Source organism: Haloferula sp. BvORR071 (assembly GCF_000739615.1).
Taxonomy (GTDB): domain Bacteria; phylum Verrucomicrobiota; class Verrucomicrobiia; order Verrucomicrobiales; family Akkermansiaceae; genus Haloferula.
On record NZ_BATP01000025.1, the window covers coordinates 1 to 57,671 of the forward strand.

The window sequence follows — 57,671 nt, forward strand, 5'->3', positions numbered from 1 at the left end:
GGCGGTGTTGATGTCCTTGATCTTGGTCAGCGAGTGGGAGTGCATCGCCATCGCGTTGACGGTCTTGCCGTCCTTCGGGTAGGTGATGCTGCCGGTGGAATCCATCAGGTAGTCCTTCAGGCCGTTGGCGGACTCGTAGTCCATCTCGATCACGCTGGATGAGACCAGGGTCGCGCTGCCGGTCGGCTTGGCGAAGATCTCGATCGTGAACTTGTTCTTGCTGAGCGCCTCGACGCTCAAGGGTGAGAACTTGAGCGAGAACTCATCGGTCGCCTTGGCACCGATGCAGCCGCCGCGGCCCATGTTAACGCTACCCTCGGTCTCCTGGTCGGTCAGGCGCAGGCCCTTGTAGGAGGGATTGAACCAGTCGAGGTCGAAACCGATGCCATCGCCGCGCCAGCCCGGCAGGCCGTCGATCGTCAGGGTGCGGGTCGCGCCCGAGCCGCTGTCCCAGTCGGAGAAGGTGCGGTTGCTGTATTCGTCCTTCCAGGTGCGGTTCGGATCGATGTACGGCGAGAACATCATCACCTCGCCCGGCATCAGCCGGAAGGTGGTCGAGCCGACCGAGGGCGAGGCGGCGGTGCCACCGTTGGTGCGCAGGGTCATGCCGAAGCGCTTGGCCAGGCTGCCGGTCTCCGACTGCTGGTAGAACATGGTGTCGAGCGGTGCCGGCTCCTTGGTCTGGGCCGTGCCGTTGCGATAGACCTGCAAGGCGAAGGGCACGTTGCCGAAGACCACCTTCAGTTCGTTGAACTCAAGCGCGACGTTGTAGGGGTTGTGGAGCGTGACCACCGGCGTGTAGAGCAGGTGCAGGAGGTAGTCGTAGGACGAGCCCGCGAAGTTCTTGCCCCAGGGGCCGTGGAGTTCGGCGTTGGATTCGTCGGTCTTGGTGCCGGGGATCTTCGGGGTGGTATCGCTGACCTTCGGGTAGTTATAGATGTCGCGGGTCAGCAGGCTGAAGACGACCTGGACCTTGGCGACGGTCGGCATCAGCACCAGGCCCGGCGGCGGATTCTTCTGGGTGGTGCCGGTGGCGCCACTATTGGGATCGGAGCCCTGCGCGGCCTTCCAGCCGCTGGGAATCTGCGATTTGAGAAGCGGCGCGCCTGCCAGGCTGGTGAGCTTGCCGGTCTGCTTGTAGACCTGCGCGAGCTGCTGCAGCGATTCCCAGCGCGGGTCGGAGGGCCCGGTGGTGCCAAGGCGGGAGTTGTAGACGTTCTTGCCCGCATACACCGATGGCAGCGCGCTGGAGTTCGCCAAGAGGTTGAAGTCTTCCTTCAAGCCGCCGGTGGCGACATCGGTGAAAATGCCGACCGAGTAGGGCGTGACGTCATGGCCCAGCGCCTTGAGCGAATCCCTGGTGCCGGAGGCGAGAGTCGTCGCGGCCAGCCCGTAGTTGAGGCGGGTGAGACCTTTCTCCACCGTGGCGAAATCCGGCGAGCCCTGGACGAAGAAGGAGCGCTTGAGATCCTCCAGCGCCTTGATCGATGATACATTCGGGCGCACGCCGGTGCCGAGCTGGGCGGTCTGCATCGCCTTCGAGTTCGCTTCCTCGACGAAGGGGGTGTTGATCCGGACCTTCACGCCCTCGTCCATCACCGCCCAAGCAAAGGCGCCGTCGCTGGCGCTGCCCTTGCTGTTCTTCGACCCCAGCTCGATGCGTGAGGCGCGCACGATGTCCGTATCCGGCACGGTGTTGCCCAGCGAGCCCTTGCCCCACAGCGTCGCGGGATTCTTCGGCTCCTTCGCAGCGAAATCGACATCGGCCCGTTCCGAACCCTTGCCGCTGGATGCCAGCCAGCCGAGGAACTTCTTGTCGCGCGCGGACTTCTCATACTCCGCGGCCGAGGGCGGGCTGGCCGGCTTGATTTCCCATGACTTCCACACCCCGGTCAGGTGCGGATTGGCGATCTTGCCATTGTCGCGGATGTCGGCCCGCGCAGTGACCCGCTGGTCCGGCCCCGCCTGCTTCTGCAACTCGCCCAGGGCCAGCATCAGGCCCATCCGGGCATTGGCCTGCGCGATCGCCAGCGCCTCGCCCTGGCCGGTGGCCCGCAGCGAGACCGTCGAGAGCGAAAGCAAACCGACCGCGAGGATGGTAAGCAGGACCATCAGCGACAGGCTGATCACCAGCGCGAAGCCAGGCTGTCGGGAGACACGTCGCCCCTTGGTTCGAACAGGGAATTTGGGTTTCATGGGTTCTAACGATTTGCCGACACCAAGGAACTTCGTGGAAGGAGCGCCCAGGGGCCGGGCTTGGCGGCTAGACCAGAGGCCACTCAAAGCCTCCGGTCCGCCGCCAGCTCCTCCCCAGGTGCGCTGGTCGATTGAATCTCTTCTGATTGATTCCGTTGAGACGCCTTACTGCGCTTTCACGCGCACGAAGAGCTTGGTCAAGGGAGCCCCGCTGAGCGTGACCGACATCGTCTGCACGTCGCCATTGGTCGCGCTGACCGTTTGGCCCGCGGTAGCGGCAGTATCCTCCGTCCAATCCACCAGGTTGACCGAGGTCAGGATCTTGTAGCTCAGACCGCTCACCGCCGGATTCAGTCGAACGTAGGTGAATGTCCCGGTGCTCCGGTTGAGCATCGTCTTGATCGGCTGAACCGAGCTGCCGCTGGATGGATTGAGGCCGAAGGCAAATTCATCGAAGTTGCTAACGCCGTCACCATCCGGATCACCACCGGCGGTCTTGTTCGACAAGCCGGGGTAGTTCGCGTTGATCCAGGTGTTGAAGTTCGAGGGCGAGCCAAGCGCCTGGACCTGATTGATGAAGAGCTTCTGCTTGTAGATCCGGACATCATACAGCAGGCCTTGGAAGTAGTTGCCGTAACCGCCATTGACGTCGTTCTGGCGGGCGCCCAAAGCCAAGTGCCTGCCACTGGCCATGTTCATCACTTGCCCCAGAGTGTTGACGTCGTGCGAGAGCAAGCCATCGACATAGAGTGAGCGAACCCCGGTGACTTCGTCCCACACGCCGGCGAAGTGGTGCCAGATCGGCGGGCTGTCATTGACGTTGATCTGGCTGCCGCGGCCATCCTCATTGCCAAGACCGCGAATCGTGAAGCCCGCAACCGGGTCAGCATCCACACGCCGCAACTGGTAGCCCACGCCATTCTCACCACCTTTCGCGACCCAAGGATTCCACGTTCCGGGGAAGCCTTTTGCCCAGAAGGAAATGGTGATCTGGCTCCGCGTCTGATCGTCGAAGGTATTCAGGTAACCCGCATCCGTCGTGGCGCTATTGGCGATCGACACCCCCACATTTCCGGCGCTCAGGTCGAGCGACTTGCCACTGAAGCCGGGAGGCACATCGGACGAGTAGGCGAGGAGGCCGGCGTTGTCACCCACGGCCACACCGTCATGCGTGCCGGCGGGAGTAAAGCCCGAACTGTCTGCCAGACTTTCTGCGCCGGAGACCCAACGACCGACCAGAGACAAGGCAGGATCAGCCATCACCACCGCCGACACGCTATATACCCGGGTGACTGCCAGATCCGATGAGGTAACGGTGTAGCTCACCGGGCTGGAGAAGTTTTGGGCACTGCCTGAGGGTTTATTGCAGGTGGCACCGGTGCTCAGAACGTAGGTCGGCGCAAGCGCAGTGACCGGAGTTCCGAAGGGAAGAGTCATCGTGATATTGTTGCCATCCATCTTGATGGTGGAGGGCAGGCTCAGATTGAAGGCGAGGACATTCGCTTCTGCTGCGGGTGGCAGCACCGGAGCCAGCGTGCCGGGAATCGACACATTGTCCAAACGCGTCCAGCCCCAGCCGCCCTTGTTGTAGTCGAGGAAGTCCAGGGTATAGCGCTTGCCGTTGTTCACATAAGGCGCAAGTTCCGCCTCGCTGAAGCTGCCATTGGCATAGTTGGGACCGTTGCCATCGCGGCGCTTGCTCAGGATGTAGGTATTGGTCGCGACATCACGAAGGGCCACGCCGGCAAAGCCACCGTCATCGATCGCGTTCGCCGGAATCGCCGACGGACCGAAATTCGGCGCGGCAAGGCTTCCTTGACCGCCGCCCAATTGGAAAGACAGCGGACCGGAGTTGTTCAGGAAGAAATCCGGGGAACGTCCGAAGCGAGTGCTCGCACCATCGGCGTTAGGACCTTCCGGAGTTCCAAGGCCTCCATTTTCCAACAAATTTCCAGAAATCGGCCAGATCTGCGTCCAGCCCTGGAGATCGGTATCGAAGTTGTAGGTGATCGGATCAGCCTGGATGATGTTCACCGTGTAGACCTTGGTGGTCGCATTCTCCGCGGTGATCGTGTAGGTCTGCGGAGTGCTGAAGTCCCGCACCGAGCCAGAGGGGAAGTTAACGTCCTCTGAGGCAAAAGCGGAAACCGTATAAGTCGCGGAAAGCTCCGTCACGTCCACATTGAGCGGCACATACTTGGTGATCGTATTGCCGACGATCTGTGCAGATGAAAGGCCGCCAACTTCAAAGCTAAGGATGTCCTTCGCGGCGCCCGGCGTCGGAATCGCGCTAATTGCGGAGGAATACGGGCCGCTGCCGCCACCATTGCTCCCCAGGACCTTGAACTGATAGGACACGCCATTGCTCAAGCCGGTCTTCACAAAGGGAATCTCCGTGACCACGTCGGTTTGCTCCGCGTTGGTAACGGTGTTCTTCGTCGACACGGTGTAGCTGGAGGCTCCCACCGAAGGCGTCCAAGTCAGGCTGACCTTGCCGCTACCGATTGTCGCCGCCAGATTTTGCGGTGCCTGTTGCGGAATCAGATCGAAGACCGCCTGTTGATCGAGGGTCTGGTTGTAGATCCGCACATCGAAAATCAGACCTTGGAAGTAAGACTCAAAGTTGGCTCCAGAACCCTGCCTTCCTCCCAGACCAAGATGCGTGGCGGCCGCAAGGTTCATCGATTGGCCTGAGGCGTTCGTCACCACATGCGATACCACGCCGTCCACATAGAGCGTCCGCGTGTTGGCTGTCTGATCCCAGACCGCAACGAAGTGATGCCACTTGGCCGGGTTGTCGTTGACCGCAATGCTGCTGCCGCCGCCATCCGCATTATCCAGGCCACGCAAAGTGAAGCAGGCACCGCTGCTGTTGGCGAAGCGGCGGACCTGCCAGCCGATGTTGTCTTCGCCACGCTTCGAAATCCACGGCGCCCAGTCACCCGGGAAGCCCTTGGCCCAGAAAGCCACACTCAGTTGGCCGGTCACCCCGCCATCGAAGGTGCTCACGTAGCCGGCATCCGCGGTTGAGCTGTTAGAAACCTGCACCGCGACATTTCCAGCCCCTCCAGCCCGAAGGTCCAAGGACTTGCCGGTAAATCCAGCGGGCACATCCTCGCTGTAAGCGAGCAGGCCGGCGTTCCCGCCGACAGCCACGCCATCGTGAGTTCCAGGCGGAGTGAATCCGGAGGTATCGGACAAGTTCTCGGCTCCGGAAAACCAGTGACCGATGAGAGCTGCTTTAGCACCAGTCCCGGTGCTAAAGAGCGCCGCTGCTCCAAGCGTCGAGGCAAACGCGAGGGATCTCAGGTGAGATCTGAGATGTTGAATTTTGTCTGTGGGTTTCATGGGTTGGGGACTGGAGATTTCAGGGCCTCCAGTCATGGGTATCGGCTTGATGGCGTGGGTCTCAGACCGATGCCCGCTCCTTGGGTTCAAAGGAGCGGATCCCTGCATTCAGGCGAATCGGATAACCCTCAGACTTGGGCGATCTGACTTCCCACAACCGTGACAGATACTGCCCAATCGGGCAGAATCCGATAGTCCCCAAAACGGGGACAAATGCCGCAACGCCGCGGCTTCAAGCCTCCCTCCACCCCGTGCAATAGCAACTTGCAGGCCGCTATCCAGCAGCGCCCAAGCTCAACCAAATGCAGCCCACAACGGGCTGATCAAGAGCGGAACTTGATGATCGCCTCCACCTTGCTGCGCACATGCAGCTTGATGCAAATCCGCTTTACGTAGGTGCGGACGGTCTCCATCGAAATGTCCAGTTGGTCCGCGACCTCCTTGTAGATGTAGCCGGACGCAAGCAACCTCAGGACGTCCTTTTCCCGCGGCGTAAGCTTCTCGTTCTCATCCTCGATGTCCTTCTCCGCGCGGAAGTAGTGCGCCACCTTTCTGGCAATGTGGCTCGAGAAAGGCGCGCCTCCCGAGTAGACGTCGCGGATCGCATTGTAGATGTCATCCGGCGTGCTCGATTTCAAAAGGTAGCCACTGGCACCCTCCTTCAGAGCCCGGAAAATGTTATCGTCCACGTCGTAGGCGGTCAGCATCACGATCTCCAGCCGGGGCTGCTTCTTTTTGAGATCGCGGATGCAATCGATGCCGGAAATCCCGGGGAGATTGACGTCCATCAATACGACGTCCGGATGGTAGGCTGGAATTTTTTCCAAGGCTTCTTCAGCCGAGGACACCGCGCACAGGCAGGTGATGTCCTCCGGCATATCAAGCATCTTGATCAAATGCTCCTGGAGACGGATGTCATCCTCCACCACCACGACCGTCTTTTTGCCGGGAATCATCGCTAAAATTGGGTTGAGGGAAGCTCAGACGAGCGGGGCTTCCAATGAAATTTCGAGGCCATCGTCTCCGAGCGGACGAATGTTGCACCTGCCCCGGATGGACGCCATCCGCTGGCTGATGCTCTCAAGGCCGAGACCGGTCTTACTCCTGTCACGGGTAATTCCAACCCCGTTATCCGCAATAATGATCTTCAATACGTTCTCATCAAGCCGGATCGTCATTTTGATCTCCGTGGCATGGGAATGCTTCAAGGCATTGTTGATCGTCTCCTTCACCGCCAGGCTCACGTTGTGCCGGAACTCATGGCTGATCGCCATGTTCTGGAATACCGACATCGCATCAATGCGGCAGCGAATCTCCGCGAGCCGGCAAAGCTCGCTGACCAGCCGACACAGGAAATCCACCAAGGCCTCGAAGTCATTGTTCTTCGGGTTCAGCATCCACACGGTCTCGGAGAGCGCCCCGATGAGTTCCCGGGACATCGCGGTGATCTGGCGGAAGGACGAGCGGGCTTCGTCGTCGCCGCTATTGCCCTCCCCATAGGCCCCTAGAAGAGAAATGTGCGAGAGCCGCGTGCCGAGGTCATCGTGCAGATCCCGGGCGATTCGCAGCCGCTCGTCCGAGATCATCTGCGCCTCTTGCAAATGCCGCCTGATCTTCCGGCGGATCAACTGCCGACCCACGAGCGTGGACAAGATCGTGATCGAGGCAGCCACGATGCCCCAAAACCAAAAGCTCTTCCAGTAAGGCCGCGGGACGAATACCGAGATCGCCGTCGTAGTCCCCAGACGATCACCGGTGATCGTAAGATCCTCAACCACAAACCGATACGGACCAGGCGGGAGGCGCTCGTAGGTTGTCGAAAAAGTCCCCCCTGCTCCCACGCTATAGGTTTCCTGCCACTGGACTTCCAGAACTTCACCCGGGGTGATTCGCGGCAGACCGTGGATATCCGAAGCCCAGTCCGCATGACCCGTGAGATCGTCATCCATGATGACGAGCACTGGCGACCCGCCCTTCCCTTGATCGTGATTCAGGTCATAGGCCATCGATGGGTGCGTGCCGGACTTGATCCAGAAATGCTCGAGCGGCGTCACCGGTTGACTGTCGGACATCAGAACCCGCGGCGGACTGGCGGCATCGCCCACCGACTTGATGTTGATCGCGGAAACCGCAAACACTCCGACCAGCGATGGAGGCCCCGCAGAGGTCATGGCGACGGAGAGATACACCGCATCCGCCGGAACGCCGAAGGTCTCCTTCCTGCTTCCGAAATCCGACTTCTCCACAGCCCCCTTCCAACCCTTGCTCCGACCTCCGACAGGGAAGGACAGCTGGGACAACTGATCGCCTCTCTCATTGAGGAAGCGGAGCATGAAGAACATTTCGTCGGTCCTCGCCGTCCAATCATGGTCGATCCCTTCAAGCTTGTAGCGGACCAAGGGAACCCGCGGCGTCACGAAAAAGGTCAGCGTGGATGCGTCGTTCGGCACCGTAATATTTGGCCCTTGGAGCGGGGTCGGCGAATGGTCGACGAAGAGTTTGATCGACGTCGCATCCGGTGCCCCCACCGCGATCTGGATACACGACAGGAGCAGAAGCGCCGCGCGGACAGCGGCTGTTAGATTGGAGTATAGCCGCATCGTCAGGGCTCCGGAAAGGGAACTTCGGAAACAGGCCGGGGTTCACGGCCTGAGGGCAACGGGTCTCAATCTAATTTTCCGTCCCTTTCTTGCCAAGGCTTCTCTCGGCAGTGCTGGCATCAGTGCAAGCTCGACGCCTCTCACTACGTCTATTCCCTGCCGTTTCCGCAGAACACCGGCGGCCCCGGCAGCACCCGTCCTTGACCATGGAAACCAGAATGAAATCCGGCCTCTTTCCCGCTCTCCTGCTTGCGGCGTTCGCGCCGTCCATGGCCACCGCAAATCACAGAGAACCAGTCGATTGCGTCAACCCACTCTCTGGGACGAATGGCGACGCGGAGTTCTCCCGGGGCAATACCTTGGCAGCCATCGTCGCTCCCTTCGGCATGACCACCTGGGCGCCTCAGACCGACGGCAATGCCGGTCCATTCTATCAGATGAAGCATACCCGCTTCGAGGGCATCCGCGCTACCCACCAGCCCAGCATTTGGATTCGGGACTACGGTGACTTCCTGATGATGCCCGTTGTCGGCAGCCATGAGGGCAGCAACAAGGACAGGGCCTCCGAATTCTCCCACAGCCGCGAGAAGGCTCTCCCCTACTACTACTCGGTCGTACTGGATCGCTATAAAACGACCCTCGAGCTCGTTCCCAGCGAGCGCTGCTCCTTCCTGCGTTGCGGTTTTCCTAGCTCCAGCGAATCGGCTCTCGTCTTCGATCTCGAAGGAGACATCGACGCCAGCTTCGACCCCGCCAAACAAAAGCTTCGCGGCGCAGCTCGCCACGTCACCTTCGGAGCCCCGGGGAATTTCGCGATGTACTTTGTCGTCGAGTTCGACCAGCCCTTCGAGTCGGTCGATGCCAAGAAGGAGAAGAAGCAGACCGCTGCTGCCATCCGCTTCAAGGCTACCGATGCCTCTCGTCCGGTAAACCTGCGCATCGGCACCTCGTTCATCAGCTACGAGCAGGCCGAGCTGAATCTGCGCAACGAGATTCCCGATTGGAACTTCGAAGCAGCTCGCGACCGTGCCAAGAGCGCATGGTCCAAGGAGCTCTCCATCGTGGACATCAAGGGTGCCACCGAGGCACAGCGCAGCACCTACTATACTGCCCTCTATCGAGCCTTGCAGTTCCCGCGCATGTTTCATGAGCCCGATGCCCAAGGGAAGATCCGCCACTATAGCCCATTTTCGAATGGCAAGGTCTTCGACGGACCGCTCTACACCGACAATGGTCTCTGGGACACCTTCCGCACCGGCTTCCCATTCTTTGTGCTCTATACCCCGGAGCACGGATCCCAGATCCTCGAGGGCTGGCTCAACGCTTATCGTGAGGGGGGCCGCCTCCCAAATTGGCCGAGCCCCGGCAACCGCCCCTGCATGATCGGTTCCCACAGTGATTCGATCTTCGCCGATGCTTGGGCCAAGGGTCTGCGCACCTTTGATTTGAAGGATGCCTATGCCGCGGTCCGCAAGAACGCCACTGAGGAAGATGGCGCAGGCTGGGCCGGGCGCGATCACCTCAACCAATACCTCGAGAAAGGCTACATCCCCACCGATTCGCGCAAGGAAGCCGCCACCTCTTGCACGCTGGAATATGCCTATGATGACTTCTGCGTGGCGCAGTTGGCCAAGGCCGCGGGCCACGCAGAAGACGCCGCCCTCTTACTCAAGCGTTCGCAGAACTACCGCAATGTCTGGGACGCCAAGACCGGCTTCATGCGGGGCAAGAAGTCAGATGGTTCGTGGCAGGAACCCTTCGATCCTCTCGCATGGGGAGGCCCCTTCGTGGAAGGCAATGCCTGGCAGTGGACTTGGTCCGTGATGCACGATCCCTACGGCCTGATCTCCCTGTTAGGCGGGACGGACGCGGCAGCCGCCAAGCTCGATACCTTGCTCTCGATGCCCACGACCTCCGTGCCCGGCAGCTACGGTCACCTGATCCACGAAATGCGCGAGGTAGAGTTCTCCAAAATGGGCCAGTATGCCCATGTGAATGAGCCCTGCCATCACGTCCTCTACTTCTACAACTACCTGCGCCAGCCATGGAAGACCCAGCACGCCGTGCGCCGCGTGATGGATGAACTCTACAATCCCGATGGCATGATCGGCGACGAGGACACCGGCCAAATGTCCGCTTGGTATGTTTTCAACGCCGCCGGCTTCTACCCCTTCTGCCCCGGCACTCCGAACTACCTGATCGGCAGCCCGCTCTTCGAGGAGACCACGATCCACCTCCCCGGCAACAAGACATTCACGGTCCACGCCGCAAACAACAGCCCGGAGAATCGCTACATCCAGTCTGCAAAGTTGAACGGCAATCCCTTCACCAAAACGTGGATCGCACACGACACGATCGTTGCCGGTGGCACCCTCGAATTCGAGATGGGCAGCCAGCCCAACAAGTCATGGGGCAGCGCCGAAGCCGACGCTCCACCTCGTGCGGATTGAGCCTGACCCACACCACTCTTGCGGATCGTTTTGACGACTCCTCGTCAATCCATGTGCCGATTCCCCGCCAATGGATCTTTCGCTTCTTCGTCCCAACGGGACGGCTCATACCAGCCCGGCACGAGGAACGAAGTGCCGGGACAATGCGCAGCGCCAATCGCGTCCTGAAGGGACGCCTCATGCGGGGTGCGGATACAACTCCGCCACCATCATCCCAGCCTCAATCCTTCAGCGACTTCAGCAAAAGCAACACCCCACGCGCCGGCACCGCCTCACGGAAAGTGATCATCGTCTGGCTCGCCTCCTTGCCCTTGGCCTCTCCGCCCCGCGTCTCGATCCGCGAGACATGGCCAATCGCATTACCGCAGGCATCGATCACCGCCGCACCGCTGGAGCCGGGAGCCCAATCGGTGGTAACGTTCAGGCGCAGCCTCGCGGCATCCTCCAGCTTCATCGCATCACCGGCATCGCCGGACTTCCAATAGAAGCGGTTGACCATGCCGGTGCTAAAATAACCCGCATGCCCGAAAGGCTCGCTATACAAGAAAGCGGCATCGCCCGGCACGATCTGGTCTTGTAGCGGCAGCGGCTCCAGCTCGCTGCCCTCGATCTGCAAGAGCGCCGCGTCCAACTCCTCGGAGGAGGCCAGCACGCGGTTCACGGCGTATACCTTCTCGTTATCGTCCACAGCCACGAGATAGCCCTCGCGCATCTCCCGGTCCGTTCGCACGCAATGATCGCAAGTCGCCACAGTGCCCTTGCGATCGACCGCATAGCCACCTGCAAGCCCAAGGTGCCAGTGATCGCAGCGCGGGCAAAGGTAGTACCATCCGATCCGCACAAAGCCCTTCCGCGCCCGCACTGCGACGTCTTGCGGAGAAAGCTTCTCGGTGTGCGGCGCGATGACCTCCACCTCGCTCTTGTCGGGAGACTTGAGCAAATCGAAAACCTTCTCGCGATTGAGCAGCTTGCCTGCGGCTTTCAACTCTCCTGCCTGCTTCAGGATTTCCTGATTCTGCTCGATCGGACCACCTCCCTCGATCGGCACCCCGGGTGCCTGACCGAAGGCCGGAATGGCGACGAGCGCGGCAGCAGCAAGCGGAAGGAGCGCGGGGAGTTTCATGACTTCACATCACTACGCCTTGGGCGGCGAGGGAGTTGCAGAAGCAGCACCCTCGCCTTGCCAAGTCTTACTCTTCTTGGGCCTCGGGAGCAGCCTGAGCCTCGCCGGTATCCGGTGCTTCACCGAAATCAGGCTCACCCCCAGCGCCAGCGGCCTCGCTCTGCGCATCCTCGCCGTCCGGAATAACGATCGCTACGTCCTGCAGCTTCTCGCCTTCCTTGAGCGTCAGGAGCTTCACGCCTTGGGCGACGCGGCCAGTCTCGCGGATCCCCTTCTCCCCGCCGACCTTGATACGGATGCTCTGGCCAGTGGAGGTCATGAGCATGAGTTCGTCCTCCTCGGTCACGGCAACGGCGCTGACGACCTTGCCCGTCTTCTCGGTGACGTTCATGGTCTTCACCCCCTTGCCGCCGCGGCGGCGGTATGGATAGCTCGTGAAGGCAGTGCGTTTGCCGAGGCCGTTTTCGGCGGCGACAAGCAAGGTGGCGCCTTCCGTAACGATAGCCATGCCCACCACCACGTCGTCCTTACCCAGACGGATGCCCGTCACGCCTGCCGTCGCGCGGCCTTGAGGACGGATCTGCGGAGTGCCGTCATCGTCGGCGGCCTCTTCCTCACCACCAACTTCTTCTTCGACGGCGTCCTCCCCTTCTCCGGGCTCACCTTGCGGCTTCTTGTAGACACCTTCGGTGAAGCGGATGCTCAGGCCGTTTCTCGTGACCAGGATGATGTCATCATCACCCGTCGTGAGATCGACCCCCATCAGGTCATTGCCTTCGTCGAGATTGATCGCGGTCAGACCAGCCTTGCGGTAGTTGCGGAAGTCATTGAGCGCCGTCTTCTTCACCTTGCCGTTGCGGGTGGCGAAGAAGATGAAACCGGCACCCTCACGGAAGGTGATGTCGTTGCCGTTCTCATCGGTCGCGCGCTCCAAGCGAAGCAACGCGGCAATCTTTTCCTCGGGCTTGAGGTCGAGCACGTTCTTGATGCTGCGACCGGTCGAGGTGCGCGAGCCTTCCGGCAATCCGTAGACGCGCTCGACATAAACGCGGCCCGTGTTGGTGAAGAACAGCAGGTAATCGTGCGCCTGAACGCTGAAGAGGTGCTCGATGAAGTCGTCCGCCTCATCCTTGGCGGTGGCCTTCGTCTCCATGCCCTTGAGGCCCTTGCCCCCGCGCCCCTGCAATCGGTACTCACTGGCCGGGGTGCGCTTGACGTAGCCGCGATGCGAAAGCGTCACGATCATCGCATCGTTCGCGATCAGCTCTTCCATCGCGATCTCGCCGGCTTCGGCAAGGATCGGGCACCTACGCGGAGTGGCGTACTTCTCGCGGATGGCGCGGAGCTCATCCTTGATAATGTTCAACACGCGCTCCTCGCGGGCCAGGATGTCGAGCAGGTCCTTGATGGTTTCGAGGATCTCGTCGTACTCGCCCTTCACCTTGTCACGCTCCAGGCCGGTGAGCTGATAGAGGCGCAGCTCCAGGATCGCATTCACCTGACGTTCGCTGAAGACGTAGCGATCGCCTTGCACGGCGGCTTGCGAACGGATCAGGATGCCGAGCTGCTCCGCCGTCGCCGTTGAGAAATTGTAGGCGGCAAGACGTTCGCGTGCCTCATCCCGGTTCTTGGAATCACGGATGATCTTGATGAAGTCATCGAGGTGACCCAGCGCGAGCAGGAAGGCCTCCAGCAGCTCGGCGCGCTCCTCGGCCTTGCCGAGCAGGTAGCGCGTACGCCGGATGATCACCTCGCGGCGGTGCTCGATGTAGGCGTCGATCGCTTCCTTGAGCGAAAGCTGCTTCGGGCGGTTCTTGTGAATCGCCAGCATGTTCACGCTGAAGGAAGTCTCCAGCGCGGTGAGCTTGAAGAGTTGCGCGACGACGACCTGCGCACGGGCATCGCGCTTCAACTCGATCTCGATACGGGTCTCCTCGTCGGAAAGGTCACGCATACCGGAGATGCCGGTGAGCGTCTTCTCATTCACCAGCTCCGCGATGCGTTCCTGAAGCACGGCGCGGTTGACGCCATAGGGAACCTCACGGATCACAATGAGCGACTTGCCGTTCTCGTTCTCCTCGATCTCCACCTTGCCGCGGAGGCGCATCGAGCCACGGCCGGTGCGGAAGTATTCCTCGATGCCACGAATGCCGCGGATCTCGCAGGAGACCGGAAAATCCGGCCCCTTGATGTGCTGCATCAGCTCCGGCAGCGTGATCTCCGGATTGTCGATCTGCGCGCAGATGCCATCGATGACCTCACCGAGATTGTGCGGGGCGAGGTTGGTCGCCATGCCCACCGCAATGCCGGTGCCACCGTTGACGAGGAAGTTCGGGAAGGCGGACGGCAGGACCGTAGGCTCTTCCTGCGAGCCATCATAGTTCGGCTGGAAGTCGACCGTGTCCTTGTCGAGATCCTCCATCATCGCCATGCCGAGCGGATGAAGCCGGGCTTCGGTATACCGCATCGACGCCGCAGCATCGCCTTCCACCGAGCCGAAGTTACCCTGGCCATCCACCAGCATCTCGCGCATCGACCACGGCTGGCCCATGTTCACGAGGGTCGAGTAGATCGATTGGTCGCCGTGCGGGTGGAAATTACCCATCGTCTCGCCGACGATCTTCGCGCACTTCACGTGGGCCTTGCCCGGCGTCACGCCGAGCTGCCGCATGGCATAGAGAACCCGGCGCTGCGAAGGCTTGAGGCCATCGCGGACATCGGGAAGCGCCCGCGAAATAATGACCGACATCGAATACTCCAGGAAGGAGTTCGAGAGTTCCTCGGCGACGTTGATCGGCTTAATCGATTCTTGAGACATGGGAAAGTCAGGAGTCAAAGGTCATTGGTCATTTGCGTCAGGCGAGACCGAACCTATGGAGCGAATGTAAGCGTTAAGGCGCCTCTTGAAGACGTCGATTTCGTGATAGAGCGAGCGTGCGGCATCTTCGGGAATCAGCTCCCGGCGTGCGGACTTCTCTATCCATGTTTGAGTTTCTTGTGCTGAGCCGCGAGAGTAGTAACAAAACTTCTGGTTCTCTTTGAAATGGAAGCGTCCATAGCCCTCGGCGATATTGGCCGCCATAGAGTCCGCCGCGCGGACCAATTGCTTCCCCACCGTGTCCTTGGCAAAAAACGGCCACGTTGCAACAAAGCCCCAAATGACTTCGCCCAATCGCATCGCTTCCCGGTAGATTTCCAGATCGTTGATCGAAGCGTTCATTGTTTTTCACCAATGACAAATGACCACTGACCAATGACCCAATTCAGACATCCAGGTTCCGCACATTCAGCGCGTTGTCCTCGATGAACCGCTTCCGCGGCTCGACGATGTCACCCATCAGGATGTCGAACATCTTGTCAGCTTCCACCGCGTTGTCCTCATCCAAACGAACACGAAGGAACTGGCGCGTCTCCGGATCCATGGTGGTTTCGAAGAGCTGCTTCGCGTTCATTTCGCCCAGACCCTTGAATCGTTTGATCTGCACGCCACGGCTGGCGATTTCGAGCACCCGCGAGAGCACCTCGGGAATGGAGAACAGCGAATGAATCTTCTGCTTCTCGCCATCGCCCTCGACCAGCGAGAACAGCGGAGTGTCGTCGTCCCAGAACTTCTGGGTATCGATCCCGCTTTCACCGAGGCGCGAGAAGATCTTCGCGATGGCGTGGGACTCGTGGAGTTCGTGCAAGTTCGCACGGCGCGAAGGGCCAGTATGCGCGGCGAGCTCCTCATCGCTGAGGTGCTCGTCGAAGAGTCGCAGGTCACGATTCTCCGCGGCATAGCCACGCAGGGCTTCCTCATTGGTGAAGTAGAGCACGTTCTCGTCGTTTCCGATCCGCACCCGCACCATGTACTCCGGCAGGCGGCCATCCTTGCGCGCGCCGAGGTAGTCCTTGAAGCGTCCCCCGTTGCCCTCGATCGAGCCCGAGTAGCGGGACAAGGAAGACAGCGACTCGAGGATCGTCCTCAATTCGTCCGCCGAGAAAGTACGAGACTCATCGTGCGTCCGCAGCTCGACTTCGCTCGCACCCAGATCGATCAGGATCCGGTTGAGCTGGTCATTGTCCTGCACATACTCCGAGCGCTTCTTGCGGGTCACCAGATACAGCGGTGGTTGCGCGATATAGAGGTAGCCGCGCTTCACCAGCTCCGGCATGTGACGGCAGAAGAAGGTCAGCAGCAGCGTGCGGATGTGCGAGCCGTCGACGTCGGCATCGGTCATGATCACCACCTTGTGGTAGCGCACCTTCTCAATCGTGAAGGAACCATCTTGGTCGCCATCGCCAATCCCCGCTCCGATCGCGGTGATCAGGTTCTGGATTTCCTTGTTCTGAAGCGCACGGTGCAAGCGGGCCTTCTCGACGTTGAGCAGCTTGCCGCGCAAGGGCAGGATCGCCTGCGTGCGGCGGTCACGGCCCTGCTTGGCCGAGCCACCTGCGGAGTCACCTTCGACAATATAGAGCTCGGACTTCGCCGGATCACGCTCGGAACAGTCCGCCAGCTTGCCCGGCAGACCACCACCGGAGAGCGCCGACTTGCGCACCGTTTCGCGGGCCTTGCGGGCCGCCTCGCGCGCACGCGCCGCATTCACCGACTTCTCGATGATCCGCTTCGCGACACCCGGATTCTCTTCGAAGAACTGCACCAGCCCCTCGTAAACGATCGATGAAACCACGCCTTCGATCTCCGAGTTCACCAGCTTGCCCTTCGTCTGCGAGGAGAAGCGCGGACTCGGCATCTTCACCGAGATCACACACACGAGGCCTTCGCGCACGTCATCACCAGTCAGAGCCGGATCCTTCTCTTTGAGAATCTTGTTCGCCTTCGCGTACTGGTTGATCCCGCGGGTCAAGGCAGTCCGGAAGCCGGTCAAGTGCGTGCCACCGTCAGCATTCGGAATCGAATTCGCGAAGCACAGGATCTGGTCGTTGTAGGAGTCGTTGTATTGGAAAACGACATCCGCGAAGACATCCTCCTGCGACTGCTTGCCGTCGTAATCGATCTCGATCTGGCGCTTGCCGTTGAGGACCACCGGTTCCTCGTGAACCAGGGTCTTGGTGGCCCCGAGTTCATTCACGAACTCCACAATACCCCTCGCATAGAGGAAGGACGTCTTGCGTGCCGACTCAGGACGCTCGTCCTCCAAGTCGATCGTCAGGCCAGGATTGAGGAAGGCCAGCTCCTTGAGCCGGGTCGACAGCCGGTCGAACTTGAACTCGATCGTATCGACGAAAATCGTCGCATCCGGGAAGAAAGTGATCGTCGTTCCCGTGCGCTTGGCATCCACCTCGCCAACCACATGCAGCGGGTCTGTGGTCTTTCCGCGCTCGAAGGAAATCGCGTGAACCTTGCCATCGCGAAACACCTCCGCCTTGAACCAATCCGAGAGCGCGTTCACGCACTTCGCGCCCACCCCGTGCAGACCGCCGGAATACTTGTAGGCACCCTGCCCGAATTTGCCGCCCGCGTGCAGGCTCGTCAGCACCAGCTCCACCGCCGGAATCCCGAATTTCGGGTGAATGTCCACCGGAATGCCCCGGCCATTGTCCGCTACCGAGATCGAGCCATCCACGTGGATCGAGACCTTGATCCGGTCGCAATATCCCGCCAGGTGCTCGTCGATCGAGTTGTCCAGCACCTCGAAAACGCAGTGATGCAGGCCGCGCTCATCGGGATCGCCGATATACATCCCTGGCCGCTTGCGGACGGCCTCCAAACCCTCGAGTTTGTCGATCTGGGCGGCACCGTATTCCTGCTCGCCGCTGACATTGGTTTCGGCCTTTTCAGGCTCCTTATGCTCTTCGGACATGGACCCGCGGAGGGTCTGAAATCCACGCCCCGGAGACAAGGCCGATTGTTAAAAAACCCGGCTTATTTTCCGCTTAACACCCCCCTCACAACTCACCTGAAATCAGGCGGTTGCAGACCCGGAAAAACCACAACTCAGATCCCCAGGCAAGCCAACTGCCATTTGAGCAAAACCTCGTCCGGCTGGCACTCGCCTTCAGCGATCGATTCGATCGTGGAGCGCGGCGCAATCAGCGAGGAATCGATGTCCAATTCCGCCGCTTTGCCGTCGCGCAGAGAGATCAAACGGCCCACCCGCGCATCGAACTCCGCATCACGGCGGCGGCGCAGCCCACGCGGCTTCTCCGGCCATTCCTCAGGCTTCCGGGAGCGCGCCGCATCCAGCACATCAGTCAGGCGCTTGCGGCGGTCTGGACGGTAGTGCGGCGGAATCTCGATCCGCTTGCCGGAGGCAAGGCCAAGGCTCCAATCGATCAACTGGCGGTTGGTCACCACCATGAAAGACGGCCGATCCCAGGACGAAGCCTCGGCATCGCGCCATTCCCACAGCGCCCTCAGGAAATTCAGGCCCCCACGGTCAAGCCGACCGGACCCTTGGATCCGCCACGGCTCGTCGCGACCCTCTTCACGCTCCAGCACCTTCAGGCGGGCGGCCTCGCAGCTCTCGACGAACCACTCGAAGCGCCCCTTCTCCTTCAGCGCCGTGCTGATCTTCTCACCCATCGGCAGGAGGTAGCGCACGTCATTGAGCGCATACTCCATCATCTTCGCGGACAGCGGCCGCTTGCCCCAGTCCGCCTTCTGGGAGGACTTGGAAAGGACCACTCCGAAATAAAGCTCCACCAAATCCGCCAAGCCGAAGCGCCGCACGCCTAGCAGCCGCGCCCCGATCTGCGTGTCAAACACCACCGGCGGCAGCGACGCAAAGCTCCGCCGCAGCATCGTCATGTCGTAGTCCGCGCCGTGCATCCACACCGTGCGCTGCGCCAGGAAGGCCCCCAAGGGAGCCAGATCCTCGATCGCCAGCGGGTCGATCAACGCATCATCCCCATCACAGGAATACTGGACCAGACAAAGCGATTCCCGGTATCGGTGCAGGCTATCAGCCTCCGTATCGATGGCACAAACGGCATCGGGAGACGGCCGGGAAAGCAGTGAAACGAGTTCCGTGGAGTCGCTGACCAAAGGAAGGGAAGACATGACCCTGGGGGAACCTTCAGACGAAAGGGAAAGCTCCGGAGCCCTGATCGCGGACTCCGGAGCTATTGTCGAATTCAAAAATCCAAATCATGCTGGACCTTGCACGGCCTCACTTGAGCGTGACAGCAGCAACGACCACCCGCAAGTCCGGAAGCGGAGCCGAGGGATCGGCAACCGGATTCACGCTGCGCAGAACGGTAAACTCCCGGGTCAGGGTGATCGTGGTCAGCGGTGCTGGCCGCGGGACCAGCGCCACCGTCGAGCCGTCCGCCGTGTCGACGACCTTGAGCTCGATGTTCACATCCTTGGTGATCGTCTCGGTGCGCGTGGTCATTTCCCAGTCCGTGCCGATCTTGAGCTTCACCCCCTTCTTCTTGCCCTCAACCGCTTGGAAGAAGGCATACTTGAGAGTGTTGCCAGTCCGGGGACGCAGCGGCACCTCGAAGACCACGTGGTTGTCGGCATCAAGGAAAGGCGCCGCAGGGCCGGTCGGCTGGGCGTCCGGATCGATGATCTCGTTCGGCACCTTCGTCGTCACCTTGTTGAACAGCGCCACCAGACCCAAAGCAGGAGCGGAGGGATCCGTCGTGCGCGACTGGAACTGCTCGCGGGCACTGGCCTGGATATCTTCGTTGGTCGGGAACTGGTAGGCAAACTCCTCGACGTTGGTCATCGAGTCGTGGTCGACGTTGCCGAATGGAGTCAGATCACGCTTAACCGTGCCGGCTGGCAGCGCGATCTGGGCATATCCAGTGAAGGAATCCACAAATTCGACCTTGGCGCGGAAGTTGCGAGACGAGAAGTCACCCGAAATACCGCTGCTGAACAGATTCCGCTGATACTCAAGATCCATCACGCCCTTCTGGCCGACATCGAAGAAGAACGGCGGCAAGGTGTACTGCTGCGCAGTCGGGGTCGGCAAGAACACTGGATTCTGCGGCACCGTCGGCGGGAACAGCAGGCGTTCTTCGGATTCATTCAGGATCGAGAAGAAGATCAGGTCGCCGGGGCGAACCACCGTCCGGTCGTTACCCACCCAGCGGATCTTGTTAATCGTCCGCGGGTCCATCTGGTAGACATCCTTCCGCCAGGTGCCGCTCGTGAAGCGGAAGCCACCCCGGGTCCGACCAGCCAAGGTCACGGCTTCCAGGTTCGGCACGATCGTCACCGGAATCGCCACCGGATTCAGATCAGGAGTCCCGAGGCGCGGGTAGGTGAAAACGTAGGTGCCGGGGATGATCTCCTCGTTCATCTGCTTCAGGGCCGCCTCATTCGGTGCCGTGGAGCCTTGAGTCGTATTGATGCTGGTCGGCACCGGCATGCCGTCCACCAGCGCCGTGCCTACATCCAGGGCCACATTCAGCGTGGTGTCATTGCCGTTGGCCACGCGCTCGGTGAGCGTCACAGCACTACCGAGACCGCCGATCGCGTAGACCGAGTTGACCGCGGCGTTGGACGCCAGGGCCGAGCGCAGGTTCTCCGCCCATTGCGACCCCACCAATCCAGCCTCGACATTGTAAGTGATCACCAACGGAGAGCCTACGATATCCACGCCAGTCACCGTCGCCGTCATGGTGCCCGGGAGGTTCACATTCCCCAAGGCCTGCACCGTTTCCACCTGGCGGACCGAACCGTAGGGACGGTTCAATTCGTAGCGGGATTGGTCATACTGGACCACCAGCGCCGTACTGATGTCGAAGAAGGTGATGACCGAGTCATCGCGGAAATTCGCCAGCGGCCGCGGCATCTTGGACGGCGGAGCCGAGTAAAGCAGGCAGAGCTCGGGACGGCCCGGCTCGACCACCAAGGCGGGAATCACTCCCGAAACCGACCAATACTGGTTGTCGTCGCGCACCCCGTCACGGTCCACGTCACCGCTCGCAACGAAACCGGTCGCACCCAGCGGGCAGGGCGGAATGTTCGAGGGCGGGAAGAAGAAAAGCTGCGGGTCCACCACGCAGGCACCGTCGAGAATCACCAAACCATCCCGCAACAAGACGTTCAGGTTACCCCGCTCAAAGCGGGCGGTAAGAGGAGAAGTCTGGTAGAAAAGCTTGTCCGCCGAGAGCAGCATCACGATGTCCGCGTGAGCTGCGGCGGCGGACGCGAAAAGGGTTGCGGCGGCAATGAGACTCCGGTGGGTTTCCATGGGCAAAACCTTCCGCCTGCCCTGTCCTTTGACAAGGCAATTCTTGGCGCAAACAACCACCTTCACGGAGTCTTCACAGACGCCGTGCGGGTCCAAGAATGCATCGTGAATGCTATGTCACACATGACGCGCTAGCGCAAGCCCCGAAGCAGCAATTCTGCGTTCGTTTTCGTCGCCCGCAGATTCTTCACCAAGGTGTCAATCGCATCCCCCACCGGCAGCTGCGCGAGCTGTCTGCGCAGGTCCAGCACCTTCATGAACTCGTCGGGATGATACAAGCGGTCGTCGTTGCGGGTCCCGCTCTGCGGAATATGAATCGCCGGGTAAACGCGGCGCTCGGCCAGCTCCCGATCCAGCCGGACCTCCATGTTGCCGGTGCCCTTGAATTCCTCGAAAATCACATCGTCCATCCGGCTCTCGGTCTCGATCAGCGCCGTCGCCAAGACGGTCAGGCTCCCGCCCTCCTCGACGTTCCGCGCATTTCCGAAAAACTTCCGCGATTTCTGCAAAGCCGCCGGACTGACGCCCCCGCTGCCGATCGGGCCGCCTTGGTTCGCCGAGTTGTGACCACGCGCCAAACGCGTCAGGCTATCCAGCAGCAATACCACATCCTTGCCTTGCTCCACCAGCCGGCGCGCCCGCTCGATCACCAGATCAGCGACCTGCGCATGGCGCCGCGGCGCTTCGTCGAAGGTGGAGGCATAGACCGTGGTTCCCACCGTCTCCTCGAAGTCGGTGACCTCCTCGGGCCGCTCGTCCAGCAACACCACAATCAATTCAATCTCAGGATGATTGCGCCGGATCGCCTTCGCGATCTGCTTGAGCAGAATCGTCTTGCCGCCGCGCGGCGGTGCCACGATCAGGCCGCGCTGGCCCTTGCCCAAGGGCGCCACCAGATCCAGAACCCGCACGCTGACGGCCTCGACCCCCTCGCCCTCCAGGACGATCCGGCGATCAGGAAACAGCGGGGTCAGTTTGTCGAACTCCTTCGGCACCTTGTATTCGGCCGCCGGAATCCCCTCAATCTCAAGGACCTCCGAGGCGGAAAGATACTTGTCCCGGTCGCGCGGTGCCCGGATCCGGACCTTCACCCGGTGGCCAGCCCGCAAGCCGTGATCCCGCAGGAGATGGCCATTCACATACAGATCGTCCGGGCAGGTCCGGAAGCTCCGCGCCGGATCACGCAGCATCGCGTAATTCTCCTTGGCTTGCTCCACAATGCCCTCGCCGATCAGGGTCGCCCCTTCATTGGCGTAAAAGCTCAGCAATTCGAAAATCAGTTGGGTCTTCGGCGCACCCGCCGTGATCCGCGCAGGCACGGCCTCCGCCATCGCATGCAGCTCACCCAAGGACTTGAGCCGGAAGGCATTGATATCGATGATCTGGGGCTGGGGGGCCGCCTCCTGCACCGCGGCGGCGGGCGTCGTGGTGGCAGTCGGATCGGCGGGGAGCTCAGGGAGCTGGGTGTCGTCGCTCATGATGGCGTGAGATAAAAGGAAGCGCCGGATTTGCGCTTCCAGCAGGGCGGCCGGTCCTTCATTCCAGAAGACATGATCGGCCCGGCGGAGCTTTTCTTCCTGGGGCATCTGGGCCGCGAAAATGGCATCGATCGTGGTATCGTCGAAACCGTTGCGTTTCCGCAGACGCTGGCGGCGGGTTTCCTTGCCGGCAGCCACCAGAAGATTGGCTTCCTGACCGAGGTCGAATCCGTTCTCGAAGAGAAGCGGGATGTCCGCGACAAAGAGGGCCGCCCCCACTCTGCGGGCGGATGCCGAAGATTCAAGACATTCCTCGCGGACCCGCGGATGCAGGATTCCCTCGAGTTCCTTCCGCGCCGCGTCATCCCCGAAGACCTTGCCGCGCAAAACTTCGCGCCGCACCGCACCGCTTTCATCCAGCACCTCGGCTCCGAAGCGCTCCGCAATTCTGCGGGGAATTTCTCCCGCAGTGGCGAGCAGCCCGTGCACACAAGCGTCGGCATCGAAAATCACCGCCCCCGGGCAAAGTTTCCCGAGGATCTGGCAAGCGGTCGATTTGCCGCTGGCGATCCCACCGCTCAGGCCGAACACATGCACGCCGCGAAATAGCCCCCCACTGTCTGGCGGGCAACCGGGAAGTGCACTCGCCCTCATCCCGCGATTTCAAATCTCAAATTTGAGATCTGCCTCCAAACAAAAAGCGGGCGGAAGGTCACCCTTCCGCCCGCTTGGAATCATTCGGCCTTAGCCTTCTCCGATTAGTTCGAAGGTGGCGGAGGCAGGACACTGCCGCTATCCACGGTCACCGACTCAGACCCCGGCTGGGGCTGGGTGGCACCGGAGGCATCGCGGATCGGCTTGCCGGTCGCGTCGATGATCTGCGCGGTCACGAAGATGATCAGGTTGCTCTTGATCCGGTTCTCAGCCTTGGACTGGAACAGGCGGCCAACGATCGGCAGATCGCCGAACACCGGCACCTTGTCCTCCACGGTCTGGATGTCCTCGCGCATCAGGCCACCGACTGCGACGGTGTAACCGTCATAGATGGTCAGAGCGGTCGTCACGCGGCGGCTCGAGAACACCGGCATTTCGATCCGGTTTTCCGTGATGGTCACCGTGGTCGGGTTGCCGAGGAAGTCGGTCGCCGGGGACTGGATCGGACTGCCGTAGTTCACGAAGCCTTCGAATTCGACGATGTCCGGCGCGAAGCGCAGGTCGATCACGAAGTCGTTGCCACCGATCGTCGGCTCGATCTCCAGCGTCACACCCGTGTTGCGGGTTTCGAAGGAGGTCGGGGTTGCCGGAGTCACGGGGAAGATACCACCACCGCTGCTCAGACCACCAAGGCCACCGCCGTTGTTGTTGCCGCCGCCGATCGAGTTCGGAAGTTCGGGGGGCTCGTATTCGGTCGGGTAGATGAATTCGCGGATGATCTCGATCGTCGCCTTCTCACCGGAACGAGCGGTCACGCTCGGCGCGGTCATCAGGTCGGTGCCCTTCTTCTGGGCAAGGCCGCGCATGATCATCTGCACCTGGCCGTCCGAGAACAGACCGGTCAGGGCTGCGATACCCGGAGCCGGGCTGGCGCTCTGCGCGTTCCGGTTCGGGTTGTTGAGCACCGCATCGATGTTGTTGCGGTTGATCGCGCCGTCACCGCTGCGGAGACCGCCGGTCACGATGTCGGTCACGTTCGTGCCGGTCGCAGCCGGGACACCCGGGATCGTGGTGTTCGCCACGGTGCCGATGAAGTCGGCGTTGGTGCGGGTCTGGCCGCTGCCGATCGTGCCACCACCCAGGAACACGGAGTTCGCGGACAGGCCGAAGGGCGAAACGATCCAGTCGAAGCCAAGCTCGTCGGTGTTCTCCTGGGAGATTTCCACGAACTTGGTGGAGATCTTCACCTGCTTCGGCAGCTGGTTCACCACGGAATCCACCAAGCTTTCGATCAGGTCGATGTTGGACGGAGTGTTGCGGACCACCAGCTTGCCACCGGTGAGGGTCGCGGAAGCACCAGCCACATCGGCAACACCCTTGTCGCGCAGGACGTCGGTGATCTTGGGCTTGGGCTTCAGGGCCACACCCGGGCTACCGGAGGCTCCGCCACCGCCGAAGGGATCTTCGGCTGCGCCACCACCACCGCCACCACCATCTTCACTACCCGTGCCAAGGCGCGAGATGAAGTCCGGCGGCACCGTGAAGGTGCGGGTGAAAAGATCGATGTCGGTTTCGGTTCCGGGAACCAGCGTCACCGCATACTCGTCCACCTTGTAGCGCAGGCGGGTCGCGTCGCAGATGTACTTCAGCGCTTCAGCCAGCGGCACGTTGCGCAGGCGCAGCTCCTTGATGCGCAGGGCACCTGGATCGCCACCGGTCGCACCGAGGCCACCACCGGCCGCGTCGGGCGTCACTGCGGCGTCACCGCCACCACCGGCACGTGGCTTGCGCACCACGAAGTTGATGCCCTTCTTGGAAGGATCGGTTTCGCGCACGTCCAGCTCGCGGGAGCGCAGGCGCAGGAAGTCGATCGCTTCTTCCACCGAGGTATCCTCGAAGTCGATGACCGGGATGATGGTGTTGCGGAGCTTTTCGAGGATGTATTGGGTTCCACCCTTGGCTTCCATGGCACCACTGTCAACCGGGCCCGGGGCGCCGGTGTTGATCGGAGCCACGGCCAGTTCCCAGGCCTTGTCCACCTGCGCGAGCAGCTCGGCGCGGGTTTGGTCATAGGCGGCGCGGTAGTAGTCGGCGCGGGCCTGGGCCACACGCTCCAAGCCACGGCGGGCGGCCTTGTTGTAAGGGTCGACACGGATCACGTCCTCGTAGTGACGGATCGCGTCGTCGAACTTGCCAAGATTGTAGGCACCTTCACCGAGGTAAAGGCTGCGGCGCACCTTGTCGACGTTCTCGGTGTGCTCACCGGTAGCGGCAGGGTTCGTGCGGATCGGATCATCCAACCATTCGTTGACGCGCTTGGCATCAACGTTGTCCGGGTCCACCGCAAGCACACCATCAGCCAAAGCGCGGGCTTCAGGATATTTGCCATGGCGGCGGTTCGCATCAGCAGCAGCGATCGAAGCGTCAGACAGGTGCTGAATGATCACCTTGCGGCGGTCTGCAGTCGCCGGCGCTTCCGGCAGGACGCCGAGAGCTTCCTTATACTTGCCGACGGCTTCTTCGTACTTCTGGTGCGCGTAGGCTTCGCGGCCTTCAGCGAGCAAGCGATCGGCATCTGCCACCGCTTGTTGGCGGCGGATCATTTCTCTGCTGGCGAGAGGACTGCTGTAGCCGCCGCCGCCGCCTTCTCCGGCGTTGGCAACCGTCAGGGTGACCGGCATTACAGCTGCCAATGCCATCAGGGTGGCAGCAGTTCTGCTGGTGCGATTGGTTGGCGTTTTTTGCATGGTTGGGATGGTGTTCTGCCGGTCTAACCGGCTAATGGGAAGCGATTTTTTTCAAAAACAATTTGATTTACTCCGTAGGTGTGCCGGCTGCGTCAGTCCGCTTCGCCGGGCCGCCCTTGGGGATCGACCAGCTCTGCTTGCCCTTCTCGTCGGTGTATTCCACCTCGACCCCCTCCGGGGTCACCTTCTTCAAGAAATACTTCTTCTCGGTAGCCGTGGAAGGCAGGGCGAAGGCAGTGCCTTCCTCGACCTTGAACTCCTTGCCTTTCTCGCCGACGGCCTGGAGATCCAGAACCGCGGTGCGATCGAAGTAAGCGTGGCTGTCGATCTCGTTTTCCGGCAGGCGCTCCTGGGACTCATACTTGGTGCCCTTTTTGTTGGCCTTCAGGTCCTCGTAGATGCCCACGTTCACGGTTTCCTCCGACTTCGTGCGCTCACTGGTAACCTTCTTCGCCACGATTTCGAGGAAGCGGAAGCGCTCCTTGAAGGTCTTGTCCTTGAAGAAGAGATCGCCCGGCTTGATCATCTCCGCCGCGCTCACGCGGTTGTCGAACTTCGCCCCGGCGGCCGACTGGCCCAGCAACTTCGGCGCCCACTGGCCGTCCGACGCAAGACCGAAGGTCACATACCACTTCACGGACTCGTCCTTGATGTAAGCCAGCTTCTTGATCACCGGCGGCACATCCTTCTGATCCATCGGATTTGTATGTGCCTCAAACTCTTCCAAGTTGCTGAAGCCATCGTTGTCGTCGTCGCGAGCCGGCGAATCGGCATGCGTCATGTCAGCACCGGTTCTCTCCCACCAATCGTTGTCGATCGGCGGGTGCACCATGGCGCCGCGGCGCGGCTCGATCGGATGCGTAGGATCGTTCTTGGTGGCAAACAGGTTAACCCCGGTAAAGAGGTTGACCCCGCGGGTGGTATCCACCGCCTGCTTGACCGTGAGGTTATTCATCAGCGAGGCACCTGCAGTCTTGGCTGCTGGAGCCTCCGGAATCGTTGGATCCTTCTTGCCGTCGCGAGCGACTTCATAATTGAAGTCGGTTCCGACCGCGTTGGATTTCATGAAGCCCAGAGCGATGAAGCCGATCGCGCAAACGCCGGCAGCACCTAGCAAGGCTTTCTCAAAGTTTTTGGGTAACTTGGACATGACCTTAATTGGTTAGCGTTACTTCTTGGGCGCCTTGGCCGCAGGGGCGGCAGGCTCGAGGAATTGAACGATGTCGAGTCGAAGGAAGACATTGATTCCTTCCGAACCGAGCACCTGCTTGAGGATGATTCCGTCACCGCCTGCTGCCGGTGCGGCAGCCGCTGGCGCGGGAGCGGGCGTTGCTGGAGCCGCTGGCTCCGGCTCACCGGGCAGGACGAACCCACCGGCGCCGCCGCCGAAGGCATCGCCACCGGCACCACCACCCGTAGCTGCGGGCTCATCGCTCTTGAATTCGGCGTCAGCCGCGGTCGGAGCCTTCGGCTTCTCGTTGGTCACCCGGATCGAGCGAATCACGTAGTAGTGCTTCGAGTCATCCAGCGCGGAGAGGAACTTGCGGAAGGTCTCTTCTTTGCAGTTGATGGCCATCTCGAAGGGCAAGGCGCGGAGCATCTTGCCGGTGGCATCGAAGGGCTTGCCATCTTCCTCCGCCAAGTGCGGACGATGCAGGTTCAGCAACTTCACGGGACCCGCCGCAGCAAGGTTCTCCATCAATTGGCTGATGCCATCCAACTCGAAGGTCAGGACGCCGGTGGCCTCCTTCTTCACCGCAGACTCCTTGTAGGCTTCGAACCCGATGAAGAACTCGGCCGGGACTTCGCCCTTGGCATCGGTGATTGCCTTCGCCGCGGCATCGCGCGCCTTGATCACCGCGGTGTTGAAATCACCCGGGTCGATGTTCGGCGGTTGCGGGGCTTGGAACTTCTTGAAGGCGTCTTGAAGCTTGGTGACGTCCTCCTTGTAGTCCCGGACGGCCTTCTCCTTTTCGGAGAGGTAGGCGTCCTTCGGATAGAGCTTGCCGTCGGTCATGGTGCTGACCTCCCCGGCAAGGGCATCATAGTCTTCCTTGGCCTTGGAGTAGCCACTGCCCTGCGAGACGGCAAAGGCGATCAAGCCAATGGCGGCGACGGCGGTGGCACCGCCGAGACCGGCAGCGAAACGGTTTTCCTGGATCCAGCTCATGGTCGAGGTATCAAAAAAGGTTTTTTAAAGGGCTTTCAGCGGCTCGGTACCTCTTGGGAAAGCGGGATGATGAGTTCGAAGCTACCCGCAAAGTCGGCTTCAGCGGGAGCGGTGTCGAGATGCTGGACAAGCAGCTCGTCTGGAATCTCTTGCGGTTTGTCGGCATCCTTCGGCGCCTTGGCACCCGGAGCGACGTATGGCAGCGCGGTGAACTTGAAGTGGCTGCCAGTGGTGTTCGAGCGCAGGCGCTTGATCAGATCGTAGACGATCTTGCTCTGCGCTGGATTGTCACTGCTGCGCCAGAGGCCACGGATCCGGACCGCATTCGCGTTCGGAATCACATCGGCAGTCGGAGCGGCACCGGCCTTCGGCGTCTTGGCACCTACAGGCTGGTCGATCTTGATGTTCTCCAAGCCGCTGGTGCCGTAGTTCTGGGCGAAGAACTCACCCTTCACGATCGACTTCGGCTTGTTCTCCTTGCCGGCCAGCGGCTGGTGATTGTAGAGCGGCTCGAAGTCGGTGACCCACACGATATCGCTGGCGAAGGCCGCCTGCAGCTCCTGCATGGTGCCAAGCCAGAAGTTGCGGGCTTCCTCGGTCGCGGTGTACTGGGACGCCGTCTCCACCAGGGCTGCCTGCTTCTTGAACTCGTCTTGGATCGGACCGTAAACCTTGGTCAGGCTGTCCTTCTGGTCACTCAGTTCGCCGAGCTTCTTCTCGGCGTTGGACTTGGCCACCATGTTCAGCACGCCCCAGCCAGCCAGACCCGCCAGCAACAGCGCCGCGGCACCGATGAAGAAGGGCTTCTGCTTGTCAGCGGTGCGGGCCGCCTGGACCTTGGTCGGAACCAGATCGATGTTGATCGAGGATTTGCCGATGCTGCGCAGGCCGAGACCGATCAGCTCACCCATCAGGTGGGCTTCGCGGCCGAGCTTCTCGGTATCGACATTCTTGCCGACGGAGATCGCGCTCACCGGATTGAAGAACTCCACCGGCAGGTGCAGCTTCTCTTCGAAGAATTCCTTGGTGTAGGGCAGGTTCGCGCCACCACCGGCCAGCACCACCATCTTCGGGGCGTTGCCGCCATGCTGGCTGCGATAGTAGTTCGTGGTACGGGCGATTTCCGCGGGCAGCTGGCCGAGCGCGTTGCGAATCGTCGAGGCGAGCGCCGCGGTGGTTTCGTCAAGCTGTTCGGTATGGCCGCCACCCAGCGCCACCAGGCCGCTGTGGGTCTTGTGGGACTCCGCTTCCGCGAAGGGCACACCGTATTCCTTGGAGATCGCCGAGGTGATCGACACACCGCCGCGGTTCACGCTGCGGGTGAAGAAGCGCTTGCCCTCGATGTAGAGCAGGTCCGTCGCCTTGGCCCCGATGTCGATCAGGAGCACTGGCTCGGTGACATTCGGATAGGCCGCGCGGAAGGCATTGTAGAGGGCCATCGGCGCCACATCCACTTCCGCGGTGGTCAGGCCACTGGAGGTGACCGACTCGTTGAGTTCGTCCAGGGATTCAGCCTTGATCGCAACGATCACGACTTCCTTCTCGCCGGAGCTTTCCAGAATCTCGTAGTCCCACGCCACCTCTTCCAGCGGGAAGGGCACGTGCTGCTGGGCTTCGAAGGTCACCAGCTGCTCGACATTGTCGTCGTCGAGCGGCGGCAGCTTCACGAAACGGGTGAAGACCGACTGGCCGGAGACCGCATAGCGGACTTTGCCTTTGCCGGCGGCCTTGAGGCGCTGCGTGAGCTGGCCGATGGCATACGAAATCTGTGCCGGGCGCGAAGGCTCGGTCGCCGGATCGGCAAGCACGGTTTCGCTGTCGTATGCCTTCAGGACCAGGCTATTCCCGGACTTGGCAGGCTCAAATATGGCCATGCTGACCCGCTGGGAGCCGATGTTTAATGCAATGGAGGTCTGGTTATCAGCCATGACGGGCTAGGGAAGAAAGACGGGGTTTTTGACGCGCTAATCCTGGGGACGGGGAAAATCAGCGTTCCTTCTGGATCTCTGCGTAACGGTCGTACCAGAGCATCGCAAAGGGCGTCTCGTTCTTGCTGAGCAGCGGGAACTTCTCGCTCTGGTCGGACAGGGCCGGGGCATTCCACCACAGCTCCTTCGCCTTTTCAGAGGCTTGGCCAACCTTCACGCCATCCACCAGCACCTCGATGCCCACGGCTTCGACGGCACCCTTGTTGGCCTTGTCCTTGCCGGTCAGGCGCTTGATCGTGGCGGGCGACATGTAGACGGAAGTGAAGACTTCCTCATCCACCGGCACGTTGATGTGATTGATGGTCTTGACCAGCTTGATGGCGCCTTTGCCATCGGGATTCTTCAGGCCGACATACCACTTCACGACCACCTGATTGATGTAGCCAATCTTCTTCTGCTCGGGGGTGGCGTCGATCTTCAGGCTGGCTTCCACTTCGAGCCAATCCTTCGGGGCGAACTTCTTGTCCTTGCCGGTCTTGATGTCCGGGGACGGCAGGTCATCGAAGACCGGCTTGCCCACTTCAGCCTTTTGTTGGGCCTGGGCGGCCATTGGAAGCAGCGCAAATGCGGCTGCGGATGCGACTACGGCGGTGAGCGCCGACCTACGGACGGATGCGAAACGATGTTTCATGATGGGCTTTCGGTTTTTGGAGAACTAGGGAATGCTTCCCCGCATTGGCCAGAAGAATCCTCGTAATTTCATAGAAAATTCCGTCAGGTATATACAACCAAACCACGGTGCATCGACTGCTACGGTTGACAGCCGCGGCAGGGGGCGTTTCTGCTCGCACCATGAGCCTGCCGCAAGTAACGCTGGATTCCGCTAGACCGCTGGTGGCGGGAAGTTTCGGAAATGCGGAAAGCCTTGCTGCGGCTAGCATCCACGGGGTTCGCCAAGCTTGCGACCTGGTCGAGATCCGCCTCGATCTGTTGGAGTCCGAAGGGGCCCTAACAAGCTCGCGGCCATGGGCCCATCTGGAGGGCCTGCCCCTGCTCTTCACCGCACGCCGGGGCGATGAGGGTGGTGCCGCAAACTTACCCGCGGAGCGGCGCATGGATTTGCTCGCCGCCGTCCTTGGCGAGGCCGCCTTGATCGACGTCGAATGGGCCTCCGCAGAAGAGATGGCCCCGCTGCTCTCCAAGCTCCGCGAAGCCGGCATCCCCTGGGTCGCCTCATGGCACGATTTCGAGGGCCGCCCCGGGTCCTTCGACCTCATTCCGGCCATGGCTGCCCAAGCCGCCGCCGCCGGTGCCGCCTGCTTCAAGGCCGCCCTGCGCCTCCACGATCTGGCTGGCCTCGCCCGCTTGGCCGAACTTCAGAAAGCCGCTACCAGCCCCACCGCGCTCATGGGCATGGGCCCGCTGGCCCCGGCCTCCCGCCTGCTCTGCGCCCAGCACGGCTCAGTCCTGAACTACGGCTACATCGGCAATGCCCCCACCGCCCCCGGCCAGTGGAGCGCCACCCTCCTGAAGGAGGCTATCCGACAATCTCTACCGGCGCATCCGGCAGGGCATCCAGAAACAGCCTCCCATAGCGCTTGGTCAAAATCCGGTTGTCCAGGATCGACACAAGCCCCTGATCCTTAGCTGTTCTGATCAAGCGCCCCACTCCCTGCCGCAGCTTGAGGATCGCTTCCGGCACCGAGTAGTCCATGAAGGGATTCCCGCCCTCCGCCTCCAGCGCTTCCAACCGCGACTGGGTGAGCGGATGATCCGGCACTGCGAACGGCAAACGCGTCACCACCACGTTCGATAGCGTCTCTCCAGGCACATCCACTCCCGTCCAGAAGCTGTCCGTGCCAAACAGCACGCTATGAATATCCCGCCGGAACTCCTCCACCATCCGGTGCCGGGGCATGCCATCGCCCTGCACCAGCAAGCGCCAGCCCCGGCCCTCGAAGTGCTTCCGCAGCTGGTCCGCGGCGTCCTTCATCGTCCGGTAGCTGGTGAAGAGCACGAAGGCCTTGCCCTCGCTGGCCTCCACCGCGTCGCGGATCGCCTCGATCAGCGCCTTGCCATAGGTCGGAGCGGTCGGTTCCGGCATCTTCTTCCAGATCCGGATCTTCATCTGCCGCTTGAAATCGAAAGGACTACCAATGCACAGGGGCTGCACGTCTTCCGCCCCCACCCGGCCCCTGAACCAACCCAGGAGCGGATCCCCCACCCCGAGCGTGGCGCTGGTCATGATGCAGGTCTTACCCGGCGCGAAAAGCAGGGTCCGCAGCTTGTCAGCCACCTTGATCGGCGCGGCATGCAGGGAAAACAGGCTCTCGTCACGGCCCGCGCGCTCGATCCAATGAACATTGTCCTCACCGCTCTGGTCGAGGAAGCAGGCGATCGCACCATGCGCCTCGCGCAGCTTGCGGGAGGCGTCTTGCAACTCGGCGCGGGTGGTCTCGCTCTCCACGTCCGCCGCCAGCGAATCAATCTCGGTCCAGAGCTTGCGCAGCGGCTCGGCGGCGGTGTTCGGCACCAATTCCGCCTGCCGCACCCGCCATTCCTTCGAGTACTGGCCGAAGTTCGCGGCGTGGCCGACGTCGCCGAAGAATTCGTCCGCCGCCTTGATTGCGTCTTCCACCGCCTGCAAGGCCGGGGCCTTGCGGAAAGCGCGTAGCAAGCCCTTCTTGGTCCGCGGGTTGTAGAGCCGCTGGAGATCGAAGCGCATCCCCGCTTGGCTGACCCGCAGGCCGAGTTGGACCGCAGCGACCTGCTCGAGGGTGTGGGCCTCGTCGAGGATCGCGAAATCGTTCGGGAACAGGAAGCCCGAGGGCTTTTCCGACTCCAGCTCATCGCCTGTCTGTAGCAGGGCGAAGAACAGGGTATGATTCACCACCACCAGCTTGGCCTCGGCCGCTGCCTTGCGGGCCTCTTGGAAGAAACAATTTCCCCGCGGTCCGCAGTAGCGGGCCGTGCAGAGATGCGCCTCCGAGCAGACCTGCAGCCAGACCTTCATGGAGGGCTGGAAGTCCAGATCGCTCAGGGTGCCGTCCTGGGTGGCCTCCGCCCACTTGCGGATCTGCTCGAGTTCATCGCTCTCGCTGGAAGTGAAAAGATCGCCGGACTGCTCCCTTGCCCGCTGCAGCCGCATCGGGCACAGGTAATTCCCCCGCCCTTTCAGCAGCACCGCGGGCAACTCCTCGCCCAGCAGCTTGCGGACGATCGGGATGTCCTTCCGGATCAGCTGTTCCTGCAGATTGATCGTGTGGGTGGAGATGACTCCCTTGCGCCCGGTTTTCAGGGCGAAGCGCGCCGCGGGCAAGAGGTAGGCCAGCGATTTCCCGACCCCGGTTCCCGCCTCCGCCACCAGGCAGCGCTTGGTGTTGAGCGCCTCCGCCACTGCCACGGCGAGATTCTGCTGCTCAGCCCGGAATTCGAAGTCCTTCGACTTCGCCAGCATCCCGCCGTGCGAGAACGCCAACCCGATCTCCTCGACGAAGGAGTCGGGGAGCGGCTGTCCTTCGAGGGCGGCGATCATGTGAACGCATTTGCGCCGCGGAAGCCACCCCCTGCCAAGCACCAAACCGGCGATCTTTACAAAGCTGCCACCTGCCGCATGCTCCCCGCCGTCGCCCTGCCATGCCTCGCATTCTCGTTCCCCTGCTCCTCACCCTCGGCGGTGCCCTGCTTGCCTTGTGGATCGGGCCTGCCGAGCAACGCAACGTCGAGGAACAGTTGAACAACTTCCCGAACGTGCAGGCGGGTGCCCACGCCCTGCGCCCGATCATCGCGATCGTCCTTTGCTTCCTGCCAGCCTTCGGCGGCTTGCTCTACGCCTGTGGCAGCACCCTGGCGCGCTACGTGACCCGCCAATTCGTCGTCACCTTCCTCATTTGCTTCGCCGGCTTGTTCGTGGTCTGGCTGGTCGCCGACCTCGGCGACAATCTGGACGACCTGAAGCTCAGCGGGAATCCCTTGGACTTGGGCCTGAGGCTCTACCGGGTCCGGCTCCCGGAGATCACGGTGATGCTGCTGCCCTACTCGCTGCTGCTCTCCGTCCTCTACTGCCTAGGCAAGCTCTCGCGTTCCCGCGAGATCGTCGCCATGATCCAAACCGGCCGCGGTTTGGCCCGCCTGACCCTGCCTTTCATGATCGCCGGTTCGCTCGCGGCAATCCTCTGCGCCGGGCTGAACTACCAGTGGGCCCCGGCCGCGGTGAGCGCGGAGAAGTCGATGCTCCGCGAAGCCAAGGAGGGCGTTAAGACTGTCGCCGAGCCGAACATCCGCTACCGCAACTTCGTGAAGCGCCGCCTGTGGATGGTGGGAGCCTTCCCGCCCGACTACCAGAAGGGCGTGCCGCTCAGTGACGTCATGGTGATCCAGGAGCGCGTGGATGGCCGGGACGGTCAACTGGACACGATCATCACGGCCAAGACCGCGGCGTGGCAGCCCATGACGGGCAACTGGATCCTCACTGAGCCGCGCAAGCGCGTCTTCGACGATGCGCCCTATCCGCACTTCGAAATGGATGTTCCTGACCCGCTGGTGGTCACCAACTGGGAGGAAGTCCCGACCCAGATCATTCGCCCGGGGCTGCCGGCCGAGCAACTCGGCATCCCCGACCTGAACGACTGGCTTACGGCCAATCCCGATCTTACCCGGATCAGCCGCGGCGGCCACCTCACCCAGTGGCATTACCGCTGGGCCCAACCTGTGAATTGCCTGATCGTGGTGCTGCTGGCGATCCCACTGGGCGTGGTCTTCTCGCGCCGCGGCACCGGCGGCGGGGTAGCCATGGCCGTCTTCCTCTGCGCCGGCATGCTCTTCGCGTCGAATGTGTTCCTCAACCTCGGCGATGCCGGGCACATCCGCCCGGCGTGGGCCGCATGGCTGTCGAATATCGTCTTCGGCATCCTCGCAATCTACCTCTTCCAGCGCCGCCTCGCCGGCCGCCCGATCTACCAGACCCTCACCAAGCTGCTTCCCTCCGGGGCTTGAGCCTGACGGCCTGATCCACATCCCGATTTCGTTTCGTCCGCACTCGATGGCATTACCTGAATCCTGGCACATCCGTTCCCGCGCCCGCGTCTGCACCGCCTCCGGGCGGCCTTTTGAAGACGGCGAGAAGATCGTGACCGCGCTGTTTCCTGATCCGGAATCCTCCGGCTACCTGCGGATGGATTTCGCCCCGGAGGCCTGGGCTGCCCGGACGCCGGAGGACGACAAGCCTTTCTCCTTCTGGAAGGCGGTCTATGTGGCCCCCGTCGCCGGTGCCGAGAAGCCGGACGCCTTCAAGAAGGAAAGCCCGGAAGACCTGCTGCGACGCTTGGTCGAGGAGGAGGAAGAGCACACCGAGAACGTGCGCTACATCCTCGCCGTGATGCTAGAGCGCAAGAAGGTCCTGCGTGAGACCGACAGCCAGCGCACGCCCAGCGGCATCATCCGCGTCTATGAGCACCGCAAGCTTGGCGATGTCTTCATCGTCCGCGATCCCGACATTCCGCTCAATCAGATCGAGAAGGTTCAGGAGGAGATTCTCATGCTGCTCGAAAGCGGCGGCAGACTGGAGCCGGAAGCCCCGGAAGAACCGGTAGCCGTGGAAGGCGAAACTTCCGGCGCCGACGCTTCTGCGGAAGCCGCTCCGGAAGGAGTCCCAGAAGGAGAAGCCCAACCTGCTGAGGAAGCTGAAGGCTCAGTGACGGAGGAAGACGAATCCGAGGAGGAAGACGAATCCGAGGAGGAAGACGAATCCGAGGAGGAAGACGAATCCAAGGAGGAAGACGAATCCGAGGAGGAAGACGAATCCGAGGAGGAAGACGAATCCGAGGAGGAAGACGATTCCGAGGAGGAAGACGATTCCGAGGAGGAAGACGATTCCGAGCACGGACCTTCCAGCAAGGAACCCAAGTAGGTCTCAAGGCAGGCCGATGACTCCGCGATGAGCGCACGGCTTCCAGGCATTCTGCGGCTGACTTCCTTTGGGCTCGGGCTGGCGCCCCTGCTGTTCCTGCTCTGGGCTTGGCGCGACTCGATGATCCACGTCGCAGCCGTGCATCGGGTCCACGGCGCGGCCGTGGTCATGGAATGGCCGCCCGCAGAGCTTGGCCTCGATCTCCTGCCACCGGAAGACGAGATCCAGCCGATCCCAGCAGCGGCCTTCGATCTTGAAGAACTTTCCTCCTACCGCGACGCGGGGGCAGAGATCAATCCACCGCTGCTCAAGTCCCGCTGGGTTAGCTTGGAACCATCGTACAGCTTGAGCGGAGGAGGTCTCCACAGGAAATATCCGAACGACTGGTTCACGAAATCCGGTCAGGAGGAGATCTGGACCTATCGCTCGGCCGGCAGCAAAGCGGGCGCTCTCTGGGTGTCCCATTGGCGGACTCCGCAAGCGATGCCGCCGCGGGAGTATCGTTTGGCTTCTGCTCCCGAGATAGAGGGCTGGTTCCCCGCTCCGCAGTGGGGAAGGGAGAATCTGATGGGAGATCGCAGCTTACGCCTGCCCTACTGGCTTTTCACTGCGGTCTATGCCGCGGCATGGGGACTTTTGATGGCTTGGCGGCTCCGCAGCCGCAGGCGCTCCGAATTGGCCCAAGGCTTGGCCTGAAGACGGAAGGCATCTTGCAAACTGCACCAAAGCAGCGTGCGCCACGCGCCCCCGCTCCGCGCATTTTTCCCGTGGAATGCGTCTAACGGTCTATTCCTCAACGCCCGTATTCGTGGCATAAGGTATGCGAAGAAGGTCATTGTGAACCGGCTGCGCCCCTGGCAGCCCAACCTACAAAAGAAAGCCATGAAGAACTCGCTTCTCTTCCGCTCCCTCCGCTGGATGATCCTGGCTACCGCCCTTGAAACCGCCGCCGCGACTCCTTCAATGGGGCCGAGCGGAGCCGAGGAAACCGCCGATTTTATCACCGTCGATGTGCAGGCCGACCGCCTCTTGGTTGGTTGCAAAATCGACGTAAGCGTCGCGAAGGATATCGCCACCCTCAGCGGCACCGTCTTGTCCCTGGAGCAGGCCGAGCGCGCCGTGGCCCGCGCCAAATCCACCGAAGGCGTTCGCGCCGTGGTGAATCAACTCAAGATCGTCGATCCTGTGGCCAAGGACGCCGTGCTTGCCGAGCGCGTGAAACAGCGCCTCGCCAAGAGCCCTGCCTTGGACTCTTCGCGGGTGAAGGTGAGTGTGGACAAGCGCCGCGCGACCCTGCTCGGCCAAGTGGGCACTTGGGACGAACAGGAACTGGCCCGTGAGATCGCCACTGAGATCCCCGGCATCAAGGCGATCAACAACCGCTTGGAAGTGACCTTTGATACGGTGCGCACAGACGCCGCGATCAAGGCGCAGATTCAGTTCATAGTCGCCGATGATCCGCTCTACGCCGGCACGAATATCGACGTCCGGGTGAAGGACGGCGTAGTCGATCTCGGCGGTGAGGTCGGTAGCACGAGCGAAAAGGATCAGCTGGTTCACCGCGCTTTCGTCACCGGTGTGACCAATGTGAAGACGGACGACCTGATGATCAGCCGGGCGATGGCGATGGAAGGCATGAGCGGCAAGGTCCCCTCTGCCAAGGCGACGTTGGAATCGCTTAGCGCCGCCTTCAACGCCGATCCACGCCTGAAGAACGCGGATATCCGCGCTCAGGTCGTGGACAAGGTGGTGAAGCTCAGCGGCAGCGTCCGGGATGAGGAGACCCGTGCCGCCGCGGAATCCACCGCCCGCGGCTTGCCGGGTGTGATGATCGTTTCCAATGAGATCCAAGTGAACGGTGGCAGCGACACCGCCGCCTTGGACCCTGCGGACGGCAGGGTGATTACCCCTTGAGCTCCCGCAAGTCCAACAACAGATTGGACGAAATGGCGCGGCTCTCTGGGGGCCGCGCCATTCAATTGCTCAAGCTGGAAAATCCCTCAGTTCCATCTCCTCGGGCGCGGATTGGAAGCCCTTGGCCTCGTAGACGGCATTCACGGTTTCCAGCTCCCTCTTGAAGAGTTCGCGCAAGTGTTTCTCGCCGCTCACCCGGGTGAGCGTCATCCCGGCAGTTCGTCGCGCGTGAGCTTCCAGCAGCTTCACCAGAGAACCCTTCATCTCCACGCAATCCATGTGGGAGGGAATCGCGAAAAAGGCCGGTGGATTGGCGGTAACGATGAATTGTCCATCCTCCGTCCACGACTGGAGCATGCCCAAGCGGCTCTCCGCGTAGACCTGCATCACCGAAAGACGGGTCACTATCAGCGAGGCAAACGAGGTCCAATCTGGTGATGCAAAGCTGAGGGAGCAGACCCGCAGATCACCTTGCGGCGAGTCCCGGTACTGCCAGCTCGCCAGCGTCCAGGAGGCCATCCCGGTGCCAGCGGTTTCCTGGTGCCAGCGCGCCAGTAGTTCCGGATCAGCCTCGGGCACGCCCTCATAGTCGTTCTCGGGGAAGCGCAGGCGCTCAAGGCGGGGTGACTTGCCAAGCTTGAAGACTGCCAGCCAGAACAACAGCCAAGGATTCAGCCAGTGCGGGCCGAGCAAGACCGACCACGGCAGCCGGTGCTGGTAAAACTTCACCACCATCCGCTTCCGTAGCGGCGGGCGCTCATCCCCAGCCTTCGCCGCGAGCAGTGTCAGCGATGCGTCAGGAACGCCGCGGAGGTAGAGCCAGCCATTGCGATAGGCGGTGCAGCGCAGCCCGGGCTTCAGGGACTTCCACACAGCTGCGGCGATCAGGATTAGCAGCGCCAGACCGACAGTGGGCAGCAGCCACTCCAAGGTATCGTTGATCTGGAAGCGCTGGTTGCCGCGGGCCGAGTAATGAAGGCCCGCAAGATACTGCCGCCTCACAACCAGGATGCCCCAGGCTCCGAAAAGGAGCGCCAGCCCAAGCAGCGTGAGACGCTTCACCCAGCGTTCCCGGCGCGCCTTGGCCTGCAAGTGGGCCACCGGAAAGAAGCCCCAGACCATGGCATTGACCAAGCCGCCGCCCTGGCTGCGAACCAGACGCAGCAGCAGGAAGATCACCAGCAGGCCGGCCCACAGGTAGTCCCCGTGCAACCGGATCTTGGAATACAGCATCCACCCGATGGTCGCCAGCATCGGAAGCGCGAACATCAGTATCCCCTTGCCGCCGGAAAACACCGCGAAGCGGCGCATCCCGGGCGTCAGGATTTCCCCCTCTCCCTCGAGCGCCACGGGTGGCAACATGGCACCAGGGCGCAGCATCAAGTAGCCGCCCTCAACACTCCACATCCGCCCGGGCTCGGCCTCCGGCAGATCGGCGGCGGGAGCAGGCGGCGAATAGGGATTGGGATTGTCGTCAGCCTCCGGCATCGCGCGGGTCAGGGCTTCCAGCCGGCGAGCTTGCAGACGTGCTTGAAGTGCTTCGCATCCACCGGGGTAACCGAGAGCCGCGTGCCCTTTTGCAGGACCACCATACCATCCAAGGCAGCTTCCTCCTTGAGCTTCTGCAGGGTCACCAGTTCATCAAACTTCGCGACGAATTCGAAATCGACCAAGATCCAGCGCGGGTTGTCCTTCGGCGAGGTGGCATCGAAGTACTCCGACTTGGAGTCGAACTGGGTGGGGTCCGGATAGGGCTCACCGACGACCCGCGCGACTCCGGCGACGCCAGGCGGCACCACGCTTGAATGGTAGAACAAGGCCAAGTCGCCGGCCTTCATGTCATCGCGCATCGAATTGCGGGCCTGATAATTGCGCACCCCGCTCCACGGCTCGCGCTTCACCTTCTTCAGGTCGTCGATCGAGAAGACATCGGGCTCCGATTTGATCAGCCAATAGCGCATGGGGCTGGAGCCTAACGACCCCTGCCGCGGAGGCAAGCAAGGGGGAAACAAGGAACGCGGACATTTTTTGTCCGCGCCAGAGCTACTTCGGCGCCTTCTTGTCTTTTTTCGCCGGCAATTCCACCGGCTCGCGCAGCACGATCGCTTTCAGGGGCAAGCGTGGATCGACGCCATCCGCCCGGTAGATGATCGCGACCGAGCGCTCGCTGTCATTTTGGAACAGGCTGCCGGAGTAGAAGCGCTTCAGCCCGCCGGCGACCGCATTGGCCCCGAGTTCAAAAGGCGTGTCCTTGCCGATCTCCAGCTTGCGCCGGAAGCTCTTGCCGGCCAGCAATTCCAGCTTCTCCGCGCCGAAGACCACGCCCACGGTCACGGGCGAAATATTGATGAAGCGGACGGTGCCTGGCGGTGCGGATTCCAGATCTTCCGGTAGCACCAGCGAGCGCGTGGCCGCCCAGCTCTTCTCCACCGGATCACGCCACAGCAGCACGATGAAATCGCCTTCCTCGGGTCGATCAAGCTGCAGCCAGGGTACGCTTTTCTCATCGTCGCCCTTGCGACGAACGGTCAGGGGACCCTTGCCGGCAGGCACCTTGAAAGGTTCCGTGACTTGTCCGAGCAACAAGGGTGCAGACAGCTTGCTGTCATCCCCGCTGCCGAGGACTACCTCGCGCGGCGGGATGCTTCCCGCCGGTGGTTCCAGCTCATACGCGATGCCATTGCGGATCTCTTGCCGGAAGGGCGGCAGGTCGCCGACGGGCAGGAAGCGGACATGACGGTCGGCTTTCTTCGGCTCATCCTCCTTTTTTTCCGGGGCCTGCCCGAGCACCGGCATCGCGGCGCTCAAGAAGAACGCTAGAAACAAGCACAAGGGCATCGGCATGGCTAAAGCTGGCATGGACGTAGGGAGACGCAAGCAGCGGGACACGGCAAAACCGCGACTAAAGGCACCGCAACTCCGGTGCGCGAAAGAGATGAGATTTAGATCTCCTCCGGATCGAGCCAGCGGAAGGCGGTGATCACGAAGCGGCGTCCAAAATCGCCCGGCTGATTGGGATTGGCGCAATCCATGCCGCTGGCGTCGGGAGCCAAGGGCTCGGGGGTGCGTTGCACCACTGCTTCGCACCAAGAACGGGCTTGGAGCCTGCCATGCTCATCCACGGCATCGCCGTAGGCTCGGACCACGAAGGAGTCCGAGCGGGCCGAAAGCACCGGCCCGATGACTTGCAACACATCCGCCTGCGTCAGGTAGGAGGAGGCTCCCCATGCCTTGGATGCCGGCTTGAGCGTCTGCTCCAAGGCCGTGGCATCACGGATGTTGTCGGGATGCTTGTAATCCGGAAGCGACTTCGAGTTATCCAGCGGATAGGTATTCACGAAGTCCTGGTTCAGCCCGGCGCGCTCGATCGCAGCTTGTAGCGGCCCCATGCGCCCCGTGGAGTCCTCGGCCAGACGGCGGTTCACGAAGTCCGCCATGGACATGAAGGGCCCGCGGAGTTTCACCTCCTCCACGATCGCACGCGCCAAGGCGTCGATCTGACCTTCGGTCAGCGAACGGTAGCCTGACCAAGCGGCATCACTATCGGCGGAGCTACCGGACTTCCACTCTCCGCCCGGAGGATTGAGCATGTGCGGAAATGCGGCATCGCCCGACTGGGAGAAGCTCGCGCGGCGTGAGGAAGATAGCAAAGCCTTCCACGCTTCCACACTGGTCGAATTCACGTTGAAGGCTCCATCCACCATCAGGTGATAGGCCGCCTTGCGGAAGTCATCGAGTGCATCGGCAGTCGCAGTCTGCTGGGTGGCTGGTGCCAGGCGCATGCGCGCATTCGGTAGCGGTGCGTCCTCCGGATCCTTCAGGAAAGCAGCCTTCTCCGTAGCGGAGCCGGTGGACAGGAAATAGCGGTCGAAGAGCGTGCGGTTGGCCTCGAAGGAAATGTCGTAGACCATGTTGTCCGTGTTCGGCACGCCGTTGAGCATCGCCCGTGCATTCGAGGCCCAGATGCCCTTCGACTGCGAGCGCTGCGAGTCACTGGACCAACCCAGTTCGGTCTCCTGGAAGCCACCGACATTGGCCGACACCGAGGGATTCCCCACCGCCGCCGTACGGTTCAGGCCCCGGTCGTTGCCGAGTCCCAGGCGGGGATCCGCCAAGGAGTTGCCAATCACAAAAGAGGGATGCCAGATCAGCTCGGAGATCTTCGCATGCTGGAACTGGGCCAGCGACAGGATCCCCGTTTCCTTGTGCGGCAGGTCGAACATGACCATGCGCTCCATACCCTCCTGCGGCGTGCCGAAGGGATTGCCGTGATAGCGGCCGTTGCGTTGCACCGGCTGCTGATCACCCCAAGTCACCGCCTGGTCATACAGGTCGCGGGTGTAGGCCCCGAAGAACCACGGGCCGCTGGCAGGGTTCGTACCCGAACTCGGCAGCGTGCCAGCCAGATTCTCCCACGGCGAACGCATCACGTAGGAAGCGCGGGGATTCCAGTTGGCGAGCAGGGCTTCCTCGAAGTGGCTGGTGTTGGACAAGGGGCCGGACCCGGCAATGTTGGACTTGTGCTCGCGGAACCAGCGCAGACGGATGCCCTCACGCGTCCTCACGTCCGGCACGATCGTCGGCTTGGGGTTGGCCTTATCGACCAACTGCATCGGCATCTTGTTGTAGGTGGACCAAGCGATCCGCGGCTCACGTCCGGCACCGTATTGAAGAGAGGCCGAGAGCACGGAGAGCTGCGGCAAGGCATCAAAGTCCTCAAAGCTCACCGTCTGGCTGGCAGATGGCACGCGCTTGGCGATCACGCGAGTGTCATCCGCTTGGTTGGTGACACCACTGAACCAGTCCCCCGGCGAGTACCAGAACTGCACCATCTGGTAGGGCACCCCACCATCGATATCGCTGCCCGAGATGTAATAGCTGCGGGCCGGGTCCGGCGGGACCGTGCAGCTCAGCTCGTTCGAATTGAGATTGTACGGACCTGGACGATAGACGCTGCGACCGTCGTACTCCGCGGTCTTGGACGGGCTGAAGACGAGGCATTCACCGGGCTTGAAGGTCGTCGATGGAACCACGAAGTAATAGGATCCCATGTAGGGATCATTGTAGCCGGTGGAACTCCGGCTACCGCCATCGAAGTTCATGTCGCGGCCGCCTTCGAACATCAGCCACGCGGTGGTGTCGCGGAACTGCGGCGACTTGTTGACGTCGACGTTGCGGGTCCATAGCTCGGCGCGGCCGTTGCCTTGGATCATCACCATCATCCGGTCTGAGCGGAGCTCGAAATTGTAGGGGTTCCAGAGCGTGACCCGCGGATACATGAAGGTCCGGAACTGGAAGATTTTGGAAGGCGCCGTGGTTCCGCCCATCACCTGGGTCCGATCCACGTAGTTGGCCATCTGCTGGTAGTTCACTGCCTCCACCAACACCGGACCGAGTGCAGCATGGTGGTTGCCCGCGAGCTTCACCGCATTCTCATTGGAAAGTGCCAAGGTGCGGCTGGCTCCAGCCTGCGACCCATCAAGATCCGGGACCTTCGCTTCCACGTCAGGATTTTGCAGTACCACTGCCGACTGGGCCCAATCGCGCAAGAGGCCGAAGCGGGGACCCGCCATCGCATGGCGGGTGGAAACCGTGGTCTTCAACTGATCCGCTTCCACCCCAACCAATGAATCGTCGTCGCTCAGACTGACCCCGTTACCACTGGGCTCGGCCGTCCCCTGACTCTCCAGATAGGCGGTCAGATCGCGCTTGAGACCGCCGCCCACCACATCGCTGAGTACGCCTGAAGATTGCACCGTATAGTCGAAGGCGTGGCCCTTGACCCAGTCCGCGCCGAGATGGGTCAGCCCTGCGGTCCCGCCGCTGACCAAGCGATCTTCCTCACCCTTCTCCAGAGTGGTGGCATCGCTCATGATCGCGAGATCCGCCGCTTGCGAGGCCATCACGCGGTAAAGGCCGCCATCCGTGGGTGACGAGACGTCCGCCTTGCGGTCCGAGCGCGGATCACTGGTCGAAATATTGGCGCGCACCCCAAGGTCACCGGTCCACCAGGCCATGTGACCGGGGATGCTACCCGAGCCCGGGTTCACAGCCACCTTCGGCACCTCCACCGCCTTCTTGACCTTGTCGCCGGTGGTGCCTCCGCCGACCATGGTCACGGGATTTTCGATGCTCGAGTCACCCGGCAATTTCTCACCGCTGACGAGCCACTCCATCGCTTGGTCACTCCGCGAGGTTCCACCCTCCAAGCGGGTATCGCGCAGGCCCCCGTTCAGGTCGTCGCGAACCAAATAGGGAGTGCCGTCCTTCCGGGTCGCCCTCCAGACCCCGGTCCAGTGCTTCTGGCCGCTGCTCGGCTGGTCGAGCATCTCCGAAGTGGCGGTGACGCGTTGGTCCGGTCCGGCATTTTTCTGAAGCTGGCCGATCGCCGAGAGCAGCGCCAACCGGGCATTTGCCCGCGCCGCGGCCACATACTGATCGCGGCCAGTCTTACGTAACTCAATGGTGGAGAGCCCCGTAAGCCCTAAAGCCAGGATCATGAGGAGCACCATCATGAAAATGCAGGCCACCAGCGCGAATCCATCGGGGGAGTCACGGGGGGACTTCACTGGCTGGATGGGTCCAGTCACGGGAAAGTAATTACATCGTGTTCTTTGGTTCCGCGAGCGGGAAATTAACCGCGCTGCGCTGCGATTTGTAAGATCGCGACCGGTTCCACAGCATCATTTATGCCCGGCACAGGTAGTCCGCGCAAGCCGCGAAGCGGGTTACAACGAAGCGCCGGAGGACCTTTCTTCCTCCGCTGCGACGCCCTTGAGCTCGGCGATGAATACTTCCTGAACGGGAGTCACCGGTCGGGTCAAGGAGACGCCTGCGGCCACGCACACCGGGTCAGGCTCGGGCGAAAGCGGCCTGGTAACGGCCCGGTCGAGGCGAGCGCCGACCGCGACAAAGGCCACACCGAGACCGGCGGCCACCGCTGCGCCGAGACTGGAAATACCATCGAACTCTCCCGCGACCTTGGCCTGCAGGCCGTTCTCGCGGAAGAGGCGGGTCACCGCCTGCCAATATTCCGGGTAGTCGTTGCGGGAATAGAGCAGCAGCTTCTGCCCGTCCAAGCTGGCTATCGGAATCTTTTTCTTGGCCGCCAGGGGATGATTCTCCGGGATGGCGAGACCCATCCGGTGGCGGCGGATGGTGGTCCAGCGGACGCTCTGGCTATCGCCGTCCCAAGGCACCGTGACCACCACATCGAGCTTCCCTTGGGTCAAGCCGTCGCGCATCTCCGCGCTGGAGCAATCGGAAAGTTGGACGCGGACGCGAGGGTGAATCTGGGAAAAGCGCTCCAAGGCCAGGCCGAGCAAGGGGCCCGCCAGCGAGGGAGCATAGCCGATCCGCAAGGGCTCGCCATCCGCAGTGGCGCGGACTTGCTTCACCACGCGCTCGGCGCGCTCCAGCAGCTTGCGGCCCTCGTCTAACAGAGTCTCGCCGGCCGGGGTCAGGTTGACGGAATGGGCACCACGGGTGAAGAGTTCGACGCCGAGCTCTTCTTCCAGCGACTTGATCTGGCGGCTCAGCGCCGGCTGGGTCAGGTGCATGCGCTTGGCGGCCGCAGTGATGCTGCCCTCTTCTGCGGCGGCGAGGAAGAGCTGCAATTGGCGGAGTTCCATGCAGGGGAGGAAGAAATCACCAATCACCAATCTTCCAATCATCAAACGAAGTGTTTTTGAAGAGAGCTTGGCTGACGCTTGAAGGAGATGACCCGAGGTCAAGAGGGCTGCCGAGGACGACCGCCGATGACCCACCTGCATGCTCAGCCTACCGAAGCGGCATTAGGCAAGCGCCCGAATCGTGGCAGGATGGGGACGTGAAAACGAACACCGACCTGACCATCCGCCGCTCCGACGAGCGTGGCCACGTGAATCATGGCTGGCTCGACAGCCGCTTCACCTTCTCCTTTGCCGACTACTATGACCCTGCGCACATGGGTTTCCGCTCGCTGCGGGTGATCAACGATGACGTGGTCGCACCTGGCGGCGGCTTCCCGACGCACCCGCACCGCGACATGGAGATCTTCTCCTACCTGCTGGAAGGGCAACTCGCCCACAAGGACAGCATGGGCAACTCGGCCGTCATCTCACCGGGCCAGATTCAGGTGATGAGCGCGGGTTCGGGCGTGACCCACTCCGAGTTCAACCCATCATCCACCGAAAAGGCTCACCTGCTCCAGATCTGGATCATCCCGGACAAGCGTGGCCTGAAGCCCCGCTACAGCGAATGGACCCACACGCCGGAACAGGAGAATGCCTCCAAGGTGCTGGTGATCTCGGACGACGGCCGCGAAGGCTCCGCCACGATTTCCCAAGACGCCGCCATCTGGCGCCTCAAGCTCCAGCCCGGTGAAAGCAGCGCCCACACCCTGGCCCCGGGCCGCGGCCTCTGGCTGCACCTGATCCACGGCAAGGCGAATTTCAACGGCGAGGGAATATCTCCGGGGGATGCCGTCTCCAGTGAGCGCGCCGGTGAATTCACCCTCACCGCGGGTGACGAAGCGGTGGAAGCCCTTCTGTTTGACCTCGCCTGAAGAGGTCCCAAGTTCCAACTCCGGGTCACAGCCCAAAATCTTAACCTAATAGACAAACACAACGATGAAACACTACCTCGCCCTCCCTGCCGCCGCAGCAGTGCTCGCCTTCGCCTCCTGCGAAAACCCGGCCGACAAGACGACGAAAGCCGAAGTGAAGCAATCCGTCGACAAGACGACGGACAGCGCCGGCGGCACGAAGTACGTCTTCACTCCGGAATCGAAGATCGAGTTCACGGGCTCGAAGGTCACCGGATCCCATGACGGCGGCTTCAAGGCCTTCAGCGGCTACTTCAACGTGAAGGACGGCAAGCCGGTCGGCAACGACCACAAGGTCACGATTGAGATGAGCTCCACCTACGCGAAGGACCAGGAGAAGCTGACCGCCCACCTGAAATCGCCCGATTTCTTCGACGTGGAGAAGTATCCGCAGACGACCTTCGACGTGACCGAGCTGAAGGAAAACTCGCCGACTTCCTACACGGTCTCCGGCAACTTCAAGCTGCACGGGGTGGAGAAAAACATCAGCTTCCCCGCCGAGGTCACCAAGAATGGCGACAACGTGAAGATCAAGTCGACCTTCAACATCAACCGCAAGGACTTCGGGATCGTCTATGCTGGCAAGGCGGACGACCTGATCCGGGACGAGGTGGTGATCCGCCTCGACTTGGAAGCGAAGCCGGGCGCGGCGGGTGCATCGGGCACCTGATCTTCCGGAAAGAATGTGACAGGCGGCCGGGGGCTACCCCCGGCCGCTTTTTCGTGGCGGGATGCTTCGGTTTATCGAAGGGCTTTGCTAACGGCGCGATCCGTGCTAACAATTCTCCCCGAGTCCCACGGTCCCATGGTGTTACCACCTTTTTCCCTCGTCCCGCTCCGCTATCTCGCCGCCTCTTCCTGCTTGGTTTTGGCGGCTTGCGGTCCCGTTAACGTCATCAACAAGCCGCTCCACCCCCAGAAGGCGGAGTATGTGTTGTACGAGTGGCACGACGACTACGGGCCGGGCAAATTGAAGATCAACATTGATCTAACCGAGCAACGTGCAACCTACCGCCGCGGCGACCGGGTGGTCGGCTGGTCCTACGTGGCAACGGGCAAGGAAGGCCACGGGACGCCTTCCGGGAGCTATCGCATCACCGAGAAAATCGAGGACAAGCACTCGAACCGCTACGGCTGGATTGAGGATGAGTGGGGCAATGTGACGAACGGTGACGCCACCCCGGGGACCAAGGTGCCTGCCGGTGAGCGCTACGTGCCGGCCCCGATGCCCTTCTGGATGCGGATCACCGGCGGCGGGATCGGGATGCACGCGGGAGTGATCCCGCGGCCCGGTGAGACGGCCTCGCATGGCTGCATCCGCTTGCCGAAGGAATTTGCGCCGACGCTGTTCGAAGCGGTGGAAGTCGGGACGCCGGTGACGATCGAGAATTGAGGGTCACGGCAGCGGCCGGCCACCGGAGAGCTTCCATTGCAGCAAGGGCAGGGCGACCTTGCCGAGGCCCTGCGCGACCGGATGAACCCCGTCCGGCACGTAGGCTTGGAAGCTGGCAAGATCTTCCTGCTGCAAGGCCGCCCAATTCGGGTGGTGGTCGATCAACAGCAGGTTGCGCTGTGCGGCAACCTCGCGGTACATCTGGTAGTAGGCCGCGAGATTGGGACGGAGGCTCGCGGAGGCGTTGCTGCCAGAGGGTGAATTCCAGACCGTGTTCATGGTCTGCAAGATGATCTCGGCAGCCGGGTTCTGGGCCTTGATCGCATCGATCATCGTATTGAGGTTCGCGCGGGCCTCGGATACGGAGAGGCTCGGGGTGCCATCGCTGTAGAGGAAGGCATCGTTCATCGCGAATTCGATGAAGACGGTGTCAGGGTGGTGGGCCAGGACCTTGGTGCTGAGCTGGGCCACGCCCTCGGCGGAGTTCTTGCCGCTCAGGCCGCTGTTGATGACGGTGAGGAGGCCCGGATACTTCGCGCCGAGCCATGAGGACATCTGCCCGACCCATGCGCCGCTGGCGGTCAGACTGGTGCCGTAAACGACGACCTTGCGGGGCGAGCCTGAGGCAAGGGCTGCCACCAGAGCGGAGGGCGCTGCATCCAGGCCGATGCGGAAGAACTTCTGCGGCGAGTCCTTCACCACGGGCAACTGGAAGCTGGCCCAAGGGGCTCCTCCCTCCGCCTGCCGGATGGAGAAGTCGAGCCGGAAGGCATCCGCGCCGCTGCGGACCAGATCCGGCTTCGGCATCCGCAGCTCGAGGATGTCGCCGCTGGTGTAGAGATCGAAGTAGCCCGGGTGCTCCTTGACCGCGGCGATGAAGGATTCGTTGGAGACGTAGGGATCGAGGCCCAGGGTGAGCTCGCGGACATCGCTCATGCCGTCGTTGTCCGAGTCCTCGTAAGGATCGACTGGCGAGAAGCCCACCGCATCCGCGATGACGTAGCCATTGGCACCGGCATTCTTCACCACCACGCCTTCGCTTGCCGCGCCACTGAAGTCGTATAACCCTAGTAGGTTCCACTTCCCGCCATTGGAGCGCTGGTCCACGGTCAGATTCGAGATGCCACCGCGGTGGCGGACTTCAATGGCCACGTTGGAGGCCCGGTTCGTGTGTGCGGTCCAGCGCAGCGACACCCGTTGGAAGCCGCTGAATCCGGCCGGAAGGTGATAGAAGACCTGCTTGGTGCCTTGACCCGCATTGTTGTCGTGCAGGTAGTCGGTCCCGACGAAGCCCGCGGTGGCATTGCCGGAAATCCAGGCACCGGTGACATTCACCAGCGCGGTGTCGTTGTTGTCCACCACGGAGGTCGGCTGCCCGACCACGGCATCGCCCAAGGCCTGGCCGGCTGCCAGCAGCAAGGGCCGCAGCTGGGCGTAAGGCACGTTCTGCACCGCCAGGTTCTGGTCGATCGCCAGACTGGCGGCGATCGCGGAGGACTGCGACAGCGCCATGAACACCGGTTCCATGCGGATCGACCCGAAGGCCATGTGCGTGGCGGAGATGCTCCATGGCACGAGAAGGTTCGAGCATTGTCCCGCCTTCGGAACCATGGCGCGATAGGAGACCGGATAGGGATTTGGCACGGAGAGCTGGATATCACCCTCGTTCTTGACCATGCCGTTCTTCACGTGGCGCTGCACGTGGTGGGAATCCATCGAGTAGGCGGCGAGGCCCACCGAATCCGCCGCGACGACCTCGCCGGTGCAGTGCTTCTGGGTCATCACGTAGTCGGAAACCATGCGCCGCGCCTCGCGGACGTAGAGCTGCCAAGGCCAGTTGCCATTGTCGGCAAACTCGTCGGCCGGCAGGCCCCACTTCGAGTAGCTGGTGCGGATGGCCAGCGGCACACGCGGACTGTTCTGCAGGGTCCAGAGCATTCCGCGCTGCCAGTTTTCATGCTGCTTGGCGAGGGCCTGGCGCTGATCATGGTTCAGCGTGGTCCAGTCCCAGCCGGGGCCGTAATTCTTGCCGATAAAGTCGGTCGAAATGCCGCCCGTATTGTTGGAGTCCGTCTTGCGGTTCGGCATCAGGTCGAGCTTGAAGAAGCCCGAAGTCTGGCCCGCGGTGATGGAGCGGAAGAGCAGTTCGTAGTCGGCCTCGTTGTAGCCCGGCGGCTGGGCCACCGCGACGCGGTTCGCAGCCACGTCGGTGAGCACCATCCGGAAGCAATAGGCCTGGAGCCGGGCATCGGCAGCGCCATCCGCACCACCTGGGCCTGCCTCCACTCCGGGCAGCAGGCCGCTGGCGGCAGCGCCAGCGGTGACATAGGGATCCACGCCATCGCGAAGCTGGTTCTTGGTCGCCCCGGCGGCCTGAATGCCATTCACCGTTTCGCCGTAAGTCGCGTTGGCCTCGCGGCCGACCGTGAAGCTCACCCCGGCCCCCGGCAGGAGATCGCCTTCATAGCTGGCATCGATGAACATCTTGCCTGCGAACTCGCGACCGTCCTCGAGGCGGATGTGATCGATCTTGCCGGAAGCCATGGTCACACCGGCGGCTGTTAGATCGAGCCGGCCGGTGGTGACGGTGACGTTCTGCTCGGTGAGGAGTTGGTTGAAAACCGACTCCGCCACCTTCGGCTCGAAGACCGAGGCGATCTCAAGCGTGTCGTTGAAGGCCGGCCCACCTTGCCCGGAATTCCCGAAGCTGGCGCGAGTCTGCCAGCTCCATGCCGAGCCCTGCTGGTAATACAGGTATGCCCGATGGTAGAACTCGCGGCTGATCCCGCCGAGGATCGAGCTCTTGCCAAGATCGGTCCAGCCGAGTCCGCTGGTGGTCAGCCCGCCGAGGTGCGCGGTGGGCGAGACCAGCACCACGCTCTTGCCGGAACGGGCAGCCTGCACCGCCGCGGCGATCCCGCCGGAGGTGCCGCCATAGACGACGATGTCATAAGAAACAGGCGCGGCGGACGCGGGAGCGGCAAGAGCTGCAGCGAGGAGGAGGAAACGGGGATTCAAGGCGTGTTGAGGTAAAGGCGCAGGAACTTCTTAGGCGCGGGCACAGGAGAGAGCAGCGGATTGGATACCGAGTCGATCACGTCGCCGTTGCGCTTTCTGATCTCAAAACCGTAATCGACCGAACCCGCCGAGAACACACTGAGAATGGGCCCACGGATCTTGCGGTCAACAATCTCGACGCGCGAATGCAGGTTGAAGAGCCCGGGATTTGCCTTCACCGCTGCAATGAAAGCGGTATCCGGCACCAAGGGATCGAGACCCAGTCGGATCTCGCGGGAATCGGTGATGCCGTCGTTATCGGTATCCGGATCGACCGGTGGCGTGAACGGCGTCACATCGGCATAGGTCGTGCCGATGCGAATCTCATCCACCAGGATTGAGTTGCCGTTCGCACCCGCGACACGCACTCGGTCGTATTGCAGGCCGTTGATATTGATCGAGCCGTTTGCAGTCGCGGGCTCTACCGCCAAGCCGGGATTGAAGAAGACATCGATCCGGTCAGGCGTGGCGACATCGTTGCCACCTCCGGGAACCAGATGCAGCACCGCGAATACGGTGGTGCCGAGGGTAGAACCGAAGACGCCGCTATTCACCTGCGGGGTGACGCGCCGGGTCAGGCGGAGATCCTTGTTGCCGTTGTTCTCGATCGCGAAGCGCGCGTTCGCCTGGGTCAGGTCGTTCTGATAGAAGGAAATGCCGAGGAAGGCGGAGGAAGCAGTCTGCGGTTGGAGCAACATCGAGACCCAAGTCTCGGCATTGCGGTCCGTGACCTCCCGGCCGCTGATGGTGGTGGTGCCGCTGCCATCGGCGGTGTTCAAGGCGGAGCCGGTAACGGTGAGCAGGTTCCCGGTGGCGTCCTTGTAAGTCAGGCCCGGCGTGCGGACGATCACGGGATTCGTGCCATCCCATGGAGCGACCCAGCCGCTGCCACCGCTGCCCACCAGATCGCCGGCCGGGTAGTCAAAGCCATCGTAGGAGATGAGCTCCGCGGAGAGAATCCCGGGAAGAAGCGCGAGGCCGGCTATTAGAAAAATCGGAGGAAGTTTCATGGCTCAGGGATTCTGGAGCGTTACGCGAAGGAAGCTCTTGTCCGAGGGCAAGCTCACCGGGCGGGTGACGGTCTCGAGCACCGGCCAGCTCACGAGGTTCGTGCTCTGCTGGATCTCGAAGGTGAGGCTCACCGGATTATTCCCGGACTTTTGCAGGACCACCCCACCCTCGGTCTGCGCGAGGATGCCGGCGGAAGTGTAGAGATCGAAGTAGTCGGGGTGGGCCTTGATGGCGGCGATCAGGGCGGTGTTCGAAACCTGCGGATCGAGCCCTAGCAGGGCTTCCTGGGCATCGCTCAAGCCGTCGCCATCACTGTCGGCAGCGCCCGCCGCCACGTGCGGTGTGACATCCGCGAAGGACTCCCCGATCCGCAGCTCATCGACCAAGAGCGTGGCTCCATCCTGGCCGGCGATGCGGACCGAGGTGAAGTCGAGGTTAGCGCCCTGGGTGATGGCATCCGGAATCGATGGATTGCCCGTGAGCAGAGGGTCGATGTACATGCTGACCTTGTCAGCCCCACCGCTGCCGGCTCCATCCTCCAGATGCAGGACCACCAGATGCGTCGTGCCAAAGACGCCCTTGAGGCTATTCACGCCCCCCGATGATCCGGTGCCGAGGAAAATGTTGGCGGAGGCATTCACGCTGGGCTTGCTGACCGTGAACAGCGCGGTGGCGCCACGGTAGAAGCTCACGCCCTCGAACTTGTTGTTCGTGGCGGGCAGGCGGTAGAGGAAGGAGATCCACACGTCATTCAGGCCCACGCCGCCACCAACACTGCGGAAACTGCGGGTCGTGGCGCTGCCGGTGGTTTCCGCCGCGAGCCCAGAGACACTGAGCACGCTGCCGCTGGCATCGGTATAGCTCATGCCATCCGCAGCGGTCACGCAGGACTCGCCATCCTGGGTCCAGGCGAAGTCCCAGCCACTGCCGCCTTCCAGATCGGTGACCGGGGCGGCTGCGGTGTAGGCGAAGGGCTCATAGGCGATTTGCACCGCGGAGGCGCAGTCGCCCGCAAGTGCGAGGCAGAGGGATAGAAGGGGCGTTGGAACTTTCATCTTGGGTTCGAAAATCGGGAAATGAATTCGCTTCAGCGGCGGCGACGCAGGCAAAGCAGACCGAGGGCACCCAACAGCAGCGAAGACGGCTCCGGCACCGAGACGACCTGCACCATGTTCAGGAAACCACGACGATCGATCGCATCGTTGCCGCCATCGACGGCGAGGAAGAAGGATTGGCCCTCGGCGATGGTGAAGTTGATCTTCTGATAGTTGTCCCCCAGCACGAAGGAGGTGAACTGTCCCGCGTAAGCGGCCGTGGTGTAGCCGGGGTTCGCCTGGACCGCTGCGGCCAGCGAACTGAAGGCGAAGGAAGTCGAGGTCCCAGCGACACTCGAATAGATGTTCATCGGATACGAGGCCGTGCTGGTGTTCGTGTTCCGCGCCATCACATAGGCGACGTAGTCACCGGCGGCCAAGCCATCGAGGCGCATCCCGATCGCCGCGCCGGTGGTGGTCGCGGCACCGCTGCCGAAGAAGCCGTCGCGGGTAGCAGCGGTGCTGCTGGTATTGGTCCCGTAGATCGAACCGGTGCCGAGCAAGCTCTGCTGCCCCGAGGCACCCCCGCCGGTGCCGGCGAGGGTGAGGTTACCGATGCCGGTGCCGAAATCGATCGTGCCATTCCCGCCGGTAGACTCCTGCCCGAGATCAAGGGTAAGGGTCGAAGCAGAGTTCCCATTCGCATAGATCAGATCCGTGCGATCCGAGGAGGTGGTGATGGTATTCCAGCTCGTCTGGGTACCTGGGATAGCACCGACACTATGGGCGGGGCTGAGAGTCAGATAAGGGTCCGCCACCACCGAGTTCGTGGCGGGGTTGCCGAAATCGAGCATCAGGTTCACGGCGCTGGCGGGCAACGCGCAGGCACATGACAGCAGTAGCAGGGAGGTGAATTTCACGGGCATGATTTGGGGTTTTGCGCGCTCTGCCGGCTTGGGACCGGGCGCGGGATTCATGCTTGGATGGCCGGAATCACCCCGGACTTAGCAAAGCACCTGAAAAAAAATTCGCGGTGGATGCTAATTGCGGGAGCTCCCGCGACATTCCATCTGTGACGCGAAACGATGCCCGAGGACCCTGACAAGCTGACACCGGGAGAAGCCCACACCGCCGCGGTGCAGGGCTTGTTCCTGAAATACCAGCCGGCGATCCGCAGCTATATCCTCTCGATCATCCCGGACTTCTCGCTGGCCGATGACGTGGTGCAGGAAACCTTCATCGTGGTAACCCGCAAGGCGGCCGCCTTCGAGCTCGGCACCAGCTTCACCGCTTGGGTGAAGACGATCGCGCGCTTCAAGGCGCTGGAAACCCTCCGCGCCGGCAAGAGCCGCTGCGAGTCCCTCTCGGTCGAGGTCCTCGAAGCACTCGGCACCGAACAGGCCGAGTTCCGCACGGACAGCGACGAGCGCCTGGCGCTGCTCTCCGCCTGCATCGAGGAACTCGCTCCGCAGGCGCGCCGCTCGATCGAGTTCCGCTACCGCGGCGATCACCTGCCGCCACAGATCGCCGGGATGATGGGCTGCACGGTGCAATCGGTGAATGTCACCCTCTCGCGGGCGCGGGCTTTCCTCCGCGAGTGCGTCCTGCGCAAAATGTCGGCCCCGGCCTCCTGACCCCTTTCCCGCGAGTCTGCCATGTTCGACGAAACCCGCCTCGAGCGCTTGATCGCCGCCTACTTCGACCAGGAGTTGACGGCTGAGGAGAAGCGCGAGCTGGAGGAGATGCTGCTCGGCTCCTCGCGGGCACGGGAGATCTTCCAAGACCGCTGCGACTGGCACGGACTGGCGCGCGAGTGGGGGCTCCAGAGCCGCACCGAGCGGGTGATGGCCGATCCCGCCGCGGAGAAGAAGGTAATCCCTCTCGCCCGCCGCGCATGGATGTCAGCCGCGGGGATCGCCGCCTGCCTAGCCTTGGGCTGGTGGCTCCTGCCCTTCGGCAAGAAGGACCCCAAAGAACTTGTCGACAAGCCGGCTACCAGTGGCAGCCACGTGGCCACCCTCGGGCAGGCACTCGACGTGCAATGGGAGGGCACGAACTTCAGTGAAGGATCGCCGCTGCCGAAGGGCTGGCTGAAGATCGCCAAGGGGACCCTGCGCCTGGACTTCTACAGCGGTGCCCGCGTGATCCTGGAAGGCCCCGCCAGCCTGGAACTGCTCTCGCCGGATCTGGCGCGACTTGAGAAAGGCAAGCTCACGGCCAAGGTGCCGCCAGCGGCACAAGGCTTCGCCGTGCTGAACGAAAACCTCAAGGTCGTCGACCGAGGCACGGAGTTCGGCATGAACGTGACAGGCGAAAAGGCCTGCGAGGTACACGTCTTCGACGGCAAGGTAGAGCTGCAGGGCGATCTGCCCGCGAGCGCCAAGAAGGACCTGCGCGAGGGCAATGGCGTGGCCATCCGCCAGGGCAAATGGGAAGCCATCACCGCAAACCGCGCGACCTTCGTGGACCCCGCCAGCTTCCTGAAAGCCGGAGCCCGGGAGACCGAGGCCAAATGGGAGACCTGGCGCAGCGCGTCACAGGAAGTCCGCAAGCTTCCAGACCTGAAGGTTTATTTCGATTTCGAGGACATCGTGCCAGGTGACTCGCTCCTACAGAACAAAGCGCAGGACGCCGCGGCGGGATCCCACGGCACGGTGGTCGGCTGCGATCCCCTGCCCGGCCGCTGGACCCGCAAAGGGGCGCTCGGCTTCGCACGCACCAGCGACCGCGTGCGCTTCCGAGCCGAGGGTGGCAGCGTCCCCTCCGTAACCATGGCCGCCTGGGTCCGGGTCGACAGCCTGCCGCAGGATCACAACGCAATCTTCTCCATGGCCCCGACCCAGATCGGCGAGGTGCACTGGAAACTGGACAAATCGGGACGCCTGCTGCTCGGCCTGCGCGCGGACAAAGCGTTCGCCTTCGATTCATGGGAGCGTCTGGAAAGCCCGCGGGTGGTCACACCCCAGGATTTCGGCCGCTGGATCCATTTCGCCACGGTGATCGACGGCACCGCCGGTGTGATGAAGCATTTCGTCAACGGCAAGGAAGTCGCCTCGGGTCCCATGAAGCGCCGGCCCGCGGTGCAACTCGGCTTGGCCAACCTCGGCAACTTCGACCCTGCGGCACCGGAGCAGAAGGACGGCATCATTCGCAGCTTCAACGGGCGGATCGACGAGTTCGCACTGTTCACGCGCGCGCTATCCGCCAGTGAGATTGCCAGCCTGACCGCGAAGTAGGCCTTCAAATCCGCCCGACAATCCCGCTCGCCAAGCCAGCGCTCCCCTGCCAAGGGTGGGGTGCCATGAGCGATTCCCACATTCCAGAAGGCTATCACTCGGTTACTCCCTCCCTGACCGCCCGCGATGCGCGTGCCTCGCTCGATTTCTACGTCCGTGCCCTCGGCGCGGAAGTGAAGTTCAACATGGACGATCCCAGCTCAGGGAAAGTCGCCCACGCCGAGTTCGCGATCGGCAACTCGCGGATGATGATCTCCGATGAATATCCGGGCTACGGGGCCATCGCCCCTGAAGTCGGCAAGGGCTGTGCCTTCATGATCTACGTGCCGGATGTCGATGCCGCCTTCGCCAAGGCCGTCGCCGCAGGCGCCACGCCCACGCAGGAGCCGATGGACCAATTCTGGGGCGACCGGACCGCGCGGGTGAATGATCCCTTCGGCTACCGCTGGTCCTTCGCCGCGCACGTCCGCGATGTCTCGATGGAAGAGATGGACGCCGCGATGAAATCGTGGGGGGAAGCGAATAGCTAAGCCATGCCCAAGGTATTGGTGGTGTTTGCGCATCCGGCCTTCCACCGGTCGCGGGTGAATCGCGCGCTCTTGGCTACCGCCAAGGCGACCGCGGGCGTGACGGTGCACGATCTCTACGAAACCTACCCGGATTTCCTGATCGACGTGCGGGACGAGCAGAAGCTGTTAGAAGAGCACGAAGCGGTGGTGATCCAGCATCCTTTCTTCTGGTATAGCAGTCCCGCTCTGGTGAAGGAGTGGCTCGACCTCGTGCTGGAATACCGCTGGGCCTACGGCGAAGGCGGGGACAAGCTGCGCGGCAAGATTCTGGCCCAGGCGATCAGCGCCGGCGGCCCCGAGGACGCCTACCGCCGCGAGGGCTCCAACTTCTTCACGGTCCGCGAGCTGCTGGCGCCCTATGAACAAACCGCGCGCCTCTGCGGCATGGGATATGCAGAGGCTTTCGCCGTGCACGGGGCCAATCATATCGATTCCGCCGAACTCACCGGCTGGACCCAGCGCTATGGTGACTGGCTTTCGGCTTTGCGCGATGGCAGTGCCCCGCTCTGGCTAGCCGCTCCCCATTGATCCATTGATCTGATCCGCCGTGGCCTTCGAAAGTTTCTTCGCCCAAGCCTTCATGTATCTCACCGCCGCCCTGCTGGCGGTGCTGGTGGGCAAGCGCCTGGGAATTGGCGCAGTGCTGGGATACCTCGTCGCCGGCGCCTTGATCGGACCATCTTGCTTGAAATGGGTGGGCGGGGAGAGCGAGCAGATCACCCACTTCGCGGAGTTCGGCGTGGTGATGATGCTCTTCCTGGTGGGGCTGGAGTTGCAGCCCTCCCACCTGTGGAGCATGCGCAAGCAGATCTTCGGTCTCGGCAGCTTGCAGGTCGTCGGATCGACTTTGGTAGTGGCGGCCATGGCAATGGCTTTCGGCCTCGATTGGAAGGCGGCGCTGGCGATTGGCATGATCCTCGCGATGTCGAGCACCGCCATCGTGATCCAGTCCCTGACGGAACGGAACCTGATGCGGACGGAGGCAGGGCAGAATTCCTTCGCGGTGCTGCTCTTCCAGGACCTCTCGGTCATTCCGATCATGGCTTTGCTACCCTTGTTGGCTGGCAAGCCGGTAGCCGCGGGTCATCATTCAGACGGTGCGGTCGCGTGGATGGA

At 62.1% G+C, this 57,671-nt stretch carries 41 protein-coding genes (1 of these 41 running past the window's edge); 15 read left to right on the plus strand and 26 right to left on the minus strand.

Annotated elements, in window-relative coordinates; translation table 11 throughout:
* From BV071_RS13935 to BV071_RS13950, 4 genes are all read right to left on the minus strand, one after another.
* Positions 1 to 2,196: hypothetical protein (locus BV071_RS13935; RefSeq protein WP_265594423.1), on the minus strand; the 2,196-nt coding region annotated here is incomplete at its 3' end.
* Between the two features lie 165 nt (positions 2,197 to 2,361).
* Positions 2,362 to 5,397 (minus strand): LamG-like jellyroll fold domain-containing protein, encoded by a 3,036-nt coding sequence (locus BV071_RS13940; protein WP_265594424.1) that lies wholly within the window; start codon positions 5,395 to 5,397, stop codon positions 2,362 to 2,364.
* Positions 5,398 to 5,867: 470 nt separating this feature from the next.
* Positions 5,868 to 6,500, minus strand: a complete 633-nt coding sequence (locus tag BV071_RS13945) for a response regulator transcription factor (protein WP_035608159.1) — start codon at positions 6,498 to 6,500, stop codon at positions 5,868 to 5,870.
* Positions 6,501 to 6,524: 24 nt separating this feature from the next.
* The gene (locus BV071_RS13950; protein WP_035608161.1) at positions 6,525 to 8,144 is read right to left on the minus strand and encodes a histidine kinase; all 1,620 of its coding nucleotides are present in this window, start codon (positions 8,142 to 8,144) and stop codon (positions 6,525 to 6,527) included.
* Between the two features lie 206 nt (positions 8,145 to 8,350).
* Here BV071_RS13950 and BV071_RS13955 point away from each other — a divergent pair, with 206 nt between their 5' ends.
* Positions 8,351 to 10,594, plus strand: coding sequence for a GH92 family glycosyl hydrolase (locus BV071_RS13955; RefSeq protein ID WP_075090914.1), 2,244 nt, complete (start codon positions 8,351 to 8,353; stop codon positions 10,592 to 10,594).
* 220 nt (positions 10,595 to 10,814) lie between these two features.
* On the opposite strand, the gene BV071_RS13960 is transcribed toward BV071_RS13955, so the two are convergent.
* The 7 genes from BV071_RS13960 to rho all read right to left on the minus strand — a co-directional run bounded on the left by BV071_RS13960 (position 10,815) and on the right by rho (position 22,350).
* Positions 10,815 to 11,717 carry a serine protease gene (locus tag BV071_RS13960; RefSeq protein WP_035608166.1) on the minus strand — a complete coding sequence of 301 codons (903 nt, stop codon included), beginning with the start codon at positions 11,715 to 11,717 and terminating at the stop codon, positions 10,815 to 10,817.
* Between the two features lie 67 nt (positions 11,718 to 11,784).
* Positions 11,785 to 14,535 carry a DNA gyrase subunit A gene (gene gyrA, locus BV071_RS13965; RefSeq protein WP_052573344.1) on the minus strand — a complete coding sequence of 917 codons (2,751 nt, stop codon included), beginning with the start codon at positions 14,533 to 14,535 and terminating at the stop codon, positions 11,785 to 11,787.
* A gap of 21 nt (positions 14,536 to 14,556) precedes the next feature.
* Positions 14,557 to 14,937: a four helix bundle protein gene (locus tag BV071_RS35410; RefSeq protein ID WP_035608168.1), complete on the minus strand. Its 381-nt coding sequence runs from the start codon at positions 14,935 to 14,937 to the stop codon at positions 14,557 to 14,559.
* A gap of 43 nt (positions 14,938 to 14,980) precedes the next feature.
* A complete protein-coding gene (gene gyrB, locus BV071_RS13975; RefSeq protein WP_035608171.1) occupies positions 14,981 to 17,524 on the minus strand; it encodes a DNA topoisomerase (ATP-hydrolyzing) subunit B in 2,544 nt (847 codons plus the stop codon).
* Positions 17,525 to 17,658: 134 nt separating this feature from the next.
* On the minus strand, positions 17,659 to 18,723 hold the full coding sequence (locus BV071_RS13980) for a ribonuclease D (protein WP_035608173.1): 1,065 nt from the start codon (positions 18,721 to 18,723) through the stop codon (positions 17,659 to 17,661).
* A gap of 109 nt (positions 18,724 to 18,832) precedes the next feature.
* Positions 18,833 to 20,872, minus strand: a complete 2,040-nt coding sequence (locus tag BV071_RS13985; RefSeq protein ID WP_265594425.1) for a hypothetical protein — start codon at positions 20,870 to 20,872, stop codon at positions 18,833 to 18,835.
* Between the two features lie 131 nt (positions 20,873 to 21,003).
* A complete protein-coding gene (gene rho, locus BV071_RS13990) occupies positions 21,004 to 22,350 on the minus strand; it encodes a transcription termination factor Rho (RefSeq protein ID WP_052573361.1) in 1,347 nt (448 codons plus the stop codon).
* A gap of 30 nt (positions 22,351 to 22,380) precedes the next feature.
* Between rho and BV071_RS35415 the strand changes: the two genes are divergently transcribed.
* A complete protein-coding gene (locus BV071_RS35415) occupies positions 22,381 to 22,959 on the plus strand; it encodes a hypothetical protein (RefSeq protein ID WP_265594426.1) in 579 nt (192 codons plus the stop codon).
* A gap of 149 nt (positions 22,960 to 23,108) precedes the next feature.
* Here the strand turns inward: BV071_RS35415 and BV071_RS13995 are convergent, their stop codons facing one another.
* From BV071_RS13995 to BV071_RS14015, 5 genes are all read right to left on the minus strand, one after another.
* Complete coding sequence (locus BV071_RS13995) at positions 23,109 to 25,751, minus strand: Amuc_1098 family type IV pilus outer membrane protein (RefSeq protein ID WP_081885991.1); 2,643 nt, start codon at positions 25,749 to 25,751, stop codon at positions 23,109 to 23,111.
* Between the two features lie 67 nt (positions 25,752 to 25,818).
* Positions 25,819 to 26,901: an Amuc_1099 family pilus-like system protein gene (locus BV071_RS14000; RefSeq protein ID WP_035608179.1), complete on the minus strand. Its 1,083-nt coding sequence runs from the start codon at positions 26,899 to 26,901 to the stop codon at positions 25,819 to 25,821.
* Positions 26,902 to 26,919: 18 nt separating this feature from the next.
* The gene (locus BV071_RS14005; protein ID WP_035608181.1) at positions 26,920 to 27,921 is read right to left on the minus strand and encodes an Amuc_1100 family pilus-like protein; all 1,002 of its coding nucleotides are present in this window, start codon (positions 27,919 to 27,921) and stop codon (positions 26,920 to 26,922) included.
* Between the two features lie 35 nt (positions 27,922 to 27,956).
* The gene (locus BV071_RS14010) at positions 27,957 to 29,849 is read right to left on the minus strand and encodes an Amuc_1101 family PilM-like pilus complex protein (RefSeq protein WP_035608183.1); all 1,893 of its coding nucleotides are present in this window, start codon (positions 29,847 to 29,849) and stop codon (positions 27,957 to 27,959) included.
* Positions 29,850 to 29,907: 58 nt separating this feature from the next.
* The gene (locus BV071_RS14015; protein ID WP_265594427.1) at positions 29,908 to 30,540 is read right to left on the minus strand and encodes an Amuc_1102 family pilus-like protein; all 633 of its coding nucleotides are present in this window, start codon (positions 30,538 to 30,540) and stop codon (positions 29,908 to 29,910) included.
* Positions 30,541 to 30,701: 161 nt separating this feature from the next.
* Here BV071_RS14015 and BV071_RS14020 point away from each other — a divergent pair, with 161 nt between their 5' ends.
* Positions 30,702 to 31,496: a type I 3-dehydroquinate dehydratase gene (locus tag BV071_RS14020; RefSeq protein ID WP_081885992.1), complete on the plus strand. Its 795-nt coding sequence runs from the start codon at positions 30,702 to 30,704 to the stop codon at positions 31,494 to 31,496.
* On the opposite strand, the gene BV071_RS14025 is transcribed toward BV071_RS14020, so the two are convergent.
* On the minus strand, positions 31,387 to 33,384 hold the full coding sequence (locus BV071_RS14025) for an ATP-dependent DNA helicase (protein WP_035608190.1): 1,998 nt from the start codon (positions 33,382 to 33,384) through the stop codon (positions 31,387 to 31,389). The genes BV071_RS14020 and BV071_RS14025 overlap by 110 nt on opposite strands.
* A gap of 101 nt (positions 33,385 to 33,485) precedes the next feature.
* On the opposite strand from BV071_RS14025, the gene BV071_RS14030 reads away from it, so the two are divergent.
* The 4 genes from BV071_RS14030 to BV071_RS14045 all read left to right on the plus strand — a co-directional run bounded on the left by BV071_RS14030 (position 33,486) and on the right by BV071_RS14045 (position 37,671).
* Positions 33,486 to 34,844 (plus strand): LptF/LptG family permease, encoded by a 1,359-nt coding sequence (locus BV071_RS14030; protein WP_035608193.1) that lies wholly within the window; start codon positions 33,486 to 33,488, stop codon positions 34,842 to 34,844.
* Positions 34,845 to 34,890: 46 nt separating this feature from the next.
* Positions 34,891 to 35,757, plus strand: coding sequence for a hypothetical protein (locus BV071_RS32955; RefSeq protein ID WP_052573345.1), 867 nt, complete (start codon positions 34,891 to 34,893; stop codon positions 35,755 to 35,757).
* A gap of 27 nt (positions 35,758 to 35,784) precedes the next feature.
* Positions 35,785 to 36,453 carry a hypothetical protein gene (locus tag BV071_RS14040; protein ID WP_035608195.1) on the plus strand — a complete coding sequence of 223 codons (669 nt, stop codon included), beginning with the start codon at positions 35,785 to 35,787 and terminating at the stop codon, positions 36,451 to 36,453.
* 186 nt (positions 36,454 to 36,639) lie between these two features.
* Complete coding sequence (locus tag BV071_RS14045; protein WP_035608199.1) at positions 36,640 to 37,671, plus strand: BON domain-containing protein; 1,032 nt, start codon at positions 36,640 to 36,642, stop codon at positions 37,669 to 37,671.
* Between the two features lie 69 nt (positions 37,672 to 37,740).
* Here BV071_RS14045 and BV071_RS14050 read toward each other — a convergent pair whose 3' ends face one another.
* The 5 genes from BV071_RS14050 to BV071_RS32960 form a co-directional block, all read right to left on the minus strand.
* A complete protein-coding gene (locus BV071_RS14050; protein ID WP_035608201.1) occupies positions 37,741 to 39,159 on the minus strand; it encodes a hypothetical protein in 1,419 nt (472 codons plus the stop codon).
* A gap of 8 nt (positions 39,160 to 39,167) precedes the next feature.
* On the minus strand, positions 39,168 to 39,632 hold the full coding sequence (locus BV071_RS14055) for an EVE domain-containing protein (RefSeq protein WP_035608204.1): 465 nt from the start codon (positions 39,630 to 39,632) through the stop codon (positions 39,168 to 39,170).
* A gap of 82 nt (positions 39,633 to 39,714) precedes the next feature.
* Positions 39,715 to 40,530 carry a hypothetical protein gene (locus BV071_RS14060; RefSeq protein WP_265594428.1) on the minus strand — a complete coding sequence of 272 codons (816 nt, stop codon included), beginning with the start codon at positions 40,528 to 40,530 and terminating at the stop codon, positions 39,715 to 39,717.
* Positions 40,531 to 40,613: 83 nt separating this feature from the next.
* Complete coding sequence (locus tag BV071_RS14065; protein ID WP_265594429.1) at positions 40,614 to 44,261, minus strand: hypothetical protein; 3,648 nt, start codon at positions 44,259 to 44,261, stop codon at positions 40,614 to 40,616.
* A gap of 138 nt (positions 44,262 to 44,399) precedes the next feature.
* Positions 44,400 to 45,302, minus strand: a complete 903-nt coding sequence (locus BV071_RS32960; RefSeq protein ID WP_052573346.1) for a LysR family transcriptional regulator — start codon at positions 45,300 to 45,302, stop codon at positions 44,400 to 44,402.
* A 197-nt stretch (positions 45,303 to 45,499) separates the two neighbouring features.
* Here BV071_RS32960 and BV071_RS14075 point away from each other — a divergent pair, with 197 nt between their 5' ends.
* The 3 genes from BV071_RS14075 to BV071_RS14085 all read left to right on the plus strand — a co-directional run bounded on the left by BV071_RS14075 (position 45,500) and on the right by BV071_RS14085 (position 47,648).
* Complete coding sequence (locus BV071_RS14075; protein ID WP_265594430.1) at positions 45,500 to 46,216, plus strand: pirin family protein; 717 nt, start codon at positions 45,500 to 45,502, stop codon at positions 46,214 to 46,216.
* A 64-nt stretch (positions 46,217 to 46,280) separates the two neighbouring features.
* A complete protein-coding gene (locus BV071_RS14080) occupies positions 46,281 to 46,925 on the plus strand; it encodes a YceI family protein (protein ID WP_035608210.1) in 645 nt (214 codons plus the stop codon).
* Between the two features lie 135 nt (positions 46,926 to 47,060).
* Positions 47,061 to 47,648 (plus strand): L,D-transpeptidase family protein, encoded by a 588-nt coding sequence (locus BV071_RS14085; protein WP_052573347.1) that lies wholly within the window; start codon positions 47,061 to 47,063, stop codon positions 47,646 to 47,648.
* A 3-nt stretch (positions 47,649 to 47,651) separates the two neighbouring features.
* Here BV071_RS14085 and BV071_RS14090 read toward each other — a convergent pair whose 3' ends face one another.
* The 4 genes from BV071_RS14090 to BV071_RS14105 are packed head-to-tail and all read right to left on the minus strand — an operon-like array spanning position 47,652 to position 53,670.
* Positions 47,652 to 50,666: an FAD-dependent oxidoreductase gene (locus BV071_RS14090; protein WP_052573348.1), complete on the minus strand. Its 3,015-nt coding sequence runs from the start codon at positions 50,664 to 50,666 to the stop codon at positions 47,652 to 47,654.
* On the minus strand, positions 50,663 to 51,715 hold the full coding sequence (locus tag BV071_RS14095) for a thrombospondin type 3 repeat-containing protein (RefSeq protein WP_035608213.1): 1,053 nt from the start codon (positions 51,713 to 51,715) through the stop codon (positions 50,663 to 50,665). Before BV071_RS14095 ends, BV071_RS14090 begins: the two co-directional genes overlap by 4 nt.
* Before the next feature lie 3 nt (positions 51,716 to 51,718).
* Positions 51,719 to 52,771, minus strand: coding sequence for a thrombospondin type 3 repeat-containing protein (locus BV071_RS14100; RefSeq protein WP_035608214.1), 1,053 nt, complete (start codon positions 52,769 to 52,771; stop codon positions 51,719 to 51,721).
* Between the two features lie 32 nt (positions 52,772 to 52,803).
* On the minus strand, positions 52,804 to 53,670 hold the full coding sequence (locus BV071_RS14105; RefSeq protein ID WP_265594431.1) for a PEP-CTERM sorting domain-containing protein: 867 nt from the start codon (positions 53,668 to 53,670) through the stop codon (positions 52,804 to 52,806).
* Positions 53,671 to 53,835: 165 nt separating this feature from the next.
* Between BV071_RS14105 and BV071_RS14110 the strand changes: the two genes are divergently transcribed.
* The 5 genes from BV071_RS14110 to BV071_RS14130 all read left to right on the plus strand — a co-directional run.
* Positions 53,836 to 54,384 (plus strand): sigma-70 family RNA polymerase sigma factor, encoded by a 549-nt coding sequence (locus BV071_RS14110; RefSeq protein ID WP_035608218.1) that lies wholly within the window; start codon positions 53,836 to 53,838, stop codon positions 54,382 to 54,384.
* Between the two features lie 21 nt (positions 54,385 to 54,405).
* Positions 54,406 to 55,986, plus strand: a complete 1,581-nt coding sequence (locus tag BV071_RS14115) for a LamG domain-containing protein (protein WP_035608220.1) — start codon at positions 54,406 to 54,408, stop codon at positions 55,984 to 55,986.
* Between the two features lie 65 nt (positions 55,987 to 56,051).
* A complete protein-coding gene (locus BV071_RS14120) occupies positions 56,052 to 56,516 on the plus strand; it encodes a VOC family protein (RefSeq protein WP_035608222.1) in 465 nt (154 codons plus the stop codon).
* Positions 56,517 to 56,519: 3 nt separating this feature from the next.
* Complete coding sequence (locus BV071_RS14125; protein ID WP_035608225.1) at positions 56,520 to 57,083, plus strand: NAD(P)H-dependent oxidoreductase; 564 nt, start codon at positions 56,520 to 56,522, stop codon at positions 57,081 to 57,083.
* 19 nt (positions 57,084 to 57,102) lie between these two features.
* On the plus strand, positions 57,103 to 57,671 hold the 5' end (the start) of the coding sequence (locus BV071_RS14130) for a monovalent cation:proton antiporter-2 (CPA2) family protein (RefSeq protein ID WP_265594432.1). It continues 1,306 nt past the right edge of the window; 569 of the gene's 1,875 nt are visible here — the first part of the coding sequence; it begins with the start codon at positions 57,103 to 57,105; its stop codon lies beyond the right edge, outside the window.

Coding starts and splice junctions, on each gene's coding strand:
- BV071_RS13945 (WP_035608159.1), bottom strand. CDS start 6,500: ATGATTCCCGGCAAAAAGACGGTCGTGGTGGTGGAGGATGACATCCGT.
- BV071_RS13950 (WP_035608161.1), bottom strand. CDS start 8,144: ATGCGGCTATACTCCAATCTAACAGCCGCTGTCCGCGCGGCGCTTCTG.
- BV071_RS13955 (WP_075090914.1), top strand. CDS start 8,351: ATGGAAACCAGAATGAAATCCGGCCTCTTTCCCGCTCTCCTGCTTGCG.
- BV071_RS13960 (WP_035608166.1), bottom strand. CDS start 11,717: ATGAAACTCCCCGCGCTCCTTCCGCTTGCTGCTGCCGCGCTCGTCGCC.
- gyrA (WP_052573344.1), bottom strand. CDS start 14,535: ATGTCTCAAGAATCGATTAAGCCGATCAACGTCGCCGAGGAACTCTCG.
- BV071_RS35410 (WP_035608168.1), bottom strand. CDS start 14,937: ATGAACGCTTCGATCAACGATCTGGAAATCTACCGGGAAGCGATGCGA.
- gyrB (WP_035608171.1), bottom strand. CDS start 17,524: ATGTCCGAAGAGCATAAGGAGCCTGAAAAGGCCGAAACCAATGTCAGC.
- BV071_RS13980 (WP_035608173.1), bottom strand. CDS start 18,723: ATGTCTTCCCTTCCTTTGGTCAGCGACTCCACGGAACTCGTTTCACTG.
- BV071_RS13985 (WP_265594425.1), bottom strand. CDS start 20,872: ATGGAAACCCACCGGAGTCTCATTGCCGCCGCAACCCTTTTCGCGTCC.
- rho (WP_052573361.1), bottom strand. CDS start 22,350: ATGAGCGACGACACCCAGCTCCCTGAGCTCCCCGCCGATCCGACTGCC.
- BV071_RS13995 (WP_081885991.1), bottom strand. CDS start 25,751: ATGCAAAAAACGCCAACCAATCGCACCAGCAGAACTGCTGCCACCCTG.
- BV071_RS14000 (WP_035608179.1), bottom strand. CDS start 26,901: ATGTCCAAGTTACCCAAAAACTTTGAGAAAGCCTTGCTAGGTGCTGCC.
- BV071_RS14005 (WP_035608181.1), bottom strand. CDS start 27,921: ATGAGCTGGATCCAGGAAAACCGTTTCGCTGCCGGTCTCGGCGGTGCC.
- BV071_RS14010 (WP_035608183.1), bottom strand. CDS start 29,849: ATGGCTGATAACCAGACCTCCATTGCATTAAACATCGGCTCCCAGCGG.
- BV071_RS14015 (WP_265594427.1), bottom strand. CDS start 30,540: ATGAAACATCGTTTCGCATCCGTCCGTAGGTCGGCGCTCACCGCCGTA.
- BV071_RS14020 (WP_081885992.1), top strand. CDS start 30,702: ATGAGCCTGCCGCAAGTAACGCTGGATTCCGCTAGACCGCTGGTGGCG.
- BV071_RS14025 (WP_035608190.1), bottom strand. CDS start 33,384: ATGATCGCCGCCCTCGAAGGACAGCCGCTCCCCGACTCCTTCGTCGAG.
- BV071_RS14030 (WP_035608193.1), top strand. CDS start 33,486: ATGCCTCGCATTCTCGTTCCCCTGCTCCTCACCCTCGGCGGTGCCCTG.
- BV071_RS32955 (WP_052573345.1), top strand. CDS start 34,891: ATGGCATTACCTGAATCCTGGCACATCCGTTCCCGCGCCCGCGTCTGC.
- BV071_RS14040 (WP_035608195.1), top strand. CDS start 35,785: ATGAGCGCACGGCTTCCAGGCATTCTGCGGCTGACTTCCTTTGGGCTC.
- BV071_RS14045 (WP_035608199.1), top strand. CDS start 36,640: ATGAAGAACTCGCTTCTCTTCCGCTCCCTCCGCTGGATGATCCTGGCT.
- BV071_RS14050 (WP_035608201.1), bottom strand. CDS start 39,159: ATGCCGGAGGCTGACGACAATCCCAATCCCTATTCGCCGCCTGCTCCC.
- BV071_RS14055 (WP_035608204.1), bottom strand. CDS start 39,632: ATGCGCTATTGGCTGATCAAATCGGAGCCCGATGTCTTCTCGATCGAC.
- BV071_RS14060 (WP_265594428.1), bottom strand. CDS start 40,530: ATGCCAGCTTTAGCCATGCCGATGCCCTTGTGCTTGTTTCTAGCGTTC.
- BV071_RS32960 (WP_052573346.1), bottom strand. CDS start 45,302: ATGGAACTCCGCCAATTGCAGCTCTTCCTCGCCGCCGCAGAAGAGGGC.
- BV071_RS14080 (WP_035608210.1), top strand. CDS start 46,281: ATGAAACACTACCTCGCCCTCCCTGCCGCCGCAGCAGTGCTCGCCTTC.
- BV071_RS14085 (WP_052573347.1), top strand. CDS start 47,061: ATGGTGTTACCACCTTTTTCCCTCGTCCCGCTCCGCTATCTCGCCGCC.
- BV071_RS14095 (WP_035608213.1), bottom strand. CDS start 51,715: ATGAAACTTCCTCCGATTTTTCTAATAGCCGGCCTCGCGCTTCTTCCC.
- BV071_RS14100 (WP_035608214.1), bottom strand. CDS start 52,771: ATGAAAGTTCCAACGCCCCTTCTATCCCTCTGCCTCGCACTTGCGGGC.
- BV071_RS14110 (WP_035608218.1), top strand. CDS start 53,836: ATGCCCGAGGACCCTGACAAGCTGACACCGGGAGAAGCCCACACCGCC.
- BV071_RS14115 (WP_035608220.1), top strand. CDS start 54,406: ATGTTCGACGAAACCCGCCTCGAGCGCTTGATCGCCGCCTACTTCGAC.
- BV071_RS14120 (WP_035608222.1), top strand. CDS start 56,052: ATGAGCGATTCCCACATTCCAGAAGGCTATCACTCGGTTACTCCCTCC.
- BV071_RS14125 (WP_035608225.1), top strand. CDS start 56,520: ATGCCCAAGGTATTGGTGGTGTTTGCGCATCCGGCCTTCCACCGGTCG.